Source organism: Rhodococcus sp. 06-470-2, assembly GCF_002258235.1.
Taxonomy (GTDB): domain Bacteria; phylum Actinomycetota; class Actinomycetes; order Mycobacteriales; family Mycobacteriaceae; genus Rhodococcoides.
Genome location: NZ_NOYB01000005.1, coordinates 1 through 57,671, shown reverse-complemented (window position 1 = coordinate 57,671; position 57,671 = coordinate 1). Strand labels below are relative to the sequence as shown.

The window sequence follows — 57,671 nt, the reverse complement described above, 5'->3', positions numbered from 1 at the left end:
TCTTCGATCGTGGCGGTGTCGGAGTGAACGACCACTTGCACTGCCGCAGAGGAGTTACCACCGAAATGCTGCTGGGCGAGCTCGCGGACCTGGACGGATTCGGAACCGTTGGCCTGCCAGCCGGCCCCGGCCAAGGATGAGAACACCGATGGCGCAGCCGATCCCAGGGCAACGAGGGCGATCAGCCAGATGCCGAACACCCACCTGCGGCGGGCGACCATCGTGCTTCCCAGGCGGCCTAGTGCGCCGGGTGCCGGTGGCCGATGGCGGTCGTGGCGGCCGGTGGCCGCCGCGGTAGCGGGCTTGGTCACAATTACTTCTCCTAATACGGGTGGGGGTATTCAGAAGCGTTGAAGACGCCCAGAGATTCCTGCGAAATGCAGTGGAGTGCTGTTGGGGTGGGGGTCAGCGACGAAACAGGGAACGAAAGAAGTTGTCGCGTGTAGCTGGGGCGGGTGTCTCCATGGAGCAGGAGCACTGCTGCGACCGCGGAACGTTCTTCATAACGCTGTCGACATGTCGACCGCAGCCAGCCCAGGTGGTCTTACCGCATGCCGGGCACGGGACGGGGTAGCACATGGCGGTCCTTTCTGGCGGGTACATCACTACTGTGACACATACCTAGGGGGGTATGCAAGTACCCGTGGGGGTATGAGGGAAGGGGTGGGCCGGAGCCGATCGGTAGACGGCAGTGGTTTTGCCGGATCCAACGCGAGGCTGTGCTGGCGGCCGCATAAGGCGTTTGATGGTCGCCAGTCTGCGAATGCGGTTGTCCCTCACGGGTTGATGCTCCACCCACGCGCGAGTTGCGCCGCTATCGTTCGCGAGTTTCTGCGAACCCGCGCAGTTGCGTCCCACTTCCATTCCCACACCCAGGCCGGTCCGGACGGGAGCGGCCCAGGAGTGGCGAGCATCGGAGACAACGGATTCGGGGGCATCGACGACGAATGCCCGCGTAGGGGATCGGCGAACCATCGAAAGCCGACCGCAAGCGGTCGCACGTCCCCTCCGGGGCCGCCCCATATGGGTCACCAATTTGGTCGTACGAGTCGCCCGAGTCTGACATGCCGGGGACCCCGACCAGTCAACCCACGGTCGCAAGCTCCCTCTTCGGGGTTGACAGGCCACCCTCGTCATGTCGATCGGGGACGTCTCATCCGAACCTTTGGAAGGTGTCCCTGTCATGAACAACAACCTGCTCAACGATCACCAGATCATCACCGAGCTCATCGGCAATGCCGCTCAGCTCCCCGCCGAAGATCCGCGCGCGGCCCGGTGGGCCACCGAAGCGCTCGCGCTCGCCAGCGCAGCAGAGCTGCCCATCCTCATCGAGGAGGCCGAAGGAGTGCTCGGACGGATCGAGCACGACACCACCTGCCGGTGGTGCGCCGGGCAGCCGGGAGCAGCCATCCCGGTCGGGTCCTTCTGGTGCACCCACTGAGCACCAGGCCCTCCGGGGTCCCGGTCCCACCACGGGGCCGGGACCCCCCCCTTTTTGTCTCCCGCACAGGCTGGAATACCACCGACAGCACTGTCGTTGTAGGACTCGACGGCGTTCGATCCCAATGCCCCGGGTACCAACCATCAGCCGCTACGAGCGGCCACCTGCCGAGAGGCGCACTGGCGAACACCGTCACCCAACATCGAACAGGGCCACGCATCACAGATGCGCGGCCCTGGCTCGTTCGAAACGACCCGTCGACGCGGCCACCGCCGCGCCTCCGAACCTTCTCGTCCAGTCATTCGAGTAAATGACTGTTGCCGGAACCGCCGCACCACCCCGTGCGTCCAATAAGACATGGACGACGACGAGCGCGCAGCAATCCGATCGGAAGGCCACGACCCCGACCACCCGGCCGTGCCCCAGGCCCTCGACCAGGTCAAACGCGACCTCCGGCTATATCGGCACCTCGCCTGGACCTTCACCGCGGCCGACCTCGACGGCAGCGTCGTTCCCCGCTGAACCTGCTCACCAGCACATTCGACAGTCGAACACGCGTTCGATAGTCTGGCGGTAGTTCCCACCGGCACGGCGAAAGGTCGATCCCCATGGCCACCGTCGACGCCATCCCCGACCTGACCGGACTCGACAAGGCCACCCAACTCGATGTCCTGCGCCGCCGCATGGCCACCGTGCCCGGCGGCCGCCGCGACCACGCACCCACCGAACTCCCCACCATCACCGCACCCGAACCAGCGGCGCCCATCGCAGGCGATACGGACCTCACGGGCAAGGCCGACGATCCGGAACCACTCAGCGGCGCTGTACGCGGCAAAACCCTGCGGACCATGCCCGTACCCCCGCCGCTCGCCGCACTGCTCCCACGCCGAGCCCTGGCCCGTGGAACCGCCATCACCGTCACCGGCGCCGGGTCCATGCTCATCGCGCTCGTCGCCGAAGCATCCGCCGCCGGCCACCACGTCGCCCTCATCGGCCAACCACGCCTGAGCCTGCTCGCCGTCCACGAACACGGCGGCGATCTCGCGAAAGTCCACCTCGTCGATCCCGGGGCCGGGGATCCTCTCGACGCCGCCTCGATCTGTCTCGACGGGCTGGATTTGGTCGTCACCACCGTGCACGGACGAGACGTACCACCGACGCGCGCAAGAGCTTTGCTCGCACGCAACCGTCGTCACGCCAATGTGCTGCTGCTGACGGACGGGCACATGCCCGGTATCGATCTCACGATCGCCTCCACCGTCTGCGGCTACGGCGGAATCGAACAGGGCCGTGGGCGCATCAAGTCCATCACCCTCGAAACCGCCGTCCACGGCCGCGGAACACCACACCGCACCGGCCGCTACACCCTCACCGCCCCGAGCTTCGGCGAGCACGGTCTGCGCTGGACACCCGCACCCGCCGACCTCACCGTCCACCGGCCACTCGCGGCCGCGCAATGACCACCGACAACTCCGCCGGCATCTTCGACTCCTGGCCCACCACCTTCGAGCCACCCACCCGCCGCATCGTCGACCCACCGAGGTCAGTGAAAGTGAACGTCGCGCTCGCGATCGGACGATCCGGAGGCGGGGGATTCCGTGACACCACACCTTTGAAAGTCCGGGCCGAGGGCTTGGCCATGGACAGCATTGTCGAGGGAACCTTGTACGCCTGGGCACGGACCGGTACCGGCGATTGGCTTGCGAGCGTGTCGTTTTCGATCCCCACCGGCAACAAAATGGGACGGCTCGACCTCGACCGACAATGGTGCCCCGCCGCCGCCATCACACCCATCACATGACCGACACCACCACCGAAGAAGCCATCAGGATCGACCTCAACCACCGACAATCAACACACACCACCGCAGCAGCACAGGAGAGACCGTGAACATCGGCGACCGCTACCACCTCGCACCCGGAGCACCCGGCATCGTCGTCGTACGCGACATCCAACCCGAGGGCCTCATCCTCGTCGAAAACGAAACACCAGGCCCCGGCGTCTACCCCTACCTCGTCAAACCCGACACCCTCGTACCCGCCACCACCTGAACGGCCAACCCTGCAGCAGCCACCCCATCAACAAACGGGCAGCCAGCAGGTGAATCCACTCTCGCTCAGTCCTAATCAATGGCGCACCGGTGCCACCATCGCGTGGACTCGAACTGGCTCAACGGGATCGGGGAGAGCGGTGCGAACTGTTGATCTTCTTGAATAACTCCTCGAAATTGTCGAGAGTCTCTGCACTCAAGGCATCAACGAGGTCTGGGTTGCGCATCAGAGCGTCTGCGGGGCCATAGTGGTCAAACGAGCCATGGTGTGCTTTGAGCCTCTCCACAATCCGTGATGCCTTTTGATCCTCAAGGTTCGCTTCTGTGATCGAGGTGTTGTAGGCCTTGTTGAATAGCGTCAAATAGTCAGCCACAGTGAATAAATCTTCGATGTCCGCGTGGGTGCGCGAAACTACTTCACCAACTCTGATCAAACGGTTGCGATGTATCCGCCCGGCGTCCAAGGCTGCCTGTATCCGGCCTCCACCTTCGGTACCGGAATCCATCACGACGGTCAGATCTGTCCTGGCTCCGAGCAGGGCGATATATGCAGGCAAATTCGACGCACCGCCGGTCGGCAGAAGACTCCACCTGGCATGGAGCGGCGTGCGTTCAGTCGCGGCCATCCGAGCAGACAACACAGTCAGGAACACAACGTCACTAGCACCCTCGACAGCAACGTTGTCCTTACCCACGAACAGGTGCTGGGTCGCGTCGTACCCAAGGGCCGCTTGGAGCGGGAACAAGCTGTTGTCATTGACCCCTAGGACATCTTGTGTGACCTTCGCTCCCACACTCTTGCCCTTGTCTTCCACTATGCGTATCCGCTCGATCCGATCGGTTTCGACCATGAATGGCGAATGCGTGGTGTACACGACCTGCACTGCAGAACCCAGACGATCGTTGAGAAACGTCAGCAGGTCGCGCTGAGCCAAACCATGCAAGCTCAGACCCGGCTCGTCCAGCAGGACAATGAAATTTGTGCCCTTACTTTTCGCCTCGAACTCGGTGAACGCCGCAAGGAACGAGAAAAACCACTGGAATCCGTGGGACCGGCGGTCGATGTTCGACGTGTATCGGTGCTCGGTGTTTTCCACCCGGATCTCGAGATAGTGATCGATCTCGGCCCTAGTGCTGTCGGGGTACCCGTTGTTCGTCGGTACGAGTCGCACGTCCTTGTCCAGATCGAACGCCACTCTCAGGTTCGCGTTCTGCTTCCAGTACGTGAAAATCTCGTCGGTCAGATCTGCACTGACCGCTTCCAGCTCTGCCTTTCGGTCTTCATAGTCATCAGAAACCAGTTCCTCGGGGGAAGTATTGGCAAGGTTGAGCAGAGCCCGCGCGGTCTGGGTGCCGGTGGATGCGATCGCATCGGCTCCATTCAAGCTGGCGATGTTGATTCGGCCGGGTAGCAGGGCATACTCGTCGAAATAGAAGAAGGTCGGAACCCGGGCCCAGATGGCGTTACGACTCCGGTCGAACGGGTTCTTGTCGCCGTCAAACACCGCTTTGACTTCAGCGACGTCGTCTTGCCACCCGTCTTTGCTCTCGAGTTCTGCGAGGACCTTCCGTACCGCGGCGAGACTATTGGCCTGCCCGAACGCTTCGCGGGCCTCGTTTGAGATGTCCAACTTCGACAGCGCCGCCGCGACCAGGACGGACCCGTTTGCCGGGTTGGTAACGAAGGCTTGGGGCTCGTTGTACCAACGCGATACGGTTACCGTCCTCGATGCCATGACACCTGCGCCGAACCTGTCCTCCATGGCTGTTACGTCGGCGTCGTCCAGCTCGAAAACGGCCGAAATCGCACTTTCAGACCCGATAGTGTCCTCGCGCTGGTCCTTCTTCCACAACCACCTCGGGTAGTCGTCCTTCACTACCAATTCCGCTTTGCCGTGAGGCTTGATACGGAGAAGCGCCTGAAGAAAGCTCGTCTTGCCAGCCTCATTCAAACCCACCAAGCACGTGAGTGAGTCGTCGAAAAGCAGCTCGCCGCTATCGACGATGTTCCTGAATTTTCTGATACGGACCGACTTCAATCGCACCCAAGTCTCACTTCCTCGATTAGTGTGCTCAAGGCTACCCAGAGTCGACCCCGGTAAGGGGCAACCTCAAAACTAAAGCTACCGCGACACCGAGCGTCGTCACCCTCCGTCGCTCCCGCACAATCACCTTCACAGCCGTACCCCACACCACGCCGCCGTAGAGCACCAGCTCCGGCGGCGTTCCGCGTCCCACCACCCGAAGCCGGCCACGTTCACAAGCAGGCCCTGGCGGGCCACACGCACCCCTACGGACTGCACCGAACCGAACTCCGCTTCGCTCCGCACTCAAAAGAGCGAAAAGAATCAATTTCTTTCGACGTAGGTGGCTTCTCCGAGCATCCATCACCCGTGCCCGCCGGCTCAACCCCTCGCTCCGCTGCGCTACGGCCAAGGCTCCGAACACTTTTCGTCCCGTAGTCGCTGCGCTCCCACGAAAACTGTCCGGCCGAAGGGTTGCCCCGTCGTTCCCGTGCGCTGGTTTCTCTCCCCAGCCACCACGGCGAAAGAAATTGGCAGGGCGAAGGTCCGGCCACCAGTCGAGAGGAACAGGTCACCATGCGAGCACAGCACCCCACCACCGCCGACGAAATCGACATCATCGTCCACCGAAACGGCAGCCGCAAAGTCCGGCGCACCGTCAAACGCGCCAGCGCACGCCGCGACCGCCGCACCGCCCGCCGCGAACTCCGCCACTGAAAACCGCGCTACCCCAACCACACCCGCACACACCGAAAGGCTTTCGCCATGACCCAACACCGCATGTCCCTCGCCACCGCTGCCGACACCCTCGCCGCCATCCCCGCCCTGCTCGGCTTCACCCCCGACAACTCTGTCGTCATCATCGCCCTGGCCGACGACGGGAACGGCTCGCACCTGGTCGCGCCTACCGCCCGCGTCGACGCCCACCAGGCCGAAGCCGCCGCAGGCATCATCACCGACGCGCTCACCCGGCAGGACACCCCCGTCACCGCCGTCATCCTCGCCGCCATCGCAGACACCACCCACGCAGGCGCAGCCCTGCTCGGACTCGACGCCATCCGCGACGCGCTCGCCGCAGTCGGAATCCGAACCATCCGCGCCCTGCACACCTACAGCCTCACCGCAGGAACCACCTTCACCGACCTCGACCGCTTCACCGACGGCACCATCCCCGACCCCGCCACCACCGAACTCGCGACCGCCCGCACCGCAGACGGAGCCGTCATCGCCCCATCACGCGCCGACCTCGAGGCCCGATACGCCCCCACCACCGAGATTCCCGAATCCCTCGCACTCGCCGCCGCCGCCACGATGGGCACCGACTTCCTACCCGTCACCTTCGACGAGCTCGCAGCCGTCATCCACGCCCGCGAAATCCCCAGCGCCGACCTCACCGCCCGCGTCGGCCTGGCACTGGCCACCGGCCACCTCGAAGTCCGAGACGCGTTCCTGGCCCTGTCCGTCCACGGAGACGCCGACGCAGCAGACGCGTTCACCCGCATCGCCGCCCCGCTACGCGGCACCGCCCGCGCGAACGCCCTCACCATCGCCGCCTACTTCCTGTACTGCACCGGCGACGGCGCAGCAGCACACGCAGCACTGCAGGCCGCCGAGCGCACCACCGAACGAGCCAACGTGCCATTGCCCAGCCTGACGGGAATTCTCCTGCGCGTCCTCAACGCCGGAATGCCGCCGGAACAGGTCAGAGGGATCGGCGCAGTCATCACCCCCGACTACGTCGCCGCCCACATCGGCACAGTACAGAGCTACACCTGACGATCGCTGCCGAGCGTGGCCACCGGTTCGAGGTGGCCACGCCCGGCAATCCAGGTCGCGGGCGCGGGGCCGGTGCATCGGGCATCGAGCCCTCACACCGACAAACGCGCACCACCCGCAGCAACGACAGGAGGGCCGGCGGGTGCGGCGAGGTGGCGTGGCAGAGGAAGAGCGGAACAGCGCTCAGAGAGACGTCGGATCGGCCGGCCACACCATATCGACCTCGGCGGCGGCGGGACGAGTGTCCTCGACCCGAACACCGGCCACGATCGCATCGAGCGCCAGATCCGACGGCGGCGGCTCAGCGTTCACCACAGCTTTGGACAAGGCATGTTCGATCCGCGAGCGCTCCATACCCCAGCACCCTACCGACCAGCACGAACACAGCCACCGCCACGAGTGCAGCGACACCGAGAGAGGGAGGTTCTTTTCGATCCGTCTGACTGCGCAACGAGAATGCATCACCCGTCCTCTCCCGGATCAACCCCTTCACTCCGCTCACGCTCCGGCCCACAGGGCCCAGCACGACTGTTCGCCCGACCCGCACTCGCTGCGCTCCCCGGCGAACACTCGCACCGGCCAGGCATTGACCATCGACGCCGTGCGCCGCCGTCTCTTCTCCGCGCCACCCGGAAGCGAAAAGAACGCAATAAAGGAAGCCCGATACACGTATCCGCACCCGTTTTCGACGGGCCCATCGGGTATCGAAATGGGTAAGTGAAAAACACCGAAAAACGTTATAGCGCAACGTAAATGACTATATCTACACCTGGTGCAAAAGGCATTTTTGACGTAGAATAAAAGCCAATAGAACAATTCCGAGAAGGAGGCAACCATGTCGATCACCGTGTACACGAAACCGAATTGCGACCAATGCGATGCAACGAAACGACGGCTCGACAAGCACGGTCTCCAATACCGAATCGTCGACATCACCGAAGACGACACCGCCCGCCACTTCGTCACCTCCGAGCTCGGCTACCTCCAAGCGCCCGTCGTGGTCGTCGACCGAAGCGACGGTGACCGCGAAGACTGGTCCGGTTTCCGAATCGGCCGACTCGACGCACTCGCAGCCTGACACCCCCACCGACACAGGAGAACCGCCATGCACCTCGTCCCCGCCTACATCCCCGACGCCGACTACATCGACCGCCAGATCGATGCCGAACTCGCAGCAGAGCGCGACACCGAACAGAACGACACCCCATACGGCGACGCCGAGCAAGTCGCATCGTGACCACCACCCCCGAAGGCGTGGCCGCTAGTAATCCCATATCCGTTCACGACGACTTCTGACCCGACACCGACACGAACGCGAGGCCCGACGATGAACGCACTACGCGCAGTCCCCACACCCGGCGACGACCCGGCAGCGCAGGCACGCGCGGACCTCGCACCCGTCGAGGACCTCGACACAGCGGTCGAACCCGGGTACGACCCGGCCACCGATCCCGAAGCGATGCTCCTGTGCGCCTTGATGGATGTGCGCAACCAGAGTGCCGATGGAAGCGACGTCGAGCGGATCACCAGGACGCTCACCGCGGCGGACTTCGAGGATCCCGCGCACGCGCGTATGTACGGCCACATCGTCGACCTCATCACCGCCGGCCAACCCCACGACTTCGCCTCCGTCACCGGTGCGCTCATCCGATCCGGAGCCGACGGAGCCAAAGACGCCCCGCTACGCAAACGCCTCATGGGCATCGTCACCGCCGGCGCACACTCCGTCGCGGCCGTGCACTACGCCGACAACGTCCTGTCCCAGTCCTACCGCCGCAGCTTCCACATCGCGGGCCAACGACTGGCTCAGGCCGCCGAAGAAGCACCCGAAGCCGACCTGTTCGACTACATGGTCGAACTCGGCATCCGGCAGCGGGCAGCGTTCAAAAGGCTCAACAGCTTTCGGCAACCACCGACATCCTGAACGAACCCGCGCGGGCACCGGTGGGCGCATCGACGACGCCGAGGGCACTACGATGCTAGCTGGCCACAACCGAAAGACGAGGACCGTGACAGAGACAGGTGAGCACGCCGAACGGCCGCCACAGGGCGCGCCGGACCGCACGAACGCACCCCCGACCGGTGCCGCTGTCGATGCGGGTCTGCCCGTCCACGTCCGCGAGCAGATCGCTGCTGTCGTCGACGCGTCCGGCGACCTCGAGCGCGTCCCCACCGGTAGTGGCGCGCTGACTGTGCAGGTGTGCTCGGCATCAGAAACCTCGTACGACGCCGCGACGTGGAGCACCCTGGGCACCTACCGCGCCGCTGACGCCGCAACCTTGGCCGAACGGCTGCTCGACGCTCTCGGAGACAGTGCGAACATCGGCACCGACCTCGGTGTCCTCATCGTCACCCACACCCACACCGACACCCTGGAGGCACCGGCCATGACCGCACCCACCGCCGACGGAACCCGCGCGCCGGCCGCCGCGCCGCTGCTCACCCTCGACCTCGCCAAAGCCGACGTGCTCGACGACGACTTCGAGTGGCCCGAACCGGGCAGCGCGCAGGCATTGTGGACTCCGCACTGGCTGCTGCAGGCCGCGATCAACTCCGGGGCCGTCACCTACGACCGGCGACTGTGGGGCGAGCTCGCACTGTCGGCCGAGTTCACCGCCCCGAACCGGCACGAGCTCGAATTCGTGATCACCTATGAGATCGACGGCGCACCGAACATCGTCGACGGTGACACCACCGACTACCCCGCCGACTTCAACGAACTCTCCGACGAGGAACAGAACGCCGTCCCCTCCACACTGGTCCCGAACCCGGAGACCGCAGCGTCGTGGCTGACGTACCTCGTCGACGCCTTCAACGCCGTGCACGCGAGCACCGACAAGCTCGTCCGCGGCTGGCCCCACCAGTAGAACCCCTGGAACGATCGAACCCCCGACCACAATATGGCGGGGGTTCATCTGTCGGGCAGTCGCTGTCGCCGAGAAGGACGCAGGCTAGGGCATGAACGTACTGCGACCGGAGCTGAACAATGCACCGAGCGCGAACGCGAACGCGAACACGGCCACGAACACCACGATCCGGAACACACCACTGGCGAGCATTCCCGTCGCGCGCAACGGCGCGAATTTCCACGTGCCGTCCGCTCGCTGTCCGGACCGCAACACCACGTACGCCAGGATCGCAGCGGCCACGAGATACACAGCCATCTCCAGCCCACCCCTTTCGTTCCTCGTGTCCTTCACTCGCGCAGACGTTTCGACGCGACCGGTCTTCGATTGGCTGTCAGTACACACCCACCCACCGACACAGTCGGTGCCACAACCGACCGGCCATCACCGCCCACACACGTTCGGGAGTCAGAACAGCGTCGGGGAAGCCTCATCGAGCAACGCAGTACGCACAGCGCCCTCGTCCCACCCACCGCGCACCGCATCGCGCAGCCGCCGCGACCGCGCCGCTCTCGCGACCCGATCGGGCCCGTACCAAAGCCCGCGCTGACGCCGGCCACCCCCGCGGCCCTTGGCTCCCATATCGAGCAGGTTCTGTGACTGCGTCCCGTCGACGACGTGACGCACCCCGCCAACGCGGGTGTCCTCGTCGAGAGTGACTCGTACACAGATCGGGTTGTCACACAGGTGCAATGCCGTCACCTCGTCGGTGAGCGGTACACCGAGCGCACGCGCCAACGCGTACCGGTGCGGGCGCACCACCCGCTGCCGGCCATCGCGCATCAACCAGAACCGGCCGTACCCGTCATCGGCTACCGCGCCGACCCAGATCGCACACGAATCAACGTGCGGGCCGCGCACGATGTAGCGCTCGAACCGCGTGAGTTCTGTTGCCCCGCCGATACCTAACGGTTCCGGCACCGACCCGGCCCGCCGACCATCACCTAACGTCTCCCGGCGACTGTGCTTCTACCGGTTCTGTCTCGGCGTCGTGGATCGTCCGGAGCGTCTGCACGGCGGTGAGTTTGAGGACTGGGTCCGAGGTGTCGAACACTCCGAACTTCTCCAACCGCGAGATGTCGACGGGGGAGCGCACGGCCGCGAACACTTCCGCGTCGATCGCCGACTCGAAGTCGCCGCCGGCCGCGAGAGCGTTGATCATCCGCAACAGGTCCGCGAACTGCGGCGCGGTCCGCGTGGTGATGAGAGGGCCGTAGGTGTCGAACGCCTCGTTCGCCTCCGCGGTTTGCAGCAGCGCAAGGATGTCGAGCTCCAACACATCGGACTCGCTCAGGTCCGTCTCAGGGTGGTTGCCGGTCATCGCGCACCCGCCTGATCCATCAACAGCTGTCCGACGGCGTCGGAGATCTCCGTCGGCGTCCCGGCCGAATCGAGCAGGTGCAGTCCGGTGTCGACCGGACCGCCGCGCACGATCGTCGCGGCGAGGTGCTCCTGCTCGCGGGTGATCGCCAGTACCCAGCATTGCGTGACGACGAACTGGGTTGCGTCGAGCAAGGTGAAGAACTCGCCGTACGCAACCGGTGCTCCCGGCTCACCGGCACTGTCGGCGTAGGCGATCGACGCGGCGAACGTCGACGGGTCGGGCCCGACGGAGTTCGAGACGACGACGCCGAGCGCGCCGAGGGCGCTCACTGCGCACCCTGCCCGGCGGAGGCGAACTCCTGCGCCGCAGGCGGTGTCTCGGAGTTCGGTGCGGGGTCGGTATGCGGGGGAGTAGCGGCGTCGGGCGACTCGCCCGAACCGGGCTTGTCCGCGTCGGTGGCGGTGCTCGCAACACCGATGCGCACCGGCCGCTTCTTGCGTCCCGATCCTGTCGAGGCCGGCTTCGGGGACGCGATGACAGAGGTCGGCACCGTCAACCCCATCTCCCGCAACTGCTGCGCCGTCCATCCACCGTCGAGCGCGGCCCGCAACGCGGTAGTGACCGCGTCCTTGGCCTTCTCGACGGACTTGGCAGAGGACCGTTTCGCGGCCTGGGCTTCCTTGATCGCCGCGTCGGCGGCCGTACGCGCTTTCGCGTCGTCTGCTTCGGCCTCGACGACCTTCTGCTGTGCGTCGGTGATCGCCTCGACCTTCGCGATGCGCTCGTTGATCGCCGCTTCGGCGGCCGCGCGGATCGCGTCCTTGTCCAACGGGGTGACAGTCATGTGTGTGGGCCTTTCTCGTCGAACCGACCGCCCGCAGACACGGGGAGAGTCGGTGAGGGTGCACGTGATCAACGTTCGGCGGAGGGCCCACACGGCACCGCCAGAACGCACTGCAAACTCTACCGCCCAGGCGTCGCAGACGACAGCGGACGGACGAGACGACCTACCTGCCCGACCGGTGCACGGCCCGGCGGGGGAGTCATCGACGAGGGAGGGGATCGGGTGCGGTGCCCCCAACTGTGCACCGGCCTTCATCCTCATGTGGATGCCCGAGATTCCTCCCACCGCTCCGCTCGATCTCAGGCACCCACAATCGGGGCCGGACACACAGATAGGGGACATCGCACCCATACGGTGCTCACGTGGGACCGGCGGGCGAGGGCTCGTCCGGTGGTCCCGTCGAGGTTCCGACAGTGGGGTGTTCACGACGACGTCGAGTCATCGCTCTCAGGAACAGCTCTGACGATCTGACGTGCGGACATCAGCCGCTCGGCCTCTACCAGATCCACGCCGACTAGCTCCGCCGCACGGGGCACAGATCCCTCTGACGTCGACAGCCGTTCCAACTCGGCAGCCATCACCTGTTCGGCGGCGTCCCGTTGTGCCCGCGCTGCAACGAATCGCCGCGCCGCCCTCTCGCGCTCCCGCACCGCTGTACCCGCCTGGCGGGTGGCCTTCTGCCATCCCCGCTCACGGGCGGCTACCCGATCTCCTGTCGACCCCATGACCCCGTTGCCTCTCGATCTCCTGACCCCCGCGACCCCAGCTCCGACCGCCCCAAGTCTGTGGCCTGGCCGAAGACATCTGAGGGCTTGGCCTTACTGCACAGGCTTCGCCTGCCAAAAGCCTAGGTGATTTACACACCTCTTGCTGAATTTCAGACTTTGGGGGGTTCCGGCCTTCCGCCTGCCCGCCTGCGGCGTCTAGGGTGGCGGTGTGATGACGCTCCACGTACTGCACGCGGGCGATGGCTACGAGTACCTGACCAAGCAGGTGGCCACCGCTGACCGCGAACGGGAGCACGGCCAAGATCTGACCGATTACTACACCGCGCACGGCACACCGCCGGGTGTCTGGTTCGGTGCGGGCCTGGACAATCTGGAGCAGATGCAGGCCGGGATCGACCCGACTGCGGGGCCGTCGATCACCGGCGGTGGGCAGGTGTCCGAGCCGCAGATGAAAGCGTTGTTCGGTAGCGGGCTGCATCCGAACGCCTCGGCGTTGATCGAAGATTCAATTACCAAGGGCGCGAACGAGAAGGCCGCGCTCAAAGCAGCCCGCCTGGGCCGTAAGTTCCCCGAATTCTCCAACGACATCGAACTGCTCCGCGAGCACAAGGCAGCGGTGGGGGAGTTCCGTAGGGAGCACGGGCACGCGCCGTCGAAAGCGCAGTCGCAGCAGATCATGGACGAGGTCGGTACCCGGTTGTTCACCGACGGCCACGGCCGCCCGCCGGAAGATCAGCGCGAGCTCCGTTCGTGGATCAGCGCGCAGAAGTCCCGCGTCCGCCAGCCCGTGGCCGGCTACGACCTGGTGTTCACCCCACCGAAAAGCGTGTCGGTGATGTGGGCGCTCGCCGACGACGGGACCCGCCGAGAAATCGAGCGCATCCACAAAGAGACCGTCACCGACGCCCTCGGCTGGATCGAGAAGGAAGCGTGCTTCACCCGTACCGGCAACACCAGCCAGGAAGTCCAGGACACCACCGGTCTGGTCGCGACCCTCTACGACCATTACGACTCCCGCGCCGGGGATCCGAACCTGCACACCCACGCCGTCGTCTCGATCAAGGTCTGCACCGAATCCGACGGTAAATGGCGGGCCCTCGACGGGTCGATCCTGCACCGGTACGCGGTGCCGGCCTCGCAGCGCTACAACGCCACCATCATGTCCAAGCTGCATACCGAACTCGGTTTTTCCCTCGCTGCCCGCTCCACCGGTCACGGCCGGCAGGACGTCGTCGAAATCGAGCAGGTCCCGCGTGAGCTGTGCGAGATGTTCTCCTCACGCCGCAGTCAGATCGAAACGCGCAGAGACCAGCTCGTCGCCGAGTACCGCGCCGAACACGGCCGGATGCCGTCCCCGAAAGCGATGTACTCGCTCTACCAACAGGCGAACCTCGACACCCGCGCCGGCAAGCAGGAACCGCAGACGTTGCGCGAGATGCAGAACGCCTGGCTCACCCGGTCCGCGCAGATCCTCGGCACCCCACGCGAGGTCGACGCCCTCGCCGCGGGGTGGCAACAGGTCCAACGAGAGCACGCCTCCGGTGTGCGCGAGGTCGGCGAGCACATGCGCACCCTCGATTCCCTCGACGAGGAGGTCGAGCGCGTGCTCGAACGCCTCGAAGACAAGCGATCGAACTGGGCGATCACCCACGTCCACTCCGCCGTCGATGCGAACTTCGCCGCCGTCGCGTTCACCGACGACACCGCACGGCGCGCCGCCACTGCCGCCGTGATCGACCGTGTCCTCGCAACATCGGTACACATGCCGCTCCCAGAGCTGCCCGAAGCTCCGACGGCGCTGCGCCGCCGCGACGGCGAGTTCATCCTCACCCGCCCCGGCACCGCCCTGCACACCTCGCACACCGTCCTCGCCGCAGAACGTTCCCTGCTCGACGCCGCACAGACCCCGGTCGCCTACATCGCTCCGCAGGCCGCGCTCGACAAGGTCATCACCGCCGCCGCGAAAGGCAAGGACGGACGCACTCTCAACGCCGGGCAACGTGAACTCGCGGAACATTTCGTCGGTAGCGGCACCCTTGTTGCGGTCGGTATCGGACCGGCCGGCACCGGCAAGACCACCGCCATGAAGGCCGTCGCCGACACGTGGAAGAAGGCCGGATATCAGGTCATCGCACTCGCACCGTCGGCCGTCGCAGCGGAAACCCTCGGTGAGGAAATCGGGGTCACCGCGCACACTCTCGCCACCCTGACCTACCCGTGGCGAGGCAAGAACGGCGACGAACCCCTGACCCTGTCCGACCGGATCGACATTCGCCCCGGTGCGATGCTGCTCGTCGACGAAGCCTCCCTCGCTTCGACCAAAGACCTCGCCGCCATCACCGAGATCGCTGCAGCCAAAGGCGCGGTCGTGCGTTTGCTCGGTGACCCGAACCAGCTCGACGCCGTCGAAACGGGCGGTGCGTTGCGGCTGCTCGCCGAAGAGACTCGCGCGCCCGAACTGACCACCGTTGTGCGGTTCGGCAGCGACACCGAACAGGCCGAGAATTCGCTCGATCTGCGGCACGGCGACCCGGCCAGTCTCGAGATGTTCTACCAACGCGGATGGGTCCACACCGGCACTGCCGCGGAGATGAAGGACGCCGCCGCCGGGGCGTACCTCGCCGACATCGCAGCCGGTAAGTCCTCGCTCGTCATGCTCTCCACCGGCGAGGACGTCCGCACCGTCAACCTCGCCATCCAAGAGCACTTCCGTAGCCAGGGAACGGTGAAGTCCCGCCGCACCGCCGAGCTGTCGGACGAGCTCACCGCAGGGGTCGGAGATACCGTCCTCACCCGCAAGAACGCACGGTGGCTGCGCACCAAGGGTGGTCGGCGACGGAACATGTTCGTCCGCAACGGTGACCTGTGGACCGTCACCGCAGTCGGCAAAGACGGCTCGCTGACCGTCCGCAGCAAAACCCACGACGGCACGGTCACCCTGCCGGCCGACTACGTGTCCGGCTTGACCGAACTCGGCTACGCCGCCACCGTGCACCGCAGCCAAGGCATCACCGTCGACACCTCCCACACCGCGCTCAGCCCCACCACAGACCGGGCCGGGCTCTATGTCGCGGCCACCCGCGGGCGCACCAACAACGAGCTGTACGTGCCCGTCGAACCGGGCGTCACACTCGACACCGAGGGAATGCACCTCTCGGAGATCGACACCCCGAACTCCCGCGAGGTCCTCACCGGCATCCTCGCCAACGACAACGGCCACAAGGCCGCCATCACCGCGATACGCGACGCCGCCGAACACGCGAACAGCCCCGACCGGCTCCGCGAGGCATACCTCGCCGCCCACACCCGGCTTCGTGATCACTGGCTCGACACCGTCCTCGACCGGGCACTCCCGGCAGCGCTTCTGGCGACCGCGCAAGCCGAACACCCCGGAAGCCTCGCAGCACTGCGCGCGACCCTCGCCGAGATCCACGACCGCGGCGACAGCGCCCGCCACGTCCTCGTCGACGCACTCGCCGCCGGCGAGCTCCACACCGCACGCGACGTCGCGAGAGTGCTCAACTCACGGATCATCGAGGCACGCAGCTCCACCGACACCACCGACACCACCGACACGGTGGCCGGCGCTACCGGGCGACCGGAACACGAGCTGCCCCCGCTCCCGCCGCGCACACCCGGCACCGACAAAGAGCTCGACGATTACGCCCGACTCGTCGCCGACCGCTACACCACCGTTCGGCCGGCACCCGCCGAAACCGATGGCATCGGCCGACGGATCCGCGACTACGACGCTGCCCACGCCGAACTCGACGCTGCACGAGTCCAGCGCCCCATCCAGGCCGCGTTCGAACCCGCGACCGCCGAACGCCTCATCGCCGAACCCGGCGTGCACCGACTCGGCCGACACCTGCGCACCGCAGCGCTGGCGGGACTGTCACCGGAGAACGTTCTCGCCTGGCACGCCCAGCAACTGACCACACGCGGCGACGACGTCACCGCCCGCGCCCTCATCAAAGACCTCGTACCCGCCGTCACCGACGCGGCCGAACGCGCGAACACCAGGTGGCTCGCCGAGCACGAAGACACGATGCGCGAGCACTTCCCGATCGCGATGGCCACCGCAGCACGTAGCGACGACCCCCGGTGGAACACCGCTATCGCCCGAATGCGGGAACTGACCGCACACGGCGGCTACGACCTCGACGAGCTGTGCCGCGACATCCACACCGCCACACACCCCGGCGTCCTCGCCGGAGGCATCGTCGACGCACTCGACGACATCGCGCCCACACACCGGACACCGGTCGACCAGGACGCACCGCACTGGGTGCCGTCACCGGACCTCGACGCCCACCTCGTCGATCCCGTCCTAGGCGAGCAACTCGACAACCGATACGACGACATCGCCGCCGAGCACGCCGCCGCCGTCGACCGCATCGCCGCCGTCCCCGACCCGGCCTCGACCCCGGACCTCGAATTCACCCGCCACCTCGAACAGCGGCCCGACGACGACGCCCTCGCGGCCGAATGGAATCGCACCGCCGCTGAGATCGCCGCCTACCGAGACCGCTACCAGATCACCGACACCACCTCGATCGCCGGCGACCGACCCGAGAACCGGGCCGAGCACGCGCCGTACAACACCGTCCACACGAACATCGACACCCTGCACGACCACATTGAGCAGCAACGACGCGACGAGCACGAAGAACAGCAGCGACTACAGCGCGAGGCCGAGAACATCGAGCACCACCACACCATCGCGCAGCAGAACATCGAACACGGACACCAGCGGCGCGGCCCGCGGCTGTAAGCGCGGGCCGGTCGCACTCGTGGCCATCGGTGAGACCGCGTGTGAGGCCGCCCGCCACGCGGACGGCCTCATACACGCCGTGGGCTACTTTCTCGTCAGAGCACCCAGTACGGCGGCGAAGATCGTTGCTCCAATGGATGGGTCCCGCGAGAAGTACGTAGCGGTCGCACCCATAAGTCCCGCAACTGCAAATGCGGCAGGAGTCGTCAGTGACGGAAAGAGGTTCCGTCCGGCCTGGTCAGGATCGTCGTTCGATCCGTTCGGTGTGTTGTTCATGCAGACAACTGTGGCGGGCTCTGGAGCTGCACGCACGCCGCTCGGAGTACCGTGGTGGCCGGTCACCGGGTCTAGGCTGGCCGGACATAGCCCCGTTACTCTTATCTACTTTAACGTTGCAATGTCCGGTTCCCGCAGCACCGGCTACATCGGTACTAATTCGAGGAGATCTGATGGTTGACATGGCGAAATCGGAGGATCTCGGCGAGCCCGAGAACAGCGACGTTACCGACACCGGGGAGCCGTCGGCAATCCCCAAACGGGTGTTCGCTCAAAAGTTCACCGCGGAGCAACAGGCGAAACTCGCGCGTCAGGAGCAGTACAACAAAGCAGTGTTCGAGGGATGGGAGGCGCGCAGGACCGCTCGTCGCGAGGCCCTGCTGGCTCGCAAGGACGCGGTGAAAGCAGCAACCAAGGAATACAGCCTGCTCGGCCTCGGCAGCCAATACGAAGACGTCAGGTTCGAGGACGTCAGAATCCGGACTCCGTTCGTCCGACTCGATCCGAAACGCCCTCTTCGCGCCCCCGGCGAGAAGTATGTTCGCTCAACAGATCTGGACACCCGACCTGCGTCCACCCGCTTGATCAACCGTAAGAACTCGGCACTGAGGGTTCTGATGTCGGCGATTTACGTAGCGCACCTCGAGTTCGAGGCCGGCAAGACGTTCGTCAACAAGCACCCCAACGTGTTCGGCGAACCGGAGCTCGCGGCGTGGTGGAAGCTTTGTGGTCTTCATGTCAAACCAACTTCACCTGCTCGAATCAATCGCGAACGAGGTCGGGCGCTGAACCGGGCGCTGTCCGTGCTGCACGATGTCGGGCTGGTGCACACCGGATCGGACCCGGTGGCGGGAAGGTTCAAGAACTGGATTCTGAACTCCGAGGCCGGAAACGGTCGACGGTACACAGTGCCGGCGGAAAGGCGCAGTCCCGAGACCGTGCGCGTACCGCGCGCATTTTTCGCCCGCGGCTGGCACCTCGTCCTCGAACCGGGCGAGATAGCCACCTTCCTGGCAATCGTCGAATTCACCCAGCGTATGGAGGGGCAGCCGCGCTCGTCGAAAAAAGACATCGGCGTGGCCCTCGGAGAAACGATTCGATGGGAACGCTATGGACTCAGCGAGGACACCTACCTGGAAGCGATCCATGCTCTGGACGAGTTCGGGCTGATCGATGTATTCGACCCGATGCCGAACCGCCGACGTGGAAAGTTGAATCCCTCGCGGAATCTGATTCCGGCAGGTGAAGAGTCCGACGAGCAAGTGCCCTACCGAGTGATCTATCCACCGCCGCCGGACTCGGTGACGGCACCCTTCGCAACCGATGCCGTCGACGTCGTCCTGAGTCGCCTTGCGTACCCCGTGCCGCTCTGGCTGGAGGATCTGCCGGTCGACGACCGCGTGGCCGAACGTTTGTTGGGGAAATGAGGAAGTCCAGAGGCGGTCCAGGTCATCTCCGGCGCATGTACGGCTTTGTTTCGAGGATCTGGTCGAGGGCGGACTGATCTCTCGCCCAGTCACGAAGGTTGTCGTCGAAGTAGCCGATCAGCGCGATGGCATTGTCGAACTTGTTCTTGATGAAATTGCCCGATTCGAAGCAGATGGGCTCGTGGTGGGCAATCCTGTTGCGCACCGTGTGCAGTGGGTTGACCACCTGACGCAGAAACGCCATGTCGTTGCTAGTTTTGCCGCGCGGCGCGTTGTCGAAGCCTCGCCTGATTCGAGTCCCGAACTTTATTTCCTTGTCTCCCGAAACCATGAACTTCCAGAACCCGAAGTCCACAGCAGCAATCACGTCATCCGCGCCGATGTCCGCGACTCTCTCGAACCCGCCTTTGCCCTTGCCGACCCGCTTCTTCAGCTTCCCGTACGCCTTGGACAGGTCCTCGAAGCAACTGCCCATTTCCGATGTACCCTCAGGGACTTCCAGCGCGTAAAAGACCCAATCGTCTTCCCTGCGCAGCTGCTCGTGCCGCTCGCTGAGCGAGATGTCGATCGCATGGCGAAGTGTCACCTCGGCGTGACAGATCACCTCCCACAACGCTGTGGACGCCTTGAGGTTCCATCGATACAGATCGAGCGCACCCTCGACCTTGCGGTGCCCCGCTGCGTCCAGGTATTTCTGCATCCGAGCGTGGGGCATCGACTCGAAGACGAAGTCCAGGTTCACCTCGCCTGCGGCCGTGCTTGTCACCCGTGCTCCTGCCTGCTAGCATTTCCGCCGAAGGCTGACGGATCATCGGTTATCTTAAAGGTGGTAATCGTCCGCAGTTGCGTGACCCTTGAACATACTCAACCCCGCCACTCTGTGGCGGGGTTGAGTTCTTTCGAACGGTGCAATTGGCGGTTCACAGTCCCCGAACGTCGCGTGACCCATCGGCGGCCGAGCGGGGAGTGAGTCCCTCTACGACCGTGATCGCCAACAAGACGCCTTCCGGGGTGGTGTTCGGGTAGTACAGGCGGCCGTGCGCGTCACTCATCTTGAAATTGGCTTGCGAGCTCCCGGGCAGCACGTGGGCTTTGCATTCCACTGCGATGTCGCAGAGTTCACCGGGTGCGGTGTCGGGGATCGGCGTGAGGCTGGGGGTTGCGACCTGGCTGGAACCGCCGAGAGGGCCCATCCGTTTGATGTAGCGGTCTTCCCAGTGGACCGATCCACCGTTTCGGACGCGCCAGATCTTCGTGAAGCGTTCGCCGGGAGCCATCAGTGTCCCGTCCGGAATCGTGATGTCGGCGACCCACAGAGACACATCCCCGGGCTCGAGGTGTAGATCCGCAGGCGTGAGCTCGGTCGACAGCGCTCCGGTCGTCGGGTCGTGGGAGCGGCCGATGCGGTCAGCGGTCTTTCGGTCCTTTTCCTCCTGGGCATCACGAAACAGAGACAGCAGCAAGCCGTTCCAGCCGAGAGCCTGATCGAGCGCCGTGGCCAACGCTGGGCTCGGACGCAGGATGCCGCGTTCGATCTGGCTGAGGCTTCCTGGTGTACACCCCACCCGCTCCGCGAGCTCGGTCTGCTTCAAGCCCGCGATCGCACGTCCCGATCGCACGTGATTGGCGAAGCGTCCGAGCGCATCGGTGGGTGGATCGAGCTTCTTCGGTGGCCGACCCCGCCCACGCGTGCTCTTACCCTCGTCCATGACGGTGCTCCCCCCTGGCGTCGCGCGAGTGCGCGAGGCGATCCATTAATTTAGCGGGTGCGTCATAAATATGTGCGGGTGCAGTCTTGTCCCACGGGATCGGAAACGGTGAAAAGCCTTTTGCCGACAGTGTTCTCGGGATGAGGAGAGTCCAGTGAAACTCAAGAGGAACATCGCAGCCCTGGCCATGGCAGGAGCTGCAGCCGGAGCCCTGACTGTCGGCGCGGCTGGTACGGCGCAGGCAGCCCCGAGCGGAGATCCGCTCTCGACCGGGTGCGCGAACGGTGCCCAGACGATCTGGGAGAACACGTATTTCGGCTCCGGAAAGGTCGAGGTTCGGTACAGCCCCAGTTGCGGTACGAACTGGGTCCGCGTCACGGGCGCCGCCGGCCGGCAGAGCGAAGCCGGCATTGCCTCGCAGGCTTCGGGTTGGCAGTGGTCACCCTCGTACGGCAACAGCCCGAACAGCTACTGGACGCCGATGGTGTACGCCCCGGGCAGTGCGTGCGTGACCTTCCGCGTGAAGATCGGCAACGCCAACGGCATCGGTCTGATGGACACCGGAAACAAGCAGCTCTGCTAGTCGTCCCAGTTCGCCGGCGAGCCCCACCACACCCAGTGTGGTGGGGCTCGTTCGGTGTGCAAGCCAGGGAAGAACGTTGGGTCTAGTTCTAGCGCAGCACGAACTGTTGGGAGAGGAACCAGAACGGTAGCAGTGCCGAGATGGTGTACCGGACTTCCACGAGAACGGGTCCGGGGCCAGCGCCATGTGCATATTCGGTGGTGAAGGTGCTCCCTGGGTGAAATTTTCCAGGCGGCACGGATACCCAGGAATTTGGGTACAAGGCGTCGGCGGGGATTGTGATGTGCTCGATGGTTCGGTAGGAGAACCGCCGAATGGGACGGGTGCCAACGACGTTGAATGTGAATGTCCTGATGGTTGTATCTTCGAGTGTCACCGATTCGCCGAGTGACTTCGATAGCAGGGGCATCGCAGAGACTTTACGTTGTACGGCCTTGACGCTGTGGGATGAGAGACGAGTGCCAGTCCGGACGTCCGCCGGACCGCGACTCGACACCCCTTGTTCCGGAATCGATCTCAAGGGGCAGGCTTGTAGGTCTCAGTGGCTTCGTCGTACTCCCACCGTGCGTCGTCGATGATGACGGCGGTGAAATCGTCGGCGGGATCTTCTGCGACAGCACTGTCGGTGTCGATCATGTCGATGACCTGCTCCATCGTCAGTTCCGATGGGGCCTCGGCGGGTGCGGCGTCGTGCTGGGTCGGCTCGATCGGTGAGTCGTCGCGCTCGTCGATGTCGGTGGCGATGAATTCGGCGAAGTCGCCGGCGACGGCCGGCGTCGGCGGGGTGAACCCGCACGAGTGGGGAGTGCACTGCTCGAAGTCGGTGATCGACTTCATCCGGTGCACCATCGGCCAGAGAACTTGGTAGTGCCACGCTGCGGGCCCACCGTGATAGGCGTTCTTGCCCTGTTGGTACGCCTCACGGCGGGCGAACATCGCTGCGGTCAGCTCTTCGACCACTGGGCCGTGTTTGAACCAGCACGGGGGAATGGTGCGGCCGAGCTCGTAGCGGTCGCGTAGCCATTCCACCCAGGTGCCGAGCTCGACCCACAGTCGGGCGGCGCTGTCCTTGTCGAGGTACGGCCAGTCGATCGCACCGGGGGTATACGCCGGGAGTGCCATGACGTCAGCTCTTCTCGTAACCGGTAGCGCAGTACTCGTCGAACGCCTTCTGATTGGCCTTCACGCGGGCGGCGAGCACGGGTACGTCCCAGACGGAGGGAACGTGCAGCTTGATCGGTTTGGCCTCCCGGTAGCGCAGTAGGGCTTGATCGGCGGGCATCCGGGCGATGTCGCTGCCGGCCATGACCGGGACCGACCGGGGCCCGGCCATCCGGGAGGCGCTCATGTATTCGTCACGCATTCCCAGGCCCTTCGAGATGGTCGCCAGCTCGTCGGCGTCGCCGAGGCCGGTCAGATACAGGCGAGTGGGGGAGTCGTTGGACAGTTGCTGGCCGGCGACGTGGCCCCAGCGTTGTTCGTTCTGCAGCCGGGAGTGCACTCCGGCCCAGATCTGGATTCCGCGGCCACCGGAGTCGGTGATGAGCGAGGGCATGTTCGGGATTGCTGCGACGTTGTTCATCTCGTCGAGCACCATGCGCAGCGGCGGGTCGATCTTGTCGTCGGGCTGGGTCAGGCCGTGGGTCTTCGCCACGTGATAGAGCTCGGCCGACAGAACGGTCGTCATCGCGGCCGCCGACGCACTGCCACCCTCGGAGATGAGATATACGGTGTTGCGGCCTTCGGTGATCAGGGAACGTAGATCCGCCGATTCGCTGAGCGGGACATTGAGCGAGCGCATCAGCTTCGGCGACGCCAACGGCTCGAGCAGGCGTGTGCAGGCACCGATCATGTCGTCGGAGGAATCGGCTTTCGATTCCAGCGCCTGACTCAGGTCGGCGTCCCAGTCCGGTAGATCCCTCGACAGAACCTCATGCACGGGCTTGACGTTGCGCGAGGCAGCCCACACCCGCAGTGTGACCAGATCCTTGTCCAATACCGCTGCGGCATACAGGTAGCCGCGCATGAGCATCGCGGCTTTGCCGTTCCAGTAGCTCGAATTCGAGGTGCCGTCCATCGGCATGGCCTGCACCAACGCCGCGGCCCGCCGCATGGCCACCTCGGGGTCGTCGCAGCCGTCGAGAATCGACCACTGCATCTTGTTCGGATACACCGTCAGCCCGTCCGGATCGAACACCTCGACCCTGCCCACAGCCGCGCGCTCGGCCCACGTCGCGCGCAGAAGGTCACCGCGGGTCGAGGTGGCCACCACCGGCCCGATCGCCTCGACGACCGCCTTGTAGAACATGCGCCAGGTCTTACCGGATCCGGTGGGGCCTTCGACCAGCACACCGTCTCGGTACTGCAGAAACACCCCTTGTTTCTTGTCGTCGTACAGCGTGCCGATGCGCGTGGTCTCCGCTGCTGCCTCGATCCGGCGGACCGGGACGTCGGAGAGTGAGAGCCGGGTGGCCTTGGCCTTCTTCACCGCGCTTTTCTCGTCGATCCCGACAGTTGCGAGCGCGGCCCGATCGGCGAATCCGTTCGCCCGCACCCGCCGAGATGCTTTGCGGGCCATGTTCTTCGCCGAGACGATAGCTCCGAGCAGGATGCATGCGGCCGCGATGATGCCGATGCACAGCCAGGTCAGGATCGGGCCGCCCGGCTGAGCACCTACCGGCCACGCCGACGCGGGGTCGGATGGGTTGCTGAACAGGCCTACCACCACGGGGATCACCCCGTAGATGCCGGCGGGAAGTGCAGGGCCGGTGCCGGCGACGAGACCGGACAGGTAGCCGCCGCCGACCACGGAGACGAATGCACCGGCGACGAAACCGACGACGGGGCCGGTGCCGTAGGGAAGTACCGGGGGAGTGGGGCGAAGTTCTGGTGTGCTCATCGGGGGCGGTCCTCGCTGGAGTCGGGCCGTGGAGCAGGCGCGGGAAGGTATCTGCGGACCACGTCGCTGCCGGCGACGGGAGTGGGCGAGGGTGTCGATCGTCGATGGAGTACGGCCGAGCAGAGGGTGTCGAGCTCGCCGTCGAGGCGCGTGATCGCCGCGATGTCTCGTCGCGGGTCCAGTGCGGCGATGTTGGCGCGCAGTTCGCCGATGCGGGTGTAGCGGGCGACCGCGGCGCGGTCAACGTCGCTGATGTCGGCGCTGTGGTGGACCTGGATGCAGCCCCGTTCGGTCGCTGGTGCGATGTCGCCGCCGAACCGATACGCCAGGACCCCGGCCACCCGCTCCGCGTCGTCGCTGCCGTAGAACCCTATCGATGTTCTGCTGTGCGGCAACGGGTCCGGCCTGATGCTGCACAGGCGGACCTCCACCTTGTCGGGGTCGTCGACCCGTGATGGATGCACCGGCGAAGCGACGGCGTTGCTCAGCGTGGAGATCTCGGCCGTCAGAGCAGCGGGCAGCGGCAACCTCGCCCGCCTCACCCCAAGACTGTATTCGTCGAGAATCGCTAAAGCGCAGGCTGTCTCGGCTACCGAGCCCGTCACGGACACCTCGTCCCACGCGCAGAACATGCCCTCCGATGCCGAATCGACTGACGCTGTATCGCACTCGAAGACGGTGAAGTCGAGTGAGACCAGCGTGGCCCAGGATTGTGCGGCGTGCGTCAGGGCGAATGCCGTTGCTGCCGAACGAGACCGGAACAGTCGACCTACGGCGGTACTGCCCGCCACATCGAGGGTCGTCACGTCCACACCCGCCAGAGTCGAACGGTCGGCCGTAGGGTGCGAGAGCGCTGCGCTGCGTGAGTGGTCGGTCATGCTGCTGCTCCTTTGATCACTTCGTCGGTGTCGGTGAGTGCGATTTCCAGATCCGAGCGCACGTGTTCCATCAGGATCGGGTCGGCGTTGCCGTATTTGACCAGGCAGTGGCCCTTGGCGAGGGACATGATGATTTCGGTCGACCCCGGCGGCAGGTGGTACATGCGGGCGGTTTCTTCGGCGTCCTCGACCCGGTCCTGCCCGTAGAGGAAGACGATGCCGGCCTCTTTCATCAGCGCCCGCGCCGGCGAATCGACCGGCAGGTCGGAGATGTGGTGGAACGCCGAGACGGTCGACAGTCCCAGACCGCGCGAGAGCTTCATGTTCTCGCGGAAGACCTTTCCGGTGGAGCCGTCGGCGACGTGCCAGCCTTCCTCGACCAGCAGCAGGGTCTGCATGTGCCGGGCGGACCGGGAGGCGAGCACGTTCGCCAACCAGGTGTTGATCACGGTCATGATCACCCGCAGGGCCGGACCCTTGTTCGGCAACGCCGACACGTCGAAGTGCACGAACGGGTGATCGAGAGCCGCGCGGACCTCCGGTGAGGTCGCGCCGTCGACGAGGCCCTTGAGATCGCCCAAGCACAGCTCCCGCAGCGCCAGACCGGGATTGAGGCCCCAACGCCGCGATTCCTGCGCCCACTGATCACCGAACGCTGCGCCGCTGCCGGCGGAGGGGCCCAGGAGCTCGTCGGCGAGTTCCATCAGGATCGGTTCGCGGTTCTCCCGGGCTGCGCGGTCGTTGACCACTTGCAGAGCGAGCCCGAGTGCGGCTTTCTCGGTCTCGACCAGGGGGCGGCCCATCGTGTCCTCGATGACTGCCCCGACGAGTGCTTCCTGGCCGGCCGGGGCGACTCCGTCGGTGCGTTCGACGCCGGTGGCGATCGCGGGGTCGAGCAGGTTGATGCGCATTCCCGTTGTGCCGGTGCGGAATCGGATCGAACCAGCGCCCACAGCATCCGCGATTCCGCTGTATTCGCCGCCCTTGTTGCCCTGGCGTTTCTTGTCGATCACCACCACCTGCCGGTTCGGGAGTGCGAGTTGGCGCAGGCACATCGCGGTCTTGATGAGCGAGGACTTGGCCTTGCCGATGTCGCCGATGACGGCGATGTTGATGTTCTCGATTTCCGACCCGTAGAGAGCGTAGGGGTCGGTGATCACTCCGGATTGGCTGATCTTGTTCAGCCCGGTCAGCAGGCCCTCGTGACGCACCGAGCGGCGCATCGTGGCCAGGTTCAGCGCTTCGCCCTGCCGGGTGGTCGTCCACGCGCCCTCGACGCGGATCTCGTACCAGCCCCATCGGTCGAGCCACTTCTTCCGCGTCGGCGGGTGCCGACGGGTGGTGATCATGCCGGCGGACTGTGCCGCGGCGAGAGTGGCGGCCGTGTCGGCCTGCGCGGCCAGATCGGGGCCGGTGCGCTTGCTTCGCCGGGTCAGCGAGAAACGGCGGGCGGTGCGCGGTGTGGCGGCGTGGCCACGGCGTCGGTCCTGCTTGTTGTCGGTACTGGTCATCGTCTCTCGCCTCGTTCTGTGGTCGGCGGACTCTGGGTTCGGTTCATCGGGAGCGGGTCCATTTGGTGGCCGCGAGTCCGCGGCCGAGGGGCAAGGTGACGAATGCGGCGACGTCGTGGCGGTTGTCCTGCCATTCGATCTCGCCGATACCGCAGTCGTCGGCGGCCTGTTCGACGCGTGTGCACGCCCGCAGGGCGTCGTCTTCGTCGTGGCCGGTGACCGAGACGGCGAGGGTGTAGATCATTCCGTGGTGCCCGGTTCCGGGCATGAGATCTTCACGGCGACGGGAGGATTCGCTGATCGCGACCTCCGATGCACCGTCGGTGATTTTCCCCTTGCGCTCTTCGGTGATCTGACGGGCCTTGTCCTGGGTGACGTCCTTCTTGGTTGCAGCGCGGGCCTTGGATGCCTCGACGAAGTCCATTCGCGCGGTCACCGTCCGGATGGTCGGTGCTGCGGGGATCTCGTCGTCGCCGGCATCGGGTTCGACTCCGGTGAGCAGGGTCGCCAGCCACAGCGGGCCGACTTCGACCGGTTCGATGGCGCGGGTGGGGATGATGCCGACTCGGGTGTGCCATGTGCCGGCGACCTCGACCGATTCGTCCCGTCCGACGTAGGAGGGCCAGCAGTTGTCCCACCGGACGCCCCTGTGGGCGTCGAGGGGGTAGCTGGGGTCCTGGAATGCCCGCAGGACCGCGCAGGCGCGCTGTTCGCCGTAGACCTCCACGCGCCCCATTCCGGCACGCTCGAGGGCGCTGACGGCGCGGGCGGTGTCATCGCGGATGACCTGGGCGATACCGCCGACCAGCGGGGCGTCCTTGCGGCGGGCGATCCGCGCGGCTTCGGCGAGGAACGCGGCCGACTTCGGGAAGATCAGCACCGCGTAGGAGCGGTGCTCTTCGGAGTACGGGCTCATCCGGTCGATCAACTGTCCGTAGGACCGGATCGCCGGAACCACGGCCAGGTCGGGGTCGCCGGCCGCTATTTGTTCGGTGACCCAGTTCTCGTGCGGGACCATGTCGGCCGGGACGCTGCGGTGCAGCAGTTCCAGGCCGCGGACGAACGAGGACCGTTTGGCGAATCCGGCGAGCACTCGCCCGAACGCCGCCGAGGTGACCGCCCACGCATCGTCGCCGCGCAGGCCTTCGGCCAGGCCCTGTTTCGCGATGAGAACGGAGTAGTAGTCGTTGTCGCCCGGGGTGCGGTGTTCGAGGATGAACATGTCGTCGAGGCCCGTTCCGGCCAGGTCGACCGGCTCGGTGCGGTACAGCGGAACCGGGATCGTCCACCCCGGATCGAGGGCGGGGTCGCCGTAGTGCGGATCGGTCGGTGAGACCCAGACGTGCTCGCCTCTCTTGCGGCGCTGCCTGTTGCGGATCGCTTTGACCTTGCGGGCTGCGTAGGACTCGTGCAGGCCGAAATCGAGTGTCGCGCACAGGACGCCGCCGATCAGGATGGCGTCGATCGCCAACGTCCACGTCGACTGCCCGACCATGAACAGCAGATACAGGGCCACCACCAGCGTGGCTGCCCATGCGGCGACGACCGGCTCGGGGAACGGGAGCACTCCCCGGCGCGCGGTCTGACGGCCGAGAATCGCCGACCGTGGCCCGCTCACCGCCGCGCCCCCCGCCGGGCAGTCGGCGTTGGGTGCGGACCGAACCAGCCGATGTCAGTCGTGGCGGTCATGGTCTCTCCGTTCGTGTTGTGGGACATCAGTTGTCGCTGTCGGGGTGTTCGGGGGCGCTCTGCGCGGCCGCTCCGGCTTTGTTCATCGCGGCCCCGGCCGAGGCGAGGGCGATCGGAGCGACGACAGTCGCGGCGCCCGCCGCCATTCCTGCTGTCTTTCCGGCGGCGGCGAGCAGCCTCGATTCCGAGCCACCTGCTTTCGCGCCGCCGTGGCCACCGCTCTTACCCGGTAGACCGCCGGATCTCGATGCGGTCTGGCCGCTCTGCTGACCGGCATGGGTGCTCGATGCCGACGAGCCACCACCCGGCCGGGAACCACCGCCACCGCCGCTACCGCCGCTACCGACGCGGCCGGGTGCATCGGCGACACCGGCATTGCGCGAGGCCGCGCTCCCGCCGCCCCCGGTTCCTCCACCGCCGCCGCCGGCGCGCATCTGATACATCCCCGCGCTCGATCCGATCATCTGACCCGTGGCCGACCCGCTACTGCCGAAGTCGGCGGAATCGGAGGCGCTCGGCAGGATCGGAGACCACTTGAGCAGCGCGAACGGGGCCAGTCCGACCATCACCAGGCACACGGCGATCGAGCCGAGGTCCCCGAGGGATTCGAGCTCGCCGTCGTCCGCGACCGCGCCGGCCGCGGAGATGTTGATGGCCGCGAAGATCGCGGCGAGGATGACGAACAGCAGAGGCTTGGACAACACGATGCCCAGGAACACCATCACTGGGCGGAGGGCCTTCTTGCGCCAGGTCGGATGCACCCACATGCCGAAGGCGATCGCCGAGACCACGCCCAGGATCGGCAGGGCGTTCGCGTGCATCAAGAACCCGAAGAACAGCGACAACGCGCCGAGGAACATCAGCCCGAACCCGACGATGGCACCGACGGCACCGCCGATCAGGGTGGTGTCGGTCAACGGGCCCAGGACCGAGGAGATGTTGTCGACCACTTCGTCGGTGGAGCTGCCGAGCAGTGAGACCAGACTGACCGAGAGCTCGTGTGCGAGCGAGATCAACAGCTGCGCGAACGATGGCGCGAACAGCATCATCATCACCCCGGCCGGGGCGTAGGCGAACAGGTCTTTGGCCAGCTCCATACCGGGTCTGCTGCCGTCGGAGGATTTGTAGATCGCCAGCAGCACCATCAGCGCCATGACGAAGATGCCCAGACCCGTCGACATCGCGTAGACCTTGAGAAATTCGGGGTCGGTGGGGTTGAACTCCCCGACACCGGCGAGCCCGTGCAGGACCGATGTGGTGGTGCCGACGGCGGCGCTCTTGAGCTTGTTCGCCCAGGAGTCGATGACGTCGGAGGGGTCTTTGACGAAGGCGACGATGTCGCCGACCGCGCCGACGGTGTTGTCCCACACCCAGGAGAACCCGTCGACGTACATTTTGCCGACCTTGTACTGCGGGGTCGCCTTGAACGCCGACTCGAGGGTCTCGCTCAGGCGGTCACTGAAGCTGGTGTTCTGATCGATCCAGTTCATGGTGCCGCCGAACAGTTTTCCGACCCTGGTGTTCCACTGCCCACACGCGATCTGGTCCTGGCCGGGGGTGGACTTGTCGCAGTTGACGAACATTGCGTGCATGCACAGCGATCCGGGCACTCCGTCGGCGCACGCGTCGGTCCAGGCCTGCGCGGGAACCTGGTCGGCGTTGGGTTGTGCTTTCATCTCGGCGAGCGAGGCCGCATCGGGAGTCGAAGCCCACTCGAAGCCCCAGGTGCTCGAGGTCTTGGTTGTCCACCGGGCGAGATCCTGTGCGCAGGTCGGGGCGGGGGGCTGCATGGCGGCATCGCCGGCGGGATAGACCGGCGGGTAGAACGATTCGAGCACCGCATCGTCGGTGATGGACAGCGCGGCCTTGCGGTTCTGCTCGACCCCGAGATCGACACCGGTGGTCTGCGAGCCGACCGCGCCGGCATCGATGAGGACACCGATCAGGACCGGGTCCTTGCGCACGGACACCGCGGCGGTCCACCGCGCGATGCGGTCGTTCTCGGTGGCCGTCCAGTACAGCAGGCGGCCTTCGTTGCTCATCACCGATCCGACGTACTGGCCCATGTCGCCGCCCTTGTCCTTGCAGGGCCCGGTGAACCACGGTGCTGCTTTGAATTCGTCGGTACCTGCGATGTATTTGCGGAGATCCGCAGGAAAGGTCTCGGGCAGCTTCTTCGCCGTCGTGGTCGCGGTCGATCCGCCACCGGGAACCGGTGCCGGAACAGCCTCGGGCTGCGCGGCCGCGGGCCACGCGAACCCGACGGCCGCGATGACCGCCACCGCGATCGTCAACAGAATCCTTCGCCACATCGCAGGCCGACCCCTCATCAGTTGACGTAGAAGGTGTAGAAGCCGCCAGCTCCACGCTTGGACAGCGGCGAATCGGCGGCCGGGAACTGAGCCTGCTCGGCAGTCGGGCCGGTCTGGAACTTCCAGTCCTGGGCCTTCCAGTCGTCGTTCTCCCACACCATCGTTACGGTGCTGGTGGAGTAGACGGTGAGGATGCCGACCTTGTCGCTCCCGTCGCTGACCGGGGTCTGACCGATCCCCATTCCCCATTCGGATACGACGGCCTTGTCCTGTGAGAACTCGGTGACCGTGACGATGAGGGGGACGTTGTTGACCGTGCTTCCGGTGTCCTCCCGGTCACTCGAGATGTCGATGACCTCCGTCAGCGCCGGGGTCGGCGTCGACGCGACCGCTACCTCGCGCAGTCGCTTGGCATCGATGCGGCCCTCGTAGGTCTGGCCGTTGGCCTGGATGAAGTTCACTGCGGCGGTCTGGGCGCCCTCTTGGTCGCGGGTGTAGCCGGCAGGGACGCCGTCGATGGTGGTGGTCGGGCCGTGCGCGGCGCGGATCGCATCGGGTCCGTCATCGGTGGAGCTCTCGCTCTCCCCGGATGTCAACACGACCACGGCAATCACGACGACGAACGCCACGGCGGCGGCGATCATCGCCAGCACCCACTTGGGCAGCCCGAACAGGCCCGATCCCGGCGAGCCGGACGCAGATCCCGTCGCGCTGGTGGTCGAGCCGGTACTGCCGACTGCGGAGAAATCTCGTGCCATGTCAGTTCTTCTTTCTCATCGAATAGGGTTGAGCCGGAACATCGTTGGTGACAGGTCAGCCGGGATTGGCGACGAACATGATCGCGCCGACGATGACGCCGCCGATCGCCAGAGCGCCGACCGCGACCCCGGCGACCTTCGCCTCGCCCATCGAGTCGCTCATCTCCTGGCCGTAACCGCCGGCTTTCGCGGCGCGCATCTTGTACAGCGCGGCAAGCAGTTTCACCGATGCACCGGCGAGCAGAACACCCCAGATCGAGGCAGCGACCCGCGCCCACACGTTCTGGAAGGCCGGGCCGAGAAACTCGAACGACGGCCTGATCCCGCCGATCGGGTTGAAGTTGGAGTCCTGGGCGGAGGCGGGGCCGGCGAAGACGACCGCGAGGGTGAGTGCGGCGGCGGTCATCGCCGCGGCCTTCCCTGCGCGACGAGCGAGGGTGCGGCCCCGGGTCGGGGTGGGAGGGGGTGTGGTCATCGGTGGCGTCCTTTCACTGCAAACAGTCAGTGGGGCAACAGAGTCGGGTGGGGCAACGGGGTCGGGTGGGGCGACGGGTTCGGTGGTCATCGGAACGGGTCCTCTCGGGGTGGTTGGTCTCGGGGTGGGACGGCTCGCGGCCGCCACTGCTCGCGGGGTGGGTGCCGGTCGTAGTCCTCGCCGTCGTCGTAGCTCTGCGGAGCGGGCTGCGGTATCGAGTGCGGGGGTATCGAGTACGGGCGACGTGCCGGTCGGCGTTCGGCCTGCGAGGGGCGCGTGAACTCCTGTGGGGCGTACGCATCGGCGTATTCGGCGGTCCGCTCATATGCGCGATCGGCGAGCCTGTCGGCGATTTCCGCTGCCACGTTGGTGTACGCCTCGACGGTGGCTCGGTTCAGCTCGTGATAGTGGATTCGCTCGCCGCTGGCGAACTTCGGCTCGTACGGCATCCGCATGATGCGTCCGACCCCGCCGATGGCCTCGAACTCCTTCTCGAGCCAGCCTTCGAGCCGCAGTGCGGTATCGACGGAGTCCTTGTCGCCGGGCAGGACGACGGTCAGGATCAGCGCCGATCGCACCAGGTGCTCGTAGCCGCGGGCGATGATGCCGTCGAGCATGTTCATCGTCAGGATCGCCATGTCGCGGCGCAGCGGAAGCGGGATGACCAGGATGTCGGAATGCTGCACGGCCCACTGCCAATTGCTGGCGGTGGCGTTGTTACCGGTGTCGACGATGATCAGGTCACGGTGACGGCGCAGCACAGCCATGAGCGCGGCGCATTCGTCCCACCCGATACCGCTCTGGCGGCTCGTCGAGCTGTCGGAGGCCAGGACCTCGTCGTGGGTGGGCTGCAGGCGCAGGTAGTGACCCAGGGTGCCCGAGACCGCGTCGGCGGAGGCCAGCGCGCGGGCGTTCTCGAGGATGTCCCACGGTCCGAGTTCGGGATCGGTGGTGCGGTCCGCGCGATGGCCGAGAGTTCCGGAGTTCTCGCACGCATCCCAGGCGACGACTCCCCGGCCGCGGTGAGTGCCGAAGGTGTTCGCCAGCGCGGTGGTGGTGGAAGTCTTGCCGGCGTCGCCCTTGAGGCCGATGACCGAGACGACCATGCATCCCGGGAGCGGCTGCTGGACCCGTCGCACCGACTGCCGGAACCGGGCTTCGGCGGAATCGGGTAGAGGTGGCCGGGTCAATCCCAACGCGGCGTTGACCCGGCCGCGTAGTCCCCACAGGGCGGGGCGCTTGTCGAGATCGGCGGTCTCGGAGTCGAAGTCGCGGCCGCCGTACTCGGCAGGGACGTCGATAACAGGTTCTTCGTTGGCGGCCAACGCATCCTGACCCACTTGGTAGGGGTCGGCGAACACCTCGTCGCCCGTGAGCTCGGTGGCCTGCGGCTCGCCGTCATCGTCGGTGGGTTCGGGGGCGGCAGGCTCGGGGTCGCTCTGGCGGCGCAGGCGTTGCTTGCGGAGGTCGACGGCGGTTTCGGCTTCGTAGTTCTCGCGGTGCTCGCTGTACGGGTCAGGAATGCTCATCGGAGTTCCTTTCGGGGAAGTGGTGGTTCCGGGGTCGTCGTCGAGTTCGGTCATTGCTCGTCTGGTGCCTGCTCGTCTGGTGCCTGGTCGTCGGTCTCCTCGTCGTCGACGAACAGATCGGAGAGTCGAATCGCCTGCCACGCTTGAAAACCGGGCTCCTCGCACCACTGTGCGGCGGGGTTGTCGTCGGTGATATCGATCTCGAGGGACACCCCGTGTTTGGCGGCGACGCCGGCCAGAGCGGTCCCGTCGATGTTGGGGTTGCTGATGTGCAGCAACAGTCGCACCGCCGGGACGTCTGCCTCCTCGCGTGCTTTGCCGGCCAGGAATATGGCCTTGCCGGCGGCCGAGTCGTCGGCGGAGTCCTGGTTACCTTTCTTGAACACCGCGTCGTTGCGGTGAAACGTTCCGTACCAGGCGGCGTCGTCGACGGGGCCGACAACGGCGAAGCTGCCGCGTTCGTCACCTGCTGCGAACAGTTCGACCAGCGGTGCCGATGCGGCCGATGCGGCGATGGCGTCTCTGCGTTCGATGGCTTCGCGGTTTCGCAAACTGTCGTAGTCGAGGTCGAGTTGCTTGAGCAGTTCTCGTTTGACTTTCGGCCACATCGTTCGTGAGAGAAGGTCGTTCGTCTTCGCCCACGCCCGTAGTGCAGCGGAGTCGCTGGTGCGCAGATCGTCGGCTGCCCCGCGTACGGCTGCGGCTGCGGCTTCCCATTCGGTGGCGGCGGATGTGGTCATGGCGTGTCCTTTTCTCGGGCGGTGAAAAGCGGGTGGTGAACAGGGGCGAGGCGGGTCAGCGTTCGGAGATCTTCTCGACCTCCCACCGGTCGCCGGATGCGTTGCGCAGCTGTACGTTCGCCCCGACCTTGCGGGTGCCGACGACTTCGCCGTCGGGTGTGCGGGCGGTCTGGGTGATCTCGAAGACCCGGTAGGCCTCGGTAGGGGTTTCCTCGGGTACCGATGCTGTCGAGGGGTCGACCTCGACGGCGACCACCGCGCGCTCTGCGGCCCATTCGAGCCACTGGCCACCCGGCCCGGATACCGCTGAGGTGGCGGTGATCGAGTCGGCGAAACGGTCCGTGAGCAGCGGGGTCGATCGCTGCGCGGCGTCGTTGGGTCCGGTGTCGGTGTTGGTGTTCCAGCCGAACCACACCGTTAGGGCGGCGCGGGCGACAGCGTCGGGACTGGTGAAGTCCACTCCCGCTGCTTCGGGCGGCAACGATGCCGCCGGCGGGCGAGGCGACGTCGGAGCGGCCGGCGACGTCGTCGGGCTCTCGCCGGGGTTCCACTGTTGTGCTGGCGCTGCTGCCGTCGTCGACGTCGCTACGGCGCTCTCACCGGACGACCCGCATCCGGTGAGTACCAGGACAGCGGCGACGGCGACCAGTAGTGGTCCGCGGGCCGAGAGAGCATTGCGTCGAGGGTTCATGTCCTGGTTCTCCTGGTGGGTTCTCATGCGGCGACAGCGGTGTCGGCGGCGAAGGCGGATGCTGCTCGCTGGGGAATGTTGCGGACGTAGGCGAGGGTTTCGGCGTTCTGGCAGACCTGGCCCTGGCCGAGCGTTGCGCCGGGCCCGCAGTTGTACATCGAGAGGTAGAGCTCGGTCAGGTCGCCGGTGAGCGCTCCGGATGCGAGTCCGTCTGCTGCGATCGCCGCGAGCTCGCAGTCGTAGGCGGCTTGGGTCATCACTGCATCGGGGATGCTGCGGGTGTCCTTGGTGCCGTCTCCGTCTCCGTCGACCGCTTTCGCGGCCCATGTGCCGGGGATGAACTGGGTCGGTCCGTCCGCTCCGGAACCGGCGTTGTGGGCGTCGACGTCGAACTTGGACTCGTTCTCGATCTGTGCGGCGATGATCGGGGCGCTGACCTGTGGGCACGTCGCGGCGGCCTTGACGATCCACGGCTCGAACTCTGGTGGTGTCGAACCGGGTTTGAGTAGCCCTCCGCCGGATCTGGGGGTCGGAACTCCGGCGCAGGGACCGGACGGGGCCGCGGATGCTCCTGCGCCGCCGGGGGCTGGGCCGTAGAGCTGGCCGGGCGCGGGGTATCCGTGTCCGATGGTGGTGACGTGGACGTGGTCGAAGTGGTTCTGGGTGGGAGATCCCCGGTCTTCCATCAGGTTGCCCTCGCCGGATGCGGGACGGTACTGCTGACGCCAGATGATGTATTCGACCTGGAAGAGGTCTTTGTTCGCCATGACGTAATCGGCGATGCGATCGCCCAACGCGATGCCCTCGGGTGAGTCGAAGGCCGGAATCATGATGTCGGCGGCGCGGCCGGACGGGTGATCGTCGTAGCTGTCGACCGGACGCCACCCACCGATGGTGTCGACCTCCGGGAAGGTCGCCGCGACGGCACGGGCGATGCGCACGGTGTCGACCTGCCAGTGCTCCTCCGAGCCCTTGTCGGCAGGTAGTGGGGCCATCTCGCCGCCCGCTGTCAGCGGCGTCGTTGCGGCCGCGAGCTGTACCGGCGCGGGGGGCGGTGTGGCGTCGCTGCCGGTGGCGGGCGCGCCGTGCTGATCGAGCCACGGGACCGGGTCGATCGCCTTACCGCCGGAGAGGCGACCGCCGGGGACGACCTCGAAATGCAGGTGTGCGCCGGTGGATTCGCCGGCGTTGCCGATGTTGCCGATGTGTTGGCCGGCGGTGACGGTGTCGCCTGTTTTGACCAACACGCCGTCGTCGAACATGTGGCCGTAGACGGTGGAGAGCTTGCTGCCGTCGATCTCGGTGTCGACGATGATCCAGTTGCCGAATCCGCTGGCCGGTCCAGCGGCGACGACCACGCCGTCGGTGGCCGCGAGTATCGGGGTGCCGACGGGCCCGGCGAAGTCGACGCCTTCATGCATGGTTCCCCACCGGGGACCGAAGCCGGACGTGAGCTGGTACTGCCCGGCAGGGACCGGCACCGTCACCGACCCGGTGGCGGCCGGGGTCTGCGAGCGGGTCGGGATGCAGTCGGCCGCAGTCGGTTTCGGGTTGTCGCTGCCCATCACCACTGCGCCGACCAGCATGACCAGGGCCGCGAGAACCGCGGCCCCGGCCTTCATGCCGGTCTTGGTGGAGCTGGACTGCGTGCCCATTGCCGAATGTCCTTCATCTGGTGGTGAAAGTGCGAAGTACTTGCGGTGTTGTGTTCTGGCAGAACAGGTGTTGGTGCTGCGGCCCGGTCAGCCGCCGATGGCTTTGGTGTAGATCTCGACCATTTCCTGCAGGGCGGTGCTCTGGCCGTCGACGAGCCACTGTCCGTAGGACTCGTGCACCCGCGAACCCAGGAAACTCGCCGCAGTGACACCCGCATCGACCAACTGGCCCAAGGCGGCCGCGTCCGGGGAGGTCACGGTGGCCAGAGCCGAATTGCCGAGCCCGACGAGGTCGCTGCTTTGGGCTTGGCTGCTCATCAGTGCGGTCATCGCGTCGGTGGGTGCGTCGAGCTGGTCGGCGGACATCTTCTGGCTCGGCATCAGGACACCGAGTGCGACGTTGGCGAGGTCGATTCCGATGGGTAGTAGTTGACCCAGAGCGAGCAGGTTTCCGGTCTCGACGACCTGCCATGCCACCTCTTGGAGCTGGCCGACGTCGCGGGCGAGCCGGATGACGTCGACGTTGGCGAGCAGACCGGCCACCATCGATGTGGCGGCTGCGGTGCCGGAGGGGTCCGGAATCAGGCTGATCAGTCGCGCGATCGACGACAGGTCCACCCCGGCGGCCATCTTCACCAGCGGGGAGAGCTGATTGTTGAGCTCACCCGAAACCCGTTGTGCCTCTTTGATGTTGCCGGAGAGCAGGAAACCGGGGAGGGCCTGGAGGTTCGCGGCGACGCCGTTGTAGTCGACCGATGTCACCCCTGTGACCACGCCGAGGACCTGGTTGATGATCGTGACCGGCTTGATCGCGGACAGAACCGATGTCGCTGTCGCGAGCTGATCGGCGGGAGTGCTCGCCAGCGGTGCCACGCCGGTGCTCAAGGTCTGCGCGGGACCGGACAGGGCCGCGAACGTGCTCGCGGCATCGGTGGGCGTCGATCCGGACGGTGCAATCGAGGTCGAGCCGGCCAGGGCCGACGCGCCGGACAGAACAGAGCTGGCTAGGTTCACCACCTGGTCGGCAGCGCCGACGATCTTCGGGATGTCGACCTGCTCGAGCGCGTCGACGACGCTGCTGGTCGCAGCTTCCGGAGATCCTTCGGCGGCCGTACGCAGGCCGTCGCGGGCCGCGGGGTTCGCAGCCATCCACGACTGTGTCTGGGCGACCGGGGCGAACGTACCGGCCAGGAGCTTGGCCTGCTGACCGATCTCGGCGATGTCGAGGGCCGACGAGGTCGAGGTCGGCGCGCCGGCGTTCTGCAGCTTGTCCACCGACGCCGCCAGCGAGCTCGCGGCACCCGGGGCTGCGGAAAGATCAGCGAACCCGTAGTCGGAGGTGACTGCGTTCAGGAACGTCGATGTCGCATCGGTGCCGGTGCCAGACGTCGGCGGGGCAGGGGTGGTGCTTCCGGTCGTGCTTGAGGTGGGAAGCGTCGATGGTTTGGTGGACTGTCCAGTTGCGCTGGTTGTGGTCACGTCGGTATCGGGTGTGGGGCCGGTGGCTCCTGCGGCGGTCTCGACCGTGCCCGGTGGGTTGGCGAGGATTCGGCCGAGCGAGGCCAGGAACGAGTTCGAGGACGTCTCGGTGTTGCAGTACTTGTCGTCGGGGTGGCAGATGTCGAAGACCTTCCCCGACAGGGCACCGAAGCCGCGGGCGTCGGGTCCGCCGATGCCTTGACCTGCCAGTGTGGGGCCGACTATCTTCGCTCCGGCGGTACCGCGCTTGGGGTTTGCCAGCAGCGCAACCGCGAGCACCGACGCCGGCGGCGTCGGACCTGACCCGGCCCCGATCTCGACCGCCACATCGTTGGCGATCTGCGCTCCCTGTGAGTAGCCACCGAGGACGAACTTCGATCCGGGGCAGCGGGAGATCGCGTCGACCGTCGCCCGATCGCCTTCGGTCTTCGACGTCGCGTACGTCATGCCGGACTGGAGGAACGCCTGGGCGGGGTACGAGGGGTAGACGACCTGGATCTGAGATCCGTACCGGCGCTGCAACTCCTGCCCGACTTGGCCCAGCATCCCGGCGGGTTTGGTGGGGTCTGCGTCGGCTCGGGTTTCGGTGGTTCCCGGTGCCAGGACCGCCACGAATCGCGCGCACGGTGACCCGGCAGCGGGTGCCGCCGAGGCGACCGGGGCCGCGAGGGACAGTGCGGTGGCCACGGCGGCGGTCAGGGCGGCGAGTCGGACGGAGTCGGCACTGCGCATGATCTATTCCCCTACTTCGGTGATCGATTCGATGAGATGACACCCGTCGACCACGGAGGTGGTGACGCGCTGGGTGCGGTACTTCGGGCCGGGTGTCCCGTCGGGTTGGACGAGACTGACGGTGAGGGTGAAGAGCCCGGGCAGAACCGGGTCGAGGTCGAGGCAGTATTTCGACCCGACCGGGGTCTCGGCGATACCGATATCGAGGTTCTCGACAGTGGTGAACGGCGGGGCGGCGGGGGAGATGAGCTCGAACGCGGCAGCGCCGGACCGTTCGACGTACAGGCGGTGCTCGAATGCCCTGATGGCGTTCTCGCCGCTGTCCTGCCCACCTGCGGGCATCGAGCAATCACCCTGCGCTGATTCGGCAGGAGCAGGTGACGGTGAGCTCTCGGAAGGAGGCGAGGTGTCGGTGGACGTCGACGGCGCGGTCGTTGTCAGTGCATCGGCCGGCAGTGGGCCCTTCGCGGGTGCCGAGTCGTCACCGGTGGCCACGATGACGCCGGTAACGACCGCAGCGACCGTGACCGCTGCGCCGCCGAACAGCAGGGCTGCTCGGCGACGACTGCGGCCACGGGATCCGGACGCGGCGCTGGCCGGTTGTGGTCGTCTCGGCGATCGGCTCGGGCCGGTTGCGCTGACTATCGACGAACCTTGCTGGCTTCGCACCATGATCGATGAATCCTTTCTGGCACAGATGAATCCGGGGGAAGTGAGGATCAAGCGGGGACGAGTGCCGCCTGCAGGCCTGCCAGGGCTGCGTTGGCCTGGTCGACGATCGGAGCAGCGGCGTTGTTGACCGCGGCGACTGTCTCGGCCACCGCGGGCTGTTCGAGTGCGGTCGAGGTGAATCCCTGTACGGCCTCGTACGCGGGCTCGGTCCACACCTGCGCATCGGTCACTGCCTGATCGACGGCCTTCTGGACACTGGGGGCATCGATGGTCAGCGGCGCGGCAGGCGGTGCCGGCACGCTCTCGGGTGCCGGGAGCGGTGCAGGCTCTTCGATGATCTGCTGCTCGCCGCCGAGGACGGTTGCACCGAGGACGCCGCCGAGGACTGCTCCGGCACCGGTCAGGCCCAGCACGATCGGTGCCGACAGCGCCGCGCCGACCCCGGCACCTGCGAGAGCTGCTGCACCGGGGATGAACACCCAGCCGACCGGTCCGCCCCAGACGATCGCACCGGTGCCGGTGGTAGCGGCGACACCGAGTCCGCCGCCGATGGCAGCGGCGGTGCCGGTGATGACTGCGGCCGGGACCATCGATGCCGCGAGGCCGACAGCGCCACCGGTGATGACACCGGTCGCGGTACCCGCTGCGATACGGTCGGCGCGGGGAGCATCGGCGAATCCGTTGCCCACCAGCCAGTTTCCGCCATCGGCTTGTATTGCCTGGGTGGTGTTGTTGAACTGCTCGACGAAATTGCGGTCCACGATGTTCGGGTCGTACGGCACGAGTTCACCGCCGACGAGGAAGTAACCATCAGGTGCGTCGATCGGAGCAATGACGGTGCGCTGCACCGTCGGGACCGGCGGTGGGGGCGGCGGAGTCGCCTGCAGAGCCGGGGGCGCTTCGCTCGGGGCAGCCTGCGGAGCAGGGGCTTCGTAATAGGTGTTCTGGTAGTACGTGGACTGCTGATTGCCCGCCAGGTAGTCGTCGTAACTGCGTGACGGGGTTTGCTGGACCTGGGGTGAGGGCTGGTAACCGGGTAGGTACTGACGTTCTTCCGGCGCGGCCGGCGGCGCCGTCTTCGGTGCGCCCGTGACGCCCGGCTGCGATTCCTGCGGGGCGATGACCCCCGGCTGCGACGGAGCGGCCTGAGCGGGAGCGGCCTGCATGGTCAGGCCTGCGATCGTCACCGCAGCCATAGCGGGCAACGATTTGATCACCCGCCCTCGTGTCTTGGATGAGCGGTGCTGTCCGGAGCCCGATGTTGCTGGCATTGTGTGTCGATCCCTTCCTGGTGCGACCCGGCGTTCGGGTCGTTCTGGTGAATGCGATTGCGGAGCAACCGTTCTGGCGACAATTGGTTCTAGATCAAGTGAAAGAAGTGGATGGGTGCGTGCGATCCGTAGGTTGTGGGCCAGTCGCACGCACCCATCACGTGCTAGTGCCTCAGAACCAGCCGAAGACCGTCTGCCAGAACCAAGGCTGAGTGAAAATCCACATCGGGTATCGAAATCCTCTCTGTGAGAACGGGTATGAGTTCGCGGTTGATGTCCCGGCGGGGTCGCGCAGCACCGAACATGATGAAATGCGCTTACTGCACGACCCTCGCGCCGGTCCACCGGTCGAGCTACAGGGCGTCGGGGAGCTCCTGTAGCTCACGACTGGGCGTCAAAACGGTGACCCCAGCCGAGACTGGGAGGGTCAGGCCACCTGGTTGAACTGGATGTCGCGGCGAGGTTCGTTGGCGGGACGGCGGAACGCCTTGTCCACGTCGGTCCATTCCCCGATCAATTCGCCGGTCTCTTCACACCGAAGTTGGTGTGTGGAATGCGGAGTTGAGGGCAGTGAGCACACAGCGAGACCGTGGACTCGGTCGTTCACGGCGCTGCACTGATTCGAGTGCGAGGACGCGGCTGCTGGTGCTTGCAGGGTCTGTGAATGACTGGACAGCACAGTTGCGTTCCGTTCCGGGGCGCTACGTGCATCGACGTCCGTTAGGCTGAGAATGCCCATGTAGACGCGACGTAGTCGCACCCCTGTCTGCTGGGTCGGCCCTCGTGGATGCGCTTTGCGGACGCCAATCAGCTACGCGCACCACGGGGGTTCTTCTTTGTTCGGGTTCTGTGCTAAACCTTACTTCGACAGTCCGGTTTAAACAACCCGTGATAACCAATCTGTTTTACAACTACATTATGTGCTACCAGGAATAGGCGGGTGACATTGTGACTCACCGTGGAGTACCAGCGATGAAGCGCCGCCTCCGTGGTTTCGATCCGAGCCGCTTGCGAGACGCCCGAGCCAGGGCTGGTCTCAGTGGCGCGGAGGTTGCTCGACGGGGCGGTATCGGAGCGTCGACCTACTCGCAGTGGGAGCAGGGAAAGGCGGATCCGGGTATCGCCGCACTTGCCCGCTGCCTCGCTGTACTGCAAGTGCGTGTGACCGATGTGGTGATCGTGGATCCTAGTGATGAGCACCTTGGAGACTTGCGGGTAGCTCGCGGCCTTACGCAGGGTGATCTTGCTGGCAAAGTTGAGGTGAGCCCTCAGCACATCGGCGCACTCGAACGCGGTCATGTGAAGCTGTCGGACGCAATGGCCCGAAAGATTGCCAGCGCCCTTGGTTTCGAGGTGTCGCGTGTAGTTGCCTCCTTCGATCGCGTACGAAACCGACCGTCGGACGTGCTTCCGTGAGGACTTTGATGGCAGGACGGCGTTCACGTCGCCAGTAGTCCGGTTCAGTGGCAGCTGAACGGAATCGCCTCGGTCGGTCGTAAGTGGGCCGACCACCCTTCTCTGGACGTCCCGTGGATCCAGTCTTCTAGATTCACGAAACTCAACGCGCGATCTGATTGCGCCGTGTTTCGTCACGAGCGGAACACTATGGTCCCTCTGAGCGATGGGCAAGTAGAAGTCAATTTCGAATGGATCAAACGCCCCTGACCTGGGGTTTGCGATCTGACACGTTTATTGACCCCACTCAGTTTATTGACCATATATTGACCTCGGCTCTAGGATGGATCTGTGACGCAAACGGGACACCCACTATGGTTTGCCACCTGCGTCAGCTCTCGCAGAAAGCAACGGAACCTCACGATCACGGGGTTACGCGAAGCAGGTGGGCCTACAAAGCCCGTTGTCCTGATGGCTGAACGCGGCGAGCTCAACAACCCGCGGCCGAGCACCTTGCAAAAGTTCGATACAGGTCTGAGTTGGAAGCCCGGAAGCGCTGCAAATGTCTATTGGGAAAGTGCGCAGCCGGTTGTGTTGGGGCGAGCACCGTACAAGGCCGGTGCTGGGAATGTCACGGTCGGGCTCGACCCTTTGACTAAATTGCTCGCGGCCCAGAGGGACATGCACAGAGAGGTCGCTGGCCTGGAAGACCGCACCTCAGGAGTCGCTGATTTGCGGGTAGCACTCAAGAAACTGGACGTTGCAGTTTCTGCCATCGCCGGGTCCTTCGTCACCGAGACGTTGGAACGGAATCATGGCCAGCACCACAAGGCAATTGATTCCGCAATCGCGGCACTACTAGAGCCTCCTGTCGATTACGACGATCCAGAACGCGAGGAAAAGCTTTACCGCCGTTGGCTTTACGGCAGTCCAATCGAAATTGACCAAGCAACAGCCCAGCGTTTCGCGCGCCGTCTAAGAGATAGTCGCCGCCGCTAAACTGAGAACGGAACGAACATGCCCAAGGCAACGCCACCTCTGCACGTGAGAATCAACAAACTGTTCGAGACGAACCACACCGCCGACAACCCGGAGTTCAGCAATGCCGTCGTCGCAGAGGCGGTCTCCAGCTTGTTGGGACGACCTGTTCTCGAGACGGATATAGCAGAGTTACGTGCTGAAGCCGGTTTGCGATTCGTCGACGGCGACTTGGTTCATGCTCTCGCTGAGTACTTCGAGGCCCCTGCCTCCTTTCTCGCGAACAAGTGGGACAGCACCGCGGAAAGTTACGACCGCGAATTGTCGGTGCTGACCCAGCTACGCGATTCCGGCGTTCAGCTACTTGCGATGCGCGACGGCGGCGCGATGAGCGCCGAGGACCTCATGAACATCCTCGAACAACTTCCTGACCAGCCCAAAGGCGAGGAATCCGATACAAGCGGTACCAGGAGTAACGTGTAGCGCCGTTCATCGTTTTCGGTTGCAAAGGTCGGAGGGAGTCGGACCCGTGAGGCAAGAGAGCCAGATTCGGTCGGCTGTGCGACGCATCGCAGCGAACATGCCGTCGGATGAGCCGTGGTCGCGTCATAAGTTCATCGACCTGATCGCGGAGGAACGTGATCGACCGATCGTCCTGTGGCCCGTCGAGTCGGCACTGCTGAGCCGTGTGGGCCTGACCGGCACCCTCTGCGGGTTGTGGGTTGCGCGCAAACAAGACGACTTCATCGTGTACGGGTCCGACGTCGCCGAGTATCAAGCAGACCAAGTCATCGGTCACGAGGTAGGTCATATGGTGCTTTCGCACACCGGCCTTCCAGAGTCCGACCACAGTAGGGCCATGCTCAGGGTGTTGTTGCCTCACGTCTCGGAGCGAACAATCGAAAACGTATTGGGTCGTGACAGCTTCGAAGATGACCAGGAAGCCGCCGCCGAGTCCTTCGCCGACCACATCATGGTCGAGGCGATGGTCAATCGAAATCGACGCCAGTCGCCCCTCCGCTCGACCTTCTTCAGGGCGAAATGACCTCCCCCGTCCCAGCGTGGATCTCGTGGCCGATCATCGTACTGATGGCGCTGACGTTGGTGGTGCGCATCGCGTGGCTCAACTCGTCGATCATCGACAGGCTGACTACACGGTCGTTGGTCATCGGATGGTTCGCGTTAGTTCTCCGTGAAAGTGCGGTCCAAGACGCAATCAGGCATCTACCGAAACCGCTGGGCGACGTCGCTCTGTTTCAGCAGCTCACGTTCTGTTGCATCGTCATGGTTGTCATGGCTATCTACGGCATGTCGCGGTTATGGGTGGGGTCCGACCCTTCGGCTGTGTGGAAGCGCCAGCGGGTCTACGACGCGGTTGGACTTGCTCTCAGTGCCGTCATCCTCATTTCCGGGACACCTTCCCGGAAGGCCGGTGAGCTAGTCGATCAATTCTTGGGCTGGCCGGCAGTCGTTTTGTGGACCGCCTTCTACGCCCCGATTCTGTTCGTCGCAGTTGCTGTCATGAGGATCTTCTTAGGCGAAGCTCGACATCCCGACACCGCGGTCCGTGAGAAAGCACTCTATGGCTTGGCGATTGCAATTGCGGTCGGTCTCGCGCTTGTTGCGGTGAGTACGCCTATTCTCACGTTTCAGGAAGTCTTGACAGGCTCTGGGTCGGCCGATCCAGAGATGCATGTGAAGGCCCTAACTTTCTTCCTCGCGGTTGCTGGATCACTGATCATGGGTGCGGTTCCGGTTGTCGCAGTACTGCGGGCAAAGCTAGGACAGGACCGAATCAGCAGGAACTTGAAGGAGATCGAGCGTCTGTGGCAAGACATGACCGATCAGTTCCCCGAGGTCAGGACAACCGACAGTCGACAGTCCCAGTCCGATCCTGCGATGAAGCTGCACAGGAAGATCATCGAAATTCACGATGCAGCACGCAGGCTCAGCAAGTGGAACGCATCCACGTTGTCCATTGAATCGGACCCGCTTCAACTAAATGCGGAGAGTATTGCAGCAGAACTTGCTCAGGCTTACGCCGCTAAAGCCACCGGTCAGGTGCCTCCGGAACGCTACGAGCTATTGATGGTGCTGGCGCAGCGCTCCGGGGCTTACGACCTCACCGCGACGAGCGATGACTTGGTCGAAGTTGCCAGGGCTTGGCGAAAGCTACGCCGGCACAGCGTGATGTCCTGATCGAACCACTCGTCACTTGTGCCAGCGAGCCGCGCACACGCTAAGACCGTGGTGTGGCTCTCGGGTCTTCGGCAACAAAAAGAGCGACATTTCCGATCATATCGACCTTCACATGCTCGAACCGACTGTTGAGTGCCTTCTCCAGTCCCGGTAGATCGTCGTGCCAATTGCCGAACGCACCAATCTTGTTGTACGCCGTCATCAGTGCTTTGCCGAATAGGGTGTATCGCTGATCGACTCCGATCACGGTTGATCCAAACAGCACTCCCCCGGGCTTCAACTTCTCGGCAAGATTGTCGAAGGCTGCGGCCTTGGTCGACCAGTCGCCTGGTAGGCAGTGCAATACGTAGTTGAGAGATATCGAGTCGAACGCTTCGACGTTCTCGGCGAAGGGTTCGAGTACGTCTTGCTCGATCAGAGTGGTGGGTATTTGGAGTCGAGACGCGGTGTGCTTGAGCGAATTCGGGCTGAGATCCGAAAGCGTGAGATCGACTTCGGCTGGTAAATCTGCGTTGGCGAGCAGCCAACCTGATCCGGGCCCGACCTCGAGGTGTCTGTGTCCGATGCGACCGTTGTAGAGGTCGAGGAAGTTCTGTCGGTTGCAGCGCCAGGCGTAGCTGTTCGATAGCCGCATTACCCATAGGTCGTAGACGTTCAAGAACAGATTGCTGCTGTACGGAGCCGCCCCCGCTTGGGTCGTATCAGATGTCATCGAGTCGATATTCCTCTCGGTGTGTGCGAGCCAATCCCCCGCGTGGCCACCACGCGGTGAGGAGTCTGCCTTACTGCGGCCTTAGAAGACATGGCGGATCGGGAGGCAGCGTCACACGCCCCGACTGTCCAGTCAGATCACACTGATGTAATTCGCTGCAACGCTCTCGGCGTGTCACGGCGCTTCGAAAATGATTCTGGTTCAGGATGGACTCCGGTTGGGACCGAAGACGAAGGAGGCCGTGCCATGCCGATGCCCAGTAAGGGTGACCGGACGTCGCTGACTGTCCGACTGCCGTCAGAGCTGATTGACACGCTCAAGGCACAGCGGAGCTCGGCTGGCGCTACGTCTCTGAGTCAGTACGTTGCCGATCTGATTGCGATTGCTAGTGACCGGGAAGATCTTGCGCGCGAGCTCAACCGCGCACAAGAGCAGGGGGTGTTGCCGTTGACTGCGTAGCTGTCTTGACCCTTAACCGACGTTTGGGTCATACGACCAACTGAATCTGCGCAGCACTTTGAGATGACAAAAACCCCCGGCGTGCGGGCCGAGGGTTTCTGAAGTCAGAGAAGCGAGTGACTATCTCGCAACTCGTTCCGTGTTGCTCTTCCCCGAAGGGACTGTCTTGGCGGACATGTCTCAGGGTACATCGTGCCCTGAAGTAGGTACAAGATTGAATGCTCGTGTCGTCCATCCGGATGCGACGGCGGGACGGCTGTGGCATCGATTCGCACCGGCCATTGCTGCCCGCCGATCGATGCGTCTCTACGACCCGACGACGCGTAAATACGTGTCCGCGGGGCCGTTGACGGTCAAAAGACCGGCATTGCCATCGGCTGTGCCGTTGTTCTCACGCGGGCGCGCCGGCATCGTTGCCCTGGACTTCGACACCAAACACCACGGCCACGCCTCCGTCGTCGCCGACACCCAGCGTCTGTTGGCCTGGTTGACCGAATGCGGTGGCCGCGCAGTAGTCGACGAATCGACCAGCGGCGGCCGACACGTACTCATCCCGCTGGCACCGGGCAAAACAGTCACCACCGACGAGGTACGGCCACTGTTACGCCTTCTCTCAGCGCGACTTCCAACGTTGGACATCACACCGATGACCAACCACAAAACCGGCTGCATCACCGTCCCAGGCTCGCAGTGCAAAGAAGGTGGCCACCGCACCCTCGTCGACCTCGACCCGGCGACAGCGTCCGACATCCTGACCGTCGGGTCCGATGCCGGCACACTCCAACGCCTCGAAGCCCTGCTCGGAGGAACGGGCCGAGCGATCACCAGCCCGATCGACGCCCACATCCGCGCCGAGACGTCCGCTGAACGCGTTCTCGGCAGCAGCGACGACGCCCGGTTGCATCCGCGTTTCTGCCGCTCCACCCCGCCGCCGCGCTGCGTCCTCGACTTCGCCAACACCGGCCGCATCGACACCCGCCGCTGGCCCTCACGCTCGGAAGCACGCCAGTCCGTCATCACCCACGCCGTCCTCGCCGGAGCCAGCGCCGCCGACATCCTCATCCGCGTCACCGAACCCGCCTGGGCGGGTGTGCGCGCCGCGTACGCCCGCTACGCCGAACCCGAACGCGCCATCCGCCGCGACACCGCCCGCGCCCTCGACTGGGCCTCATCGACACTCCCCGACCCAGTCCGGGATACCGGGCACAAGCAAATGCACACAGGGGGTACCTACGACCCTGTACTTCGTTCTTGGCTTACCCACGCTCAAACCTGGGTCGCTTCGGAGTTTCGTCACCGGCGAGATAGATGGACTACCCATGCAGTCGTCCAGGCACTGGCGTGGGCTGCAGCAGTATCAGGGCAGATAGTCGAAGGTGTTCCCACTGTCGGTGTCGGTGGGCGGTCACTGTCCATTGCGGCCGGCATGCTCCCCGAATCAACGGTGTGGTCAGTTCTGGAGCGGCTCCGGGATACGGAAGGCTCACCGCTGCTGCTGATCGAACGCGGAGTGGGCCAGAACCCTGACCGATACGCGCTGGTGACCACACATGCGGGACGAGCGGCGGCAATCGACACCTCGGCAGGTCTAGCAGAGGTCGAGTCGGTACACCCCGCGTGGAGTGTCATCGGCTGGCGTCACCGTGTCCTTTACGACGCAGTCGTCGCCGCAGCGGAGCCTCTGACGCCGGATGAGTTGTTCACCGCCATCGGGGTCGGCCGAACCAGCGGGTACGAGGCCTTGTTGGATCTGCGCGTCGCCGGTCTGCTCACGGTCGACAACGCCCACATCGGTGTCGGGTCGGTCGAACTCGACGACATCGGCCATCGTCACGGCCTCACCTCCGCCGTCCGTGCCCGCATAGTCCGTCACCGCGCCGAACGCATCGTCTGGCGAGAATGGCTCGCAGCCCGCGAGGAGGCACGCACCCCGAAAGAACCGGATCGGTCGGTGTTCGTGATCGCCGATGATCATCCGGCCGATCCACCCGACCACGACTACATCCTGGCGGTAATGAACACCGGCCCACCAGACCCGTTCTAACGCACGGTGTACCGGCCACGAATCCAGAGCAGACGTGAGCGCCGGTCTTCTTCGCGTCGCTCACGCCCTCCCTCCCGCCCACCGCGCGTTTGCACGCTGCAATGGTGGACCGGACTTGATTCGTACACCGACATCGTTGTGATGCCGGTGTACGAATCAAGTCCGTGCTCGCTTCGACCCCGGTCGACGTTCGTTGTCGAGATCAGATGACCGGTGCGTTGGGTTGACGGCGGATGAAGTCCGCCATTCCGGGAACGGTGAACGCAACCAGGCCGCGGGCGGGAGACCAAATCAGCCCTTTGCGTATGCAGGAGTCACGGTGCGGTGCCATCGATTGCGGGTTCGATCCGAGCGCCTCGGCGAGGGCTGCTGTCCGCGGAGTGTCGGTCCCGCTGCGTGCGATGGCAACCAGATAGCGCTTTTCTGCTTCGGTGGCCCGGAGCCACCTCGAGCTGTAGAAGCCGGAATCGAGCGAGGCGTGGCCGGTATCGACGGCGTCCTCGGCGTCGGCGAGGGTGAACGGGGACTGCTGGGCTGCCTGCCAGAGCTCGTGACCGAACACCTGAAGGAAATACGGGTATCCGTCGCTCGCCGCGACGACGTAGTCGGTTGCCTCGACAGAGATGTCCTGGTTCAGCCTGGTGATGGGTGTGACGATCGCATCGCGGGCCTGATCGTCGGCGAGCGGACCGATGGTCCTGTAATCGAACTGGCGCTCGGCGTACGACCGTGCGTCTGCTAAGGCTTGCGCGAGGTTCGGCAGACCTGCACCACACACGAAAAACGGCCATTCGCGCTGAGCTGCACGGTGCTGGGTCGCCAAGATCACCTGCAGTAGCGCCGGCTCGAGTTCCTGCATCTCGTCGATGAACAGCCCCAGCGCGGTGCCGTCCTTGCGGAGCTCCTCCGTCAGATCTTCGACGAGGTCCTCGAATTCGACCCCCAGGGGCGGCTTCTCGGTATCGGCCGATCGAGCGAGCTCGACTCCGACACCGAACGCAGTGGCGGACACCGAGAACTCTTCGGTCAACTGCCTAATCTTGTTCGCGACCGGGCCGGCGAACTGACGACGACGTACAGCGCGAGAGATATCTTTGGCTATCCGCCGCCGCAGGGCTTCGGCACCTTCCACGCTGGTCTGGGCCTCGACCTCGACCACCACCCAGTCGTGGCGACGAGCTTGGTCCGCCATGGTCGCCAAGAGCGTGGTCTTGCCTACCCCCCGAAGTCCCTGCAGCATCAACCCGCGGTCGTAGCGACGCTGTTTCGCCCGCGCGATCAACAAGTCGAACCGTTCGAGTTCGGCGGTACGTCCGACGAGCTCGGGTGGTCGGGTGCCAGACCCGGGTGTGAAGGGGTTCAGTCCGTACTCCATGCACCAATACTATAAAATTTTATGTCGCTATATAAGAATAAGGCTTATATAGCTGGATACAGTCTGATAGACGTCCAGCCAATGGGTCCGCACATATCCCATCAAAGTGGACGCCTCGCTGGGTGATGAACGTTGGAAGCGCTGGGGAATCCGCCACTCGATCCGGTCGCATTGAGGGGGCTCGTAGTGCGTGCCGGTAAGCGGTGCATGCGCTCCGCAAGCCCGCTGTGTCAGTCACTATCGCCGTCGGAGGACGAGCCGAGGAGCTGCAGAGTGCGCTGTAAGAGTTGCTCGATGCGGTCTTCGACGTCGTCGAACAGGTCCGGTACATCGGCCAGCGCTGTGTGCGCGCGGCGACGTGCCCCGACGCCCGAGCGGTAGTACCCGGAGTCCAGCTCCGCGGAGACCGGCTCCGGCACGGCGATCGGGTCACTGTGATCGGCACCGTCGGACGGTCTGATGATGGGGCGACGCGGGGTATGCAGTGGAGAAACGCCTGTGCGGTGTCCCGCGATCACTGCTCCGACCTCGGCCGCGGTCATCGCCGTGACTGGCAAGGGCAGGTGACCCCACCGATCGATCGGCACCGCGACCGGACCGCGACGCTGCGAAAAACCGGTCATGTCGGGAAACATGTTGCGCTGCAGATTTTCTGCCAGCAGCGCCGTCGAGGGGTAGCGCTCGGAGAACTGCAGGACCGTGTGCCACCGGTCCCATATCGTCGCCGGCTCGAAACCGGTGACGTCGTCGGGGGCGATACGGATTCGGTGGCGGCCGCCGATCCGCACACTGTCGCCGTCTGTGGTGATGTCCGTGCGGTCGAGTTCTGCAATTGCCCTGTAGGACAAGCCCGCTCCGGCGAGAACGAGAAGGACGGCGTCGCGGCGACCGAACAGTGCATCCGTCGATCCGCAGAACGGCAGCCCGGCCGCGATCACCTGGTACTGCGAGGCGCGCCGGATCGTTCTGTCGCTACGTGCCGAGTCCAGTGCGATCCGAATCGAGGTGACTCGGCCGGGAGCGGGCTGGCCGGCGTCGAGGTGAGCGCGGTTGATCGCGGACACCCGACGCAGCTGAACCGCCTCTCCGGCAGGGTTCTCACCGAGGAACTCCGCCAGCGTGATCGGCGACGCGGGGATAGCCTCGACGTCGGCCGCGGCGCACCAGTCGACGAAGAGCGACCACTGGTAGCTGTAGCCGCTCACCGTGCTGCCCCGTCTCGGTGTCACAGGTGCGACGGTACCGGGCCGACAGGCTGACCGGATCGGACAGTCGCTGCGGGTCGCTCGCCGCGAACCTGGGGTGCAGGTGGGTTGACTAATATCGCTACCGGCAATCGATGGCGCTGCTAGAACCACAGGCGAGAGTGTTGGCTCGTGATGAAGCCACAGAACTAATTACGTCCTGTGGCTTCATCGTGTGTGTATTCGAGTCTTACTCGGCGAGCTTCGCGATCGACTGCGCCCAGAGGAAGTACTTGTTGCGTCCGAGATCACCGATGGTTTTGATGTTGAATGCGGCCTTGAGGTGCTCGGCATCGCCCGGGCTGACGCCCTGCAGTGCCTCGACGGGTGCGTCGACGAGCTCGGTGAGTGGCTTGTCTTCGTATGCTTTGTCGAGCTTGTCAGCGATTCCAGCCATGGAGTTCTCTCCTTGCGTCTCGGATAGCGGTGCCGGTTCGGCACCGCCATTCGAGGGTACGGAATTCCGCTGGGAGCAGGCTGTCCACGTGTGCCAGAAGCGACGACGCTCGACGGGCAAAGCCTCTCACTGGCAAGCCGGTTTTCGAGACCCGCTTCATTGTGGAAGCGGAGAAATGGCGGCAGCTGCGTGCAGGGCTTGCTGACCTTGAGTCCGGCCTGTCGTGTAGAGAGGCCAGACGTGGAAACGATCTGTCGGTGTCGTGTACTCGGCCCCCGACTGATGGCACTGTGTTCGCCATGAGTGAGCAAGCTGGACGCCTCGTCAATTCCGAACAGATCGTTCTGATGATGGATTACGGACAGTTCTACCTTCGCGGCGGCCTCGCTGACGGCGAGAACGAATACCCCCTACTCGAACAGGCGTTGGCCAACCAGCCGAATGCTGGTGACGGTAAGTCGATGGTGGTCTTGAGCCCTCACCAGAACAACTTCGAGATGCAGATCGATGTCGAGGTGTTCACCGCGCGACCGCCGATCGATGACGATCAGTGGCAACAGATCATCGAAGACCACCTAGACATCGGTCCGGATGGCGTCTTGCAGATCGATTCGCCCACCACGTCCCCGGTGGACTGCGTTGTCCCGCCCGGCAGTTATCTCGTTCAGGTCAGCGGACGTGGTTTCGTCAACTATGGGTGGCCCGGGGGAACGACACCCGGTGACGTGTGGCGAATCCGTCTGTGGCCTGACGATGGGACGGGTGCTCGCGAAGCGATACGGTGGGACATGCCGGGTTACGGCTTCCCCGAGAACGAACGCTCGATCGAGGGTGCTGCGGGGTCGACGTCTCACCCGGCCCCCTCGATCTCCGACATACATGGCGACAGTGCTGAGCCGGATTCCCAACCCGCCAAATGGATCACGGTCTTTCACGAGGACGGAACAGCGCAATTGGTGAACCGGTCCGAGCTGAAACAGCAGGCGCGAGAGCGCGAGTGGGCAGCGTGGGGTGGCGACGAGCCTATCCACCAAGTGCTCTCGTACAACGGCGGCCAGGAGCTCACCAGGTATGACCGAGCATTGGTGAGATCGATCCTCGCTGTAGATGATTCCACTGCGCGCAGTATCGCCACATGGTGCGCTCGAGCGGCGTTCGACTTCGCCGGCCTCTCGGACCGGCCATGGGTGCGGCCAGTGCTCGACGCCCTTGCTGCAGGTCAAAAGCTGCCGTCACCGTTTGCGTCCTACGCCGAGATCGGCACGGCCTTCGCGCAACTCGGCGCGGACCGAGAATCGGAACTGGCGGCCGCAGACGACATCGACGATGACAGCGAGTCGCATTCGGTGGTGTACTCCGGATCCTACGAACCGCTCGCAGACCGGCCGGACCCGTATGACATGTTGGTCGACGCGCCTTCCATGGCAATCCCGGCCTTGTTCAGCGCGGTCGATGTCGATCCGTACAGGGCGGCGATCGAGACAATCGGACACGCATCGCACACATACGCAGCACGTGCGGCGGAGCTCCACTCCCACCTACGTTCTACATTTCCGATCTTGCAGAAGTCTGAAGACTGACGGTCATTGCCCCGGAGGTGCGCCGGGGTAGCCGATTTCGAGGTCTGCCGCAGTCAGTCGTATCTGTCACCGGCAGCGCCGGTTGCAGTTCCACCGGACCCTACCTGTGCTCGGGACGTTGTAACCGCAGCAGCATCAACAGCTCTCGACGGCGGGTCGACTTCGGTTGGCGGAAGGTGTGCCCGGTGAGGCTTCTCCCCAGACGTGTGAGCAGTGCCCAAACTCGAGTAGTACGAGGAAGTGTCGAGATCTGCGCCGAGCCCGCACGTTGCTCTCCGGGAGGACTGAGGCTCCCGGGTGGGTAGCGCAGCACATCCTCGTGTCGACCTCCCGCTAGAAAGCCGCGCGCACACAGGCTTTCGGGAAGTCGCGGGGCTGCGGCCGTGTCAAAGGCCCACTAGATATCGACGAACCAAGCGCCATGACTTTTCTTCTCCTCAATGAGACGAACCTTCAGCACTGAGTGGCCAACCAGGCGACCTGCTGATCGAACAAGCGCGTATGCCCGGCGACGGACAGGAACCCCGTGATTCGATATGGCGACCATCCCAAGCCAGCGGTGCTGATGGGACAGTTACCGCACCGTCGAGATTCCTTGACAGCACCCTGAAATCTCGCTGCCGACCGTGTCGGGACTTCGGCTGTCGCCAACGGCTGTGTTCCGATCGAGCCCGATATTAAGTCGACAGCGCTGCGAAGACGAGGATGGTTGTTGGTTTTATGATCGGTTTCTGTGCTAAAATAAAGTGTAAATCGCCGACCGAGGTGATCTACCTAGTTCCTGGGAGGGCCTCTTGAGCGAGATCGTCTTATCCGAGTACGCGATTGAGCGGTTTGGTGAGGTCGCGGGGATAGTACAGAACGCAGTCATTGACACCGTACGGGCAGCGCAAGCCGCAGCCCTACGCGTTCATACCGAGCATGGGCTATCCGAGCGCGACCCCTATGGAACATCACTCCGAGGCCACCTGAACCGCGGTCTACTGACAAGGCTCAGGGATGTTCCAGGTATCACGGCCCGAAAGCCAGCGGGTCAGCATGCTCGATATGACTTGCCAGTCATCGAAGAAACCGGTGTAGTTCTCTATTGGTGGAGGGTGCCTGGCGACGGGCAGACTCGCCTTCTGGACGCCAAACTGCCCAGGGTGTCGCATCTGCAGCAGCACCTGATGACGTTCGCTCCATCCGCCGTCGAACCTCAGATGACGCTGGAGCATGCGGAGATGACCGACGAAGAACTTGAGGAGCACTTTACCGAGGGTGAGCGCTTCAGCGCGCAAATGGCGCAGGTCGAGGGCCGCACTGTGACGCTTTGGGTGTCAGCTACACCCGACGGACTTTTCGACTTCGGTTGGGGGGACGCAGAGTTGGTAAATACGGAGACTGGGCAACTTGCGTGGCCGCGGCATGAGTCGTTAAAGAATGTTGCAACAGTCCCGATTGCTCGAACGCTCAAAGTCGTCGCCCAAGACAAGCAAGACGTTGATCGGTTCGACTCTGGCGTCCAGGATGACGCTGGTTTTGGTCTGTCCATCCGCGGTCCTGCTGAGCCGGTCACTTCCGAGAAGCAGAGCGACGACGAGCGCGCCCAGGCTAGTGAGGACAGTTGAAAGATAGTGGCTCGGGGCAGCTTCATCTCCTGCGGGACAACGATCTGGCAGGAGATCAGCTCGGTGCCGGCGCATTTGATTCGGCGAGACTTACACAAGCTCGCCGTCTAGCCGGGGTAACCAAGAAATTTGTTGCTGGTGAGCTGGGGGTTTCTCCCGTGGCGGTTGGCCAATGGGAATCCGGCACGGCCAATCCACGTCCGGACAATATCGAAGCTTTGGCGCGCGTTCTCGATGTCCCAGTAGCTTTTCTCGCGACCGGTCGCCCGTATGCACGTCTGGATGCGGCTCACGCACACTTTAGAAGTCTGCGCCGTACACCCGTCGGCCAACGCGATAAGGCGATTTCGTTCGCGGAGCAAGTCTGGGAATTGACCTACGCCCTAGAGAAACGGGTGCGGTTCCCGGAGGTCGACTTACCAGGATTCTCCGCTGGTGAGGTTGAGCAGGCTGACTTCCCAGCTGACCCTGCTTCGGCAGCACAAGCACTCCGAATCCATTGGGGTCTCGGTACTGGTCGCTTGGCTCGCGTGGTCCGCACAATGGAGCAGCATGGCATTATTGTTACCTTGGTACCTTTCGCAGGTACCGCGACCAAGACGATCGATGCCTTCTCAACCTCGAAGCTGCCAAGGCCAATCGTCGTGCTAACACCGGACCGAGCCGACGATGTGTATCGGCATCGCTTCAGCGCTGCTCATGAGCTCGGGCACCTTGTGATGCACGGCGATTGCTTACCAGGAGATCCCCAGCAGGAGCGGGAAGCTGACGTCTTCGCAGCCGAGTTCTTAACTCCGCAAGCTGAGATCACCCCGATGCTGCCGCCTCGTCTCGATTTCAAGAAGCTTGGTGATTTGAGCGTGCAGTGGGGTGTGTCGGTTGACTCACTGCTGCGCCGCTGTAAAGAAGTAGGAGCAGTGTCTGAAGCTACCTACAGACGGTCCCATCAACGGCTCTCTGTCCTTCGGATGTCGGGTCTATTCAGGCATGAGTCTGTGCAGGGGTATCCGGGTGAGGTGCCAGCTCTGCTCCCCTCAGCTTTTGATGTGGCGCAGGGAAACGGACTGACCTTAAAGGAACTAGCTGCCGACTTGAGGGTCAACTTACCTCGACTACGACTTCTACTCGGACAGGGTGATACCCGGCCGGAACTGACGCTCGTCTAGTTAAAAGACGACTCCTCATTTGTGCGCCCTTTCTTCACATCATGCGTTCACGGCCGGGAAGGGCGAAGCCATTATTCACTTTGGCTACCAGATCGATGGGACTGGAGCCGTGTGCTCGACATAGCCGTCCTTGCCGTCAGGGACGTGGCGTCAACCCGCGACGTTTTGTCAGCAACGTTGCGTCTTTCTTGTTAACGCTGCGCTGCAGGCTTCCAAGGACGGCGTGCTCGGTTTCGGGACTGCCCCAGGTTTGGTTGACATCTGATCTGTGAGGATCGCTCCTCACGGTGGAAGGATGTTCACCATGCCGAAAGCATTTCCCGAGGAGTTCCGCCGCGACGTCATCGCCGTCGCACGCAAGGGCGAGGCCCCATTGCGTCAGATCGCGAAGGACTTCGGAATATCCGAGGGCTGTCTGCATCGGTGGCTGAAGATCGCCGACCGCGACGACGGCATCGAACGAGGCACGACGCCGGCCGGCTTGGACGAGTCCGCCGAGCTACGGGAGGCCCGCAAACGGATCAAGCTCCTCGAGCAAGAAGCCGAGGTCATGCGCCGTGCGGTCGCCTACCTGTCCCGGGATGTCAACCCAAAATGATCTACCCGCTGGTCCTCGACCTTGCTGCCGACGGAGTCCCCGTCACAGTGACCTGCCGGGTGCTCGGATTCTCCACCCAAGCGTTCTACAAATGGAAGAAACAACCAGTCACACAACGTGATTGGGACGACGCGCATCTGATCAACATCGCTCGTGAAATCCACGCCGACGACCCGGCATTCGGCTACCGCTTCATCGCCGACGAACTGCCGGACCGCGGCATCACCGCCAGCGAGAACAGAGTCGCACGACTGTGCTCACAAGAACGGCTGTGGTCCGTGTTCTCCAAGAAGCGCGGCCTGAACAAGAAAGCCGGCCCGCCCGTCCACGACGACCTCGTCGACCGCCAATTCACCGCACAGGAACGCAACCAGATCTGGCTGACCGACATCACCGAGCACCGTACCGACGAAGGCAAGCTCTACCTCTGCGCCATCAAAGACCTGTACTCGAACAAGATCGTCGGATACTCGATCGACAGCCGTATGAAAGCCTCACTGGCAGTATCTGCACTGCGAAACGCCGTCGATCAACGAGACCCGGACGGCACCATCGTCCACTCCGATCGAGGTAGCCAATTCCGTTCACGAAAATTCGTACATGAGCTGTCCCGCAACGGTTTACAGGGATCCATGGGGCGGGTTGGGGCGTGCGGAGACAATTATCGGTGGACGACCTCACGTGTCGGTCTGTGTACGACCTGACGTGTCGGTGTCCGGCAGGTTCATGATGCCGGTGCCTCCACTGGTGTGACAAGCCCT

Annotated in this window: 53 protein-coding genes and 1 pseudogene (1 of these 54 running past the window's edge); 24 read left to right on the top strand and 30 right to left on the bottom strand. The window is 64.6% G+C overall.

The features are described from left to right. On the bottom strand, positions 1 to 221 hold the beginning of the coding sequence (locus CH276_RS02715; RefSeq protein WP_254924086.1) for an MMPL family transporter. 1,846 nt of this gene lie to the left of the window's left edge; 221 of the gene's 2,067 nt are visible here — the first part of the coding sequence; its start codon is at positions 219 to 221; the stop codon falls past the left edge of the window. Between the two features lie 962 nt (positions 222 to 1,183). On the opposite strand from CH276_RS02715, the gene CH276_RS02705 reads away from it, so the two are divergent. The 5 genes from CH276_RS02705 to CH276_RS28350 all read left to right on the top strand — a co-directional run bounded on the left by CH276_RS02705 (position 1,184) and on the right by CH276_RS28350 (position 3,492). Further along, positions 1,184 to 1,441, top strand: coding sequence for a hypothetical protein (locus tag CH276_RS02705; protein ID WP_048320462.1), 258 nt, complete (start codon positions 1,184 to 1,186; stop codon positions 1,439 to 1,441). A gap of 357 nt (positions 1,442 to 1,798) precedes the next feature. Next, positions 1,799 to 1,963, top strand: a complete 165-nt coding sequence (locus CH276_RS28355) for a hypothetical protein (RefSeq protein ID WP_176459081.1) — start codon at positions 1,799 to 1,801, stop codon at positions 1,961 to 1,963. An 86-nt stretch (positions 1,964 to 2,049) separates the two neighbouring features. Continuing rightward, positions 2,050 to 2,901 carry a hypothetical protein gene (locus CH276_RS02700; RefSeq protein WP_094629915.1) on the top strand — a complete coding sequence of 284 codons (852 nt, stop codon included), beginning with the start codon at positions 2,050 to 2,052 and terminating at the stop codon, positions 2,899 to 2,901. Continuing rightward, on the top strand, positions 2,898 to 3,242 hold the full coding sequence (locus tag CH276_RS02695; protein WP_094629914.1) for a hypothetical protein: 345 nt from the start codon (positions 2,898 to 2,900) through the stop codon (positions 3,240 to 3,242). The genes CH276_RS02700 and CH276_RS02695 overlap by 4 nt, the downstream gene beginning before the upstream one ends. Before the next feature lie 85 nt (positions 3,243 to 3,327). Further along, the gene (locus CH276_RS28350; protein ID WP_155289017.1) at positions 3,328 to 3,492 is read left to right on the top strand and encodes a hypothetical protein; all 165 of its coding nucleotides are present in this window, start codon (positions 3,328 to 3,330) and stop codon (positions 3,490 to 3,492) included. Positions 3,493 to 3,610: 118 nt separating this feature from the next. On the opposite strand, the gene CH276_RS02690 is transcribed toward CH276_RS28350, so the two are convergent. Further along, entirely contained in the window at positions 3,611 to 5,536 is a 1,926-nt protein-coding gene (locus CH276_RS02690) for an ATP-dependent nuclease (protein ID WP_094629913.1), read from the bottom strand. A gap of 555 nt (positions 5,537 to 6,091) precedes the next feature. Between CH276_RS02690 and CH276_RS28345 the strand changes: the two genes are divergently transcribed. Both CH276_RS28345 and CH276_RS02685 read left to right on the top strand, forming a co-directional pair. Next, complete coding sequence (locus tag CH276_RS28345; protein WP_155289314.1) at positions 6,092 to 6,232, top strand: hypothetical protein; 141 nt, start codon at positions 6,092 to 6,094, stop codon at positions 6,230 to 6,232. Between the two features lie 48 nt (positions 6,233 to 6,280). Then, a complete protein-coding gene (locus CH276_RS02685; protein WP_094629912.1) occupies positions 6,281 to 7,291 on the top strand; it encodes a DUF4192 domain-containing protein in 1,011 nt (336 codons plus the stop codon). A gap of 183 nt (positions 7,292 to 7,474) precedes the next feature. Here the strand turns inward: CH276_RS02685 and CH276_RS28340 are convergent, their stop codons facing one another. Continuing rightward, the gene (locus CH276_RS28340) at positions 7,475 to 7,645 is read right to left on the bottom strand and encodes a hypothetical protein (RefSeq protein ID WP_170944875.1); all 171 of its coding nucleotides are present in this window, start codon (positions 7,643 to 7,645) and stop codon (positions 7,475 to 7,477) included. Positions 7,646 to 8,126: 481 nt separating this feature from the next. Between CH276_RS28340 and CH276_RS02680 the strand changes: the two genes are divergently transcribed. The 4 genes from CH276_RS02680 to CH276_RS02670 all read left to right on the top strand — a co-directional run bounded on the left by CH276_RS02680 (position 8,127) and on the right by CH276_RS02670 (position 10,158). Then, on the top strand, positions 8,127 to 8,369 hold the full coding sequence (locus CH276_RS02680) for a glutaredoxin domain-containing protein (protein WP_008719967.1): 243 nt from the start codon (positions 8,127 to 8,129) through the stop codon (positions 8,367 to 8,369). A gap of 27 nt (positions 8,370 to 8,396) precedes the next feature. Next, the gene (locus CH276_RS28860) at positions 8,397 to 8,528 is read left to right on the top strand and encodes a hypothetical protein (RefSeq protein ID WP_254924082.1); all 132 of its coding nucleotides are present in this window, start codon (positions 8,397 to 8,399) and stop codon (positions 8,526 to 8,528) included. 90 nt (positions 8,529 to 8,618) lie between these two features. Further along, positions 8,619 to 9,215 carry a DnaB-like helicase N-terminal domain-containing protein gene (locus CH276_RS02675; protein ID WP_094629911.1) on the top strand — a complete coding sequence of 199 codons (597 nt, stop codon included), beginning with the start codon at positions 8,619 to 8,621 and terminating at the stop codon, positions 9,213 to 9,215. 85 nt (positions 9,216 to 9,300) lie between these two features. Beyond that, entirely contained in the window at positions 9,301 to 10,158 is an 858-nt protein-coding gene (locus CH276_RS02670) for a hypothetical protein (protein ID WP_094629910.1), read from the top strand. 84 nt (positions 10,159 to 10,242) lie between these two features. Here the strand turns inward: CH276_RS02670 and CH276_RS02665 are convergent, their stop codons facing one another. The 6 genes from CH276_RS02665 to CH276_RS02640 form a co-directional block, all read right to left on the bottom strand. Next, on the bottom strand, positions 10,243 to 10,455 hold the full coding sequence (locus tag CH276_RS02665; RefSeq protein WP_094629909.1) for a hypothetical protein: 213 nt from the start codon (positions 10,453 to 10,455) through the stop codon (positions 10,243 to 10,245). A 150-nt stretch (positions 10,456 to 10,605) separates the two neighbouring features. Continuing rightward, the gene (locus tag CH276_RS02660; RefSeq protein WP_094629908.1) at positions 10,606 to 11,118 is read right to left on the bottom strand and encodes a hypothetical protein; all 513 of its coding nucleotides are present in this window, start codon (positions 11,116 to 11,118) and stop codon (positions 10,606 to 10,608) included. A gap of 19 nt (positions 11,119 to 11,137) precedes the next feature. Next, entirely contained in the window at positions 11,138 to 11,518 is a 381-nt protein-coding gene (locus tag CH276_RS02655) for a hypothetical protein (protein WP_094629907.1), read from the bottom strand. Beyond that, positions 11,515 to 11,850, bottom strand: coding sequence for a hypothetical protein (locus CH276_RS02650; RefSeq protein WP_094629906.1), 336 nt, complete (start codon positions 11,848 to 11,850; stop codon positions 11,515 to 11,517). The genes CH276_RS02655 and CH276_RS02650 overlap by 4 nt, the downstream gene beginning before the upstream one ends. Further along, positions 11,847 to 12,365, bottom strand: coding sequence for a hypothetical protein (locus CH276_RS02645; RefSeq protein ID WP_094629905.1), 519 nt, complete (start codon positions 12,363 to 12,365; stop codon positions 11,847 to 11,849). Before CH276_RS02645 ends, CH276_RS02650 begins: the two co-directional genes overlap by 4 nt. Before the next feature lie 422 nt (positions 12,366 to 12,787). Continuing rightward, a complete protein-coding gene (locus tag CH276_RS02640) occupies positions 12,788 to 13,090 on the bottom strand; it encodes a hypothetical protein (RefSeq protein ID WP_094629904.1) in 303 nt (100 codons plus the stop codon). 214 nt (positions 13,091 to 13,304) lie between these two features. Between CH276_RS02640 and mobF the strand changes: the two genes are divergently transcribed. Together mobF and CH276_RS02630 are read left to right on the top strand one after the other, a co-directional pair. Continuing rightward, a complete protein-coding gene (gene mobF / locus CH276_RS02635) occupies positions 13,305 to 17,867 on the top strand; it encodes a MobF family relaxase (RefSeq protein ID WP_094629903.1) in 4,563 nt (1,520 codons plus the stop codon). A gap of 449 nt (positions 17,868 to 18,316) precedes the next feature. Beyond that, positions 18,317 to 19,570, top strand: a complete 1,254-nt coding sequence (locus CH276_RS02630; RefSeq protein ID WP_141214650.1) for a hypothetical protein — start codon at positions 18,317 to 18,319, stop codon at positions 19,568 to 19,570. Positions 19,571 to 19,592: 22 nt separating this feature from the next. Here the strand turns inward: CH276_RS02630 and CH276_RS02625 are convergent, their stop codons facing one another. Together CH276_RS02625 and CH276_RS02620 are read right to left on the bottom strand one after the other, a co-directional pair. Beyond that, positions 19,593 to 20,336: an Abi family protein gene (locus CH276_RS02625; RefSeq protein WP_094629901.1), complete on the bottom strand. Its 744-nt coding sequence runs from the start codon at positions 20,334 to 20,336 to the stop codon at positions 19,593 to 19,595. Between the two features lie 154 nt (positions 20,337 to 20,490). Beyond that, positions 20,491 to 21,279 (bottom strand): NBR1-Ig-like domain-containing protein, encoded by a 789-nt coding sequence (locus tag CH276_RS02620; RefSeq protein ID WP_094629900.1) that lies wholly within the window; start codon positions 21,277 to 21,279, stop codon positions 20,491 to 20,493. Positions 21,280 to 21,433: 154 nt separating this feature from the next. Here CH276_RS02620 and CH276_RS02615 point away from each other — a divergent pair, with 154 nt between their 5' ends. Further along, positions 21,434 to 21,862, top strand: coding sequence for a DUF2690 domain-containing protein (locus CH276_RS02615; RefSeq protein WP_141214649.1), 429 nt, complete (start codon positions 21,434 to 21,436; stop codon positions 21,860 to 21,862). 516 nt (positions 21,863 to 22,378) lie between these two features. Here CH276_RS02615 and CH276_RS02605 read toward each other — a convergent pair. From CH276_RS02605 to CH276_RS02535, 15 genes are all read right to left on the bottom strand, one after another. Then, a complete protein-coding gene (locus tag CH276_RS02605) occupies positions 22,379 to 22,984 on the bottom strand; it encodes a hypothetical protein (RefSeq protein WP_094629898.1) in 606 nt (201 codons plus the stop codon). A 4-nt stretch (positions 22,985 to 22,988) separates the two neighbouring features. Continuing rightward, entirely contained in the window at positions 22,989 to 24,761 is a 1,773-nt protein-coding gene (locus CH276_RS02600) for a type IV secretory system conjugative DNA transfer family protein (protein ID WP_249305507.1), read from the bottom strand. Next, positions 24,758 to 25,639 (bottom strand): hypothetical protein, encoded by an 882-nt coding sequence (locus CH276_RS02595; RefSeq protein WP_094629897.1) that lies wholly within the window; start codon positions 25,637 to 25,639, stop codon positions 24,758 to 24,760. The genes CH276_RS02600 and CH276_RS02595 overlap by 4 nt, the downstream gene beginning before the upstream one ends. Next, positions 25,636 to 27,150 carry an ATP/GTP-binding protein gene (locus CH276_RS02590; RefSeq protein WP_094629896.1) on the bottom strand — a complete coding sequence of 505 codons (1,515 nt, stop codon included), beginning with the start codon at positions 27,148 to 27,150 and terminating at the stop codon, positions 25,636 to 25,638. The genes CH276_RS02595 and CH276_RS02590 overlap by 4 nt, the downstream gene beginning before the upstream one ends. A 43-nt stretch (positions 27,151 to 27,193) precedes the next feature. Further along, positions 27,194 to 28,768 carry a hypothetical protein gene (locus CH276_RS02585; protein WP_094629895.1) on the bottom strand — a complete coding sequence of 525 codons (1,575 nt, stop codon included), beginning with the start codon at positions 28,766 to 28,768 and terminating at the stop codon, positions 27,194 to 27,196. Positions 28,769 to 28,865: 97 nt separating this feature from the next. Further along, the gene (locus CH276_RS02580) at positions 28,866 to 31,133 is read right to left on the bottom strand and encodes a hypothetical protein (protein ID WP_141214648.1); all 2,268 of its coding nucleotides are present in this window, start codon (positions 31,131 to 31,133) and stop codon (positions 28,866 to 28,868) included. Positions 31,134 to 31,168: 35 nt separating this feature from the next. Continuing rightward, positions 31,169 to 31,909, bottom strand: a complete 741-nt coding sequence (locus CH276_RS02575) for a hypothetical protein (protein WP_094629893.1) — start codon at positions 31,907 to 31,909, stop codon at positions 31,169 to 31,171. A 55-nt stretch (positions 31,910 to 31,964) separates the two neighbouring features. Continuing rightward, positions 31,965 to 32,384: a hypothetical protein gene (locus CH276_RS02570; protein WP_254924080.1), complete on the bottom strand. Its 420-nt coding sequence runs from the start codon at positions 32,382 to 32,384 to the stop codon at positions 31,965 to 31,967. A gap of 86 nt (positions 32,385 to 32,470) precedes the next feature. After that, positions 32,471 to 33,913 carry a MinD/ParA family ATP-binding protein gene (locus CH276_RS02565; RefSeq protein ID WP_141214647.1) on the bottom strand — a complete coding sequence of 481 codons (1,443 nt, stop codon included), beginning with the start codon at positions 33,911 to 33,913 and terminating at the stop codon, positions 32,471 to 32,473. Between the two features lie 50 nt (positions 33,914 to 33,963). Next, a complete protein-coding gene (locus tag CH276_RS02560) occupies positions 33,964 to 34,653 on the bottom strand; it encodes a hypothetical protein (RefSeq protein ID WP_094629890.1) in 690 nt (229 codons plus the stop codon). Positions 34,654 to 34,708: 55 nt separating this feature from the next. Then, complete coding sequence (locus CH276_RS02555) at positions 34,709 to 35,371, bottom strand: hypothetical protein (RefSeq protein ID WP_094629889.1); 663 nt, start codon at positions 35,369 to 35,371, stop codon at positions 34,709 to 34,711. Continuing rightward, on the bottom strand, positions 35,368 to 36,999 hold the full coding sequence (locus CH276_RS02550; RefSeq protein WP_254924079.1) for a M23 family metallopeptidase: 1,632 nt from the start codon (positions 36,997 to 36,999) through the stop codon (positions 35,368 to 35,370). Before CH276_RS02550 ends, CH276_RS02555 begins: the two co-directional genes overlap by 4 nt. An 87-nt stretch (positions 37,000 to 37,086) precedes the next feature. Then, complete coding sequence (locus tag CH276_RS02545; protein WP_094629888.1) at positions 37,087 to 39,210, bottom strand: cutinase family protein; 2,124 nt, start codon at positions 39,208 to 39,210, stop codon at positions 37,087 to 37,089. 3 nt (positions 39,211 to 39,213) lie between these two features. Beyond that, positions 39,214 to 39,882, bottom strand: a complete 669-nt coding sequence (locus tag CH276_RS02540; RefSeq protein WP_254924078.1) for a hypothetical protein — start codon at positions 39,880 to 39,882, stop codon at positions 39,214 to 39,216. Positions 39,883 to 39,929: 47 nt separating this feature from the next. Further along, positions 39,930 to 41,099: a hypothetical protein gene (locus tag CH276_RS02535; protein ID WP_094629887.1), complete on the bottom strand. Its 1,170-nt coding sequence runs from the start codon at positions 41,097 to 41,099 to the stop codon at positions 39,930 to 39,932. A gap of 1,026 nt (positions 41,100 to 42,125) precedes the next feature. Here CH276_RS02535 and CH276_RS29245 point away from each other — a divergent pair. The 5 genes from CH276_RS29245 (at position 42,126) to CH276_RS02510 (ending at position 45,725) form a co-directional block, all read left to right on the top strand. Beyond that, positions 42,126 to 42,569, top strand: coding sequence for a helix-turn-helix transcriptional regulator (locus CH276_RS29245; protein ID WP_094629886.1), 444 nt, complete (start codon positions 42,126 to 42,128; stop codon positions 42,567 to 42,569). 450 nt (positions 42,570 to 43,019) lie between these two features. Continuing rightward, the gene (locus CH276_RS28125; RefSeq protein ID WP_141214646.1) at positions 43,020 to 43,547 is read left to right on the top strand and encodes a hypothetical protein; all 528 of its coding nucleotides are present in this window, start codon (positions 43,020 to 43,022) and stop codon (positions 43,545 to 43,547) included. An 18-nt stretch (positions 43,548 to 43,565) separates the two neighbouring features. Beyond that, positions 43,566 to 44,009, top strand: coding sequence for a hypothetical protein (locus tag CH276_RS02520; protein WP_094629885.1), 444 nt, complete (start codon positions 43,566 to 43,568; stop codon positions 44,007 to 44,009). A 97-nt stretch (positions 44,010 to 44,106) separates the two neighbouring features. Next, positions 44,107 to 44,571: a hypothetical protein gene (locus tag CH276_RS02515; RefSeq protein WP_141214645.1), complete on the top strand. Its 465-nt coding sequence runs from the start codon at positions 44,107 to 44,109 to the stop codon at positions 44,569 to 44,571. 44 nt (positions 44,572 to 44,615) lie between these two features. After that, a complete protein-coding gene (locus tag CH276_RS02510; protein WP_141214644.1) occupies positions 44,616 to 45,725 on the top strand; it encodes a DUF6545 domain-containing protein in 1,110 nt (369 codons plus the stop codon). 40 nt (positions 45,726 to 45,765) lie between these two features. Here the strand turns inward: CH276_RS02510 and CH276_RS02505 are convergent, their stop codons facing one another. After that, entirely contained in the window at positions 45,766 to 46,383 is a 618-nt protein-coding gene (locus CH276_RS02505) for a class I SAM-dependent methyltransferase (RefSeq protein WP_254924076.1), read from the bottom strand. Between the two features lie 727 nt (positions 46,384 to 47,110). Between CH276_RS02505 and CH276_RS02495 the strand changes: the two genes are divergently transcribed. Then, a complete protein-coding gene (locus tag CH276_RS02495) occupies positions 47,111 to 48,940 on the top strand; it encodes a hypothetical protein (RefSeq protein WP_141214643.1) in 1,830 nt (609 codons plus the stop codon). A 202-nt stretch (positions 48,941 to 49,142) separates the two neighbouring features. Here CH276_RS02495 and CH276_RS02490 read toward each other — a convergent pair whose 3' ends face one another. The 3 genes from CH276_RS02490 to CH276_RS02480 all read right to left on the bottom strand — a co-directional run bounded on the left by CH276_RS02490 (position 49,143) and on the right by CH276_RS02480 (position 51,956). Next, positions 49,143 to 50,315, bottom strand: coding sequence for an ATP-binding protein (locus CH276_RS02490; protein WP_032382516.1), 1,173 nt, complete (start codon positions 50,313 to 50,315; stop codon positions 49,143 to 49,145). A 230-nt stretch (positions 50,316 to 50,545) separates the two neighbouring features. Continuing rightward, positions 50,546 to 51,544: a hypothetical protein gene (locus CH276_RS02485; protein WP_230597385.1), complete on the bottom strand. Its 999-nt coding sequence runs from the start codon at positions 51,542 to 51,544 to the stop codon at positions 50,546 to 50,548. A gap of 205 nt (positions 51,545 to 51,749) precedes the next feature. Continuing rightward, positions 51,750 to 51,956, bottom strand: coding sequence for a hypothetical protein (locus tag CH276_RS02480; RefSeq protein WP_008720325.1), 207 nt, complete (start codon positions 51,954 to 51,956; stop codon positions 51,750 to 51,752). 299 nt (positions 51,957 to 52,255) lie between these two features. Between CH276_RS02480 and CH276_RS28855 the strand changes: the two genes are divergently transcribed. The 4 genes and pseudogenes from CH276_RS28855 to CH276_RS02460 all read left to right on the top strand — a co-directional run. Beyond that, positions 52,256 to 53,536, top strand: coding sequence for a hypothetical protein (locus CH276_RS28855; RefSeq protein ID WP_254924075.1), 1,281 nt, complete (start codon positions 52,256 to 52,258; stop codon positions 53,534 to 53,536). A gap of 794 nt (positions 53,537 to 54,330) precedes the next feature. After that, positions 54,331 to 55,146: a hypothetical protein gene (locus tag CH276_RS02470; protein ID WP_080729903.1), complete on the top strand. Its 816-nt coding sequence runs from the start codon at positions 54,331 to 54,333 to the stop codon at positions 55,144 to 55,146. Further along, positions 55,143 to 56,312, top strand: a complete 1,170-nt coding sequence (locus tag CH276_RS02465) for a helix-turn-helix domain-containing protein (protein WP_230591423.1) — start codon at positions 55,143 to 55,145, stop codon at positions 56,310 to 56,312. The genes CH276_RS02470 and CH276_RS02465 overlap by 4 nt, the downstream gene beginning before the upstream one ends. Positions 56,313 to 56,616: 304 nt before the next feature. Then, positions 56,617 to 57,572: pseudogene (locus CH276_RS02460) on the top strand (IS3 family transposase); the annotation flags it as partial. Positions 57,573 to 57,671: the final 99 nt, after the last annotated feature.

What these genes read in the sequence shown, in the direction of transcription:
- CH276_RS02705 (WP_048320462.1), top strand. Translation starts at nt 1,184, where the DNA reads ATGAACAACAACCTGCTCAACGATCACCAGATCATCACCGAGCTCATC.
- CH276_RS28355 (WP_176459081.1), top strand. Translation starts at nt 1,799, where the DNA reads ATGGACGACGACGAGCGCGCAGCAATCCGATCGGAAGGCCACGACCCC.
- CH276_RS02700 (WP_094629915.1), top strand. Translation starts at nt 2,050, where the DNA reads ATGGCCACCGTCGACGCCATCCCCGACCTGACCGGACTCGACAAGGCC.
- CH276_RS02695 (WP_094629914.1), top strand. Translation starts at nt 2,898, where the DNA reads ATGACCACCGACAACTCCGCCGGCATCTTCGACTCCTGGCCCACCACC.
- CH276_RS28345 (WP_155289314.1), top strand. Translation starts at nt 6,092, where the DNA reads ATGCGAGCACAGCACCCCACCACCGCCGACGAAATCGACATCATCGTC.
- CH276_RS02685 (WP_094629912.1), top strand. Translation starts at nt 6,281, where the DNA reads ATGACCCAACACCGCATGTCCCTCGCCACCGCTGCCGACACCCTCGCC.
- CH276_RS28340 (WP_170944875.1), bottom strand. Translation starts at nt 7,645, where the DNA reads ATGGAGCGCTCGCGGATCGAACATGCCTTGTCCAAAGCTGTGGTGAAC.
- CH276_RS02680 (WP_008719967.1), top strand. Translation starts at nt 8,127, where the DNA reads ATGTCGATCACCGTGTACACGAAACCGAATTGCGACCAATGCGATGCA.
- CH276_RS28860 (WP_254924082.1), top strand. Translation starts at nt 8,397, where the DNA reads ATGCACCTCGTCCCCGCCTACATCCCCGACGCCGACTACATCGACCGC.
- CH276_RS02675 (WP_094629911.1), top strand. Translation starts at nt 8,619, where the DNA reads ATGAACGCACTACGCGCAGTCCCCACACCCGGCGACGACCCGGCAGCG.
- CH276_RS02665 (WP_094629909.1), bottom strand. Translation starts at nt 10,455, where the DNA reads ATGGCTGTGTATCTCGTGGCCGCTGCGATCCTGGCGTACGTGGTGTTG.
- CH276_RS02655 (WP_094629907.1), bottom strand. Translation starts at nt 11,518, where the DNA reads ATGACCGGCAACCACCCTGAGACGGACCTGAGCGAGTCCGATGTGTTG.
- CH276_RS02645 (WP_094629905.1), bottom strand. Translation starts at nt 12,365, where the DNA reads ATGACTGTCACCCCGTTGGACAAGGACGCGATCCGCGCGGCCGCCGAA.
- CH276_RS02640 (WP_094629904.1), bottom strand. Translation starts at nt 13,090, where the DNA reads ATGGGGTCGACAGGAGATCGGGTAGCCGCCCGTGAGCGGGGATGGCAG.
- mobF (WP_094629903.1), top strand. Translation starts at nt 13,305, where the DNA reads ATGACGCTCCACGTACTGCACGCGGGCGATGGCTACGAGTACCTGACC.
- CH276_RS02630 (WP_141214650.1), top strand. Translation starts at nt 18,317, where the DNA reads ATGGTTGACATGGCGAAATCGGAGGATCTCGGCGAGCCCGAGAACAGC.
- CH276_RS02620 (WP_094629900.1), bottom strand. Translation starts at nt 21,279, where the DNA reads ATGGACGAGGGTAAGAGCACGCGTGGGCGGGGTCGGCCACCGAAGAAG.
- CH276_RS02605 (WP_094629898.1), bottom strand. Translation starts at nt 22,984, where the DNA reads ATGGCACTCCCGGCGTATACCCCCGGTGCGATCGACTGGCCGTACCTC.
- CH276_RS02600 (WP_249305507.1), bottom strand. Translation starts at nt 24,761, where the DNA reads ATGAGCACACCAGAACTTCGCCCCACTCCCCCGGTACTTCCCTACGGC.
- CH276_RS02595 (WP_094629897.1), bottom strand. Translation starts at nt 25,639, where the DNA reads ATGACCGACCACTCACGCAGCGCAGCGCTCTCGCACCCTACGGCCGAC.
- CH276_RS02590 (WP_094629896.1), bottom strand. Translation starts at nt 27,150, where the DNA reads ATGACCAGTACCGACAACAAGCAGGACCGACGCCGTGGCCACGCCGCC.
- CH276_RS02575 (WP_094629893.1), bottom strand. Translation starts at nt 31,909, where the DNA reads ATGGCACGAGATTTCTCCGCAGTCGGCAGTACCGGCTCGACCACCAGC.
- CH276_RS02570 (WP_254924080.1), bottom strand. Translation starts at nt 32,384, where the DNA reads ATGACCACACCCCCTCCCACCCCGACCCGGGGCCGCACCCTCGCTCGT.
- CH276_RS02565 (WP_141214647.1), bottom strand. Translation starts at nt 33,913, where the DNA reads ATGAGCATTCCTGACCCGTACAGCGAGCACCGCGAGAACTACGAAGCC.
- CH276_RS02560 (WP_094629890.1), bottom strand. Translation starts at nt 34,653, where the DNA reads ATGACCACATCCGCCGCCACCGAATGGGAAGCCGCAGCCGCAGCCGTA.
- CH276_RS02555 (WP_094629889.1), bottom strand. Translation starts at nt 35,371, where the DNA reads ATGAGAACCCACCAGGAGAACCAGGACATGAACCCTCGACGCAATGCT.
- CH276_RS02550 (WP_254924079.1), bottom strand. Translation starts at nt 36,999, where the DNA reads ATGGGCACGCAGTCCAGCTCCACCAAGACCGGCATGAAGGCCGGGGCC.
- CH276_RS02545 (WP_094629888.1), bottom strand. Translation starts at nt 39,210, where the DNA reads ATGCGCAGTGCCGACTCCGTCCGACTCGCCGCCCTGACCGCCGCCGTG.
- CH276_RS02540 (WP_254924078.1), bottom strand. Translation starts at nt 39,882, where the DNA reads ATGGTGCGAAGCCAGCAAGGTTCGTCGATAGTCAGCGCAACCGGCCCG.
- CH276_RS29245 (WP_094629886.1), top strand. Translation starts at nt 42,126, where the DNA reads ATGAAGCGCCGCCTCCGTGGTTTCGATCCGAGCCGCTTGCGAGACGCC.
- CH276_RS28125 (WP_141214646.1), top strand. Translation starts at nt 43,020, where the DNA reads ATGGCTGAACGCGGCGAGCTCAACAACCCGCGGCCGAGCACCTTGCAA.
- CH276_RS02520 (WP_094629885.1), top strand. Translation starts at nt 43,566, where the DNA reads ATGCCCAAGGCAACGCCACCTCTGCACGTGAGAATCAACAAACTGTTC.
- CH276_RS02515 (WP_141214645.1), top strand. Translation starts at nt 44,107, where the DNA reads ATGCCGTCGGATGAGCCGTGGTCGCGTCATAAGTTCATCGACCTGATC.
- CH276_RS02510 (WP_141214644.1), top strand. Translation starts at nt 44,616, where the DNA reads ATGGCGCTGACGTTGGTGGTGCGCATCGCGTGGCTCAACTCGTCGATC.
- CH276_RS02490 (WP_032382516.1), bottom strand. Translation starts at nt 50,315, where the DNA reads ATGGAGTACGGACTGAACCCCTTCACACCCGGGTCTGGCACCCGACCA.
- CH276_RS02480 (WP_008720325.1), bottom strand. Translation starts at nt 51,956, where the DNA reads ATGGCTGGAATCGCTGACAAGCTCGACAAAGCATACGAAGACAAGCCA.
- CH276_RS28855 (WP_254924075.1), top strand. Translation starts at nt 52,256, where the DNA reads ATGAGTGAGCAAGCTGGACGCCTCGTCAATTCCGAACAGATCGTTCTG.